At 40.5% G+C, this 57,671-nt stretch carries 55 protein-coding genes, 13 tRNA genes and 1 riboswitch (1 of these 69 running past the window's edge); of the genes, 15 read left to right on the forward strand and 53 right to left on the reverse strand.

Annotated elements, in window-relative coordinates:
• Window positions 1-434: 434 nt before the first annotated feature.
• The 4 genes from ND16A_RS11435 to ND16A_RS11420 all read left to right on the forward strand — a co-directional run bounded on the left by ND16A_RS11435 (window position 435) and on the right by ND16A_RS11420 (window position 2,336).
• Window positions 435-785 carry a hypothetical protein gene (locus ND16A_RS11435; RefSeq protein WP_235282059.1) on the forward strand — a complete coding sequence of 117 codons (351 nt, stop codon included), beginning with the start codon at window positions 435-437 and terminating at the stop codon, window positions 783-785.
• A gap of 134 nt (window positions 786-919) precedes the next feature.
• Window positions 920-1,378 carry a hypothetical protein gene (locus tag ND16A_RS11430; protein WP_033077179.1) on the forward strand — a complete coding sequence of 153 codons (459 nt, stop codon included), beginning with the start codon at window positions 920-922 and terminating at the stop codon, window positions 1,376-1,378.
• A gap of 153 nt (window positions 1,379-1,531) precedes the next feature.
• Complete coding sequence (locus ND16A_RS11425; protein WP_033077180.1) at window positions 1,532-1,810, forward strand: hypothetical protein; 279 nt, start codon at window positions 1,532-1,534, stop codon at window positions 1,808-1,810.
• Window positions 1,811-1,820: 10 nt separating this feature from the next.
• On the forward strand, window positions 1,821-2,336 hold the full coding sequence (locus tag ND16A_RS11420; protein WP_033077181.1) for an outer membrane beta-barrel protein: 516 nt from the start codon (window positions 1,821-1,823) through the stop codon (window positions 2,334-2,336).
• A 225-nt stretch (window positions 2,337-2,561) separates the two neighbouring features.
• Here the strand turns inward: ND16A_RS11420 and ND16A_RS11415 are convergent, their stop codons facing one another.
• From ND16A_RS11415 to gndA, 10 genes are all read right to left on the reverse strand, one after another.
• Window positions 2,562-2,849, reverse strand: a complete 288-nt coding sequence (locus tag ND16A_RS11415; protein WP_033077182.1) for a GIY-YIG nuclease family protein — start codon at window positions 2,847-2,849, stop codon at window positions 2,562-2,564.
• A 350-nt stretch (window positions 2,850-3,199) separates the two neighbouring features.
• On the reverse strand, window positions 3,200-5,995 hold the full coding sequence (locus tag ND16A_RS11410; protein ID WP_033077183.1) for a DUF349 domain-containing protein: 2,796 nt from the start codon (window positions 5,993-5,995) through the stop codon (window positions 3,200-3,202).
• Window positions 5,992-6,294, reverse strand: coding sequence for a YeaC family protein (locus ND16A_RS11405; protein WP_033077184.1), 303 nt, complete (start codon window positions 6,292-6,294; stop codon window positions 5,992-5,994). The genes ND16A_RS11410 and ND16A_RS11405 overlap by 4 nt, the downstream gene beginning before the upstream one ends.
• A gap of 7 nt (window positions 6,295-6,301) precedes the next feature.
• Window positions 6,302-6,625: a Zn-ribbon protein gene (locus ND16A_RS11400; RefSeq protein WP_033077185.1), complete on the reverse strand. Its 324-nt coding sequence runs from the start codon at window positions 6,623-6,625 to the stop codon at window positions 6,302-6,304.
• A 129-nt stretch (window positions 6,626-6,754) separates the two neighbouring features.
• Window positions 6,755-8,233 carry an alanine/glycine:cation symporter family protein gene (locus tag ND16A_RS11395; protein WP_033077186.1) on the reverse strand — a complete coding sequence of 493 codons (1,479 nt, stop codon included), beginning with the start codon at window positions 8,231-8,233 and terminating at the stop codon, window positions 6,755-6,757.
• 85 nt (window positions 8,234-8,318) lie between these two features.
• On the reverse strand, window positions 8,319-9,446 hold the full coding sequence (locus ND16A_RS11390) for a M14 family metallopeptidase (protein ID WP_033077187.1): 1,128 nt from the start codon (window positions 9,444-9,446) through the stop codon (window positions 8,319-8,321).
• Between the two features lie 224 nt (window positions 9,447-9,670).
• On the reverse strand, window positions 9,671-10,162 hold the full coding sequence (locus ND16A_RS11385; RefSeq protein WP_033077188.1) for a TlpA family protein disulfide reductase: 492 nt from the start codon (window positions 10,160-10,162) through the stop codon (window positions 9,671-9,673).
• 340 nt (window positions 10,163-10,502) lie between these two features.
• On the reverse strand, window positions 10,503-11,948 hold the full coding sequence (locus ND16A_RS11380) for a glyceraldehyde-3-phosphate dehydrogenase (RefSeq protein WP_033077189.1): 1,446 nt from the start codon (window positions 11,946-11,948) through the stop codon (window positions 10,503-10,505).
• 250 nt (window positions 11,949-12,198) lie between these two features.
• Window positions 12,199-12,579: a peptide-methionine (R)-S-oxide reductase MsrB gene (gene msrB, locus ND16A_RS11375; protein WP_033077190.1), complete on the reverse strand. Its 381-nt coding sequence runs from the start codon at window positions 12,577-12,579 to the stop codon at window positions 12,199-12,201.
• 32 nt (window positions 12,580-12,611) lie between these two features.
• Window positions 12,612-14,138, reverse strand: a complete 1,527-nt coding sequence (gene gndA, locus ND16A_RS11370) for an NADP-dependent phosphogluconate dehydrogenase (protein ID WP_033077191.1) — start codon at window positions 14,136-14,138, stop codon at window positions 12,612-12,614.
• A gap of 212 nt (window positions 14,139-14,350) precedes the next feature.
• On the opposite strand from gndA, the gene gap reads away from it, so the two are divergent.
• Window positions 14,351-15,385 (forward strand): type I glyceraldehyde-3-phosphate dehydrogenase, encoded by a 1,035-nt coding sequence (gene gap / locus ND16A_RS11365; protein WP_052073003.1) that lies wholly within the window; start codon window positions 14,351-14,353, stop codon window positions 15,383-15,385.
• 113 nt (window positions 15,386-15,498) lie between these two features.
• Here gap and ND16A_RS21850 read toward each other — a convergent pair whose 3' ends face one another.
• The 11 genes from ND16A_RS21850 to zwf all read right to left on the reverse strand — a co-directional run bounded on the left by ND16A_RS21850 (window position 15,499) and on the right by zwf (window position 24,237).
• Complete coding sequence (locus tag ND16A_RS21850; RefSeq protein ID WP_152593844.1) at window positions 15,499-15,663, reverse strand: GFA family protein; 165 nt, start codon at window positions 15,661-15,663, stop codon at window positions 15,499-15,501.
• Window positions 15,664-15,779: 116 nt separating this feature from the next.
• The gene (locus ND16A_RS11360) at window positions 15,780-16,166 is read right to left on the reverse strand and encodes a VOC family protein (RefSeq protein ID WP_033077192.1); all 387 of its coding nucleotides are present in this window, start codon (window positions 16,164-16,166) and stop codon (window positions 15,780-15,782) included.
• A 73-nt stretch (window positions 16,167-16,239) separates the two neighbouring features.
• A complete protein-coding gene (locus tag ND16A_RS11355) occupies window positions 16,240-16,689 on the reverse strand; it encodes a GNAT family N-acetyltransferase (protein ID WP_033077193.1) in 450 nt (149 codons plus the stop codon).
• Between the two features lie 107 nt (window positions 16,690-16,796).
• Complete coding sequence (locus tag ND16A_RS11350; RefSeq protein ID WP_033077194.1) at window positions 16,797-17,150, reverse strand: GFA family protein; 354 nt, start codon at window positions 17,148-17,150, stop codon at window positions 16,797-16,799.
• 220 nt (window positions 17,151-17,370) lie between these two features.
• Window positions 17,371-17,877 carry a GNAT family N-acetyltransferase gene (locus ND16A_RS11345; protein ID WP_033077195.1) on the reverse strand — a complete coding sequence of 169 codons (507 nt, stop codon included), beginning with the start codon at window positions 17,875-17,877 and terminating at the stop codon, window positions 17,371-17,373.
• Between the two features lie 111 nt (window positions 17,878-17,988).
• The gene (locus tag ND16A_RS21855) at window positions 17,989-18,183 is read right to left on the reverse strand and encodes a DUF1289 domain-containing protein (RefSeq protein ID WP_033077196.1); all 195 of its coding nucleotides are present in this window, start codon (window positions 18,181-18,183) and stop codon (window positions 17,989-17,991) included.
• Window positions 18,184-18,617: 434 nt separating this feature from the next.
• Window positions 18,618-19,274 (reverse strand): bifunctional 4-hydroxy-2-oxoglutarate aldolase/2-dehydro-3-deoxy-phosphogluconate aldolase, encoded by a 657-nt coding sequence (locus ND16A_RS11335; RefSeq protein WP_033077197.1) that lies wholly within the window; start codon window positions 19,272-19,274, stop codon window positions 18,618-18,620.
• Window positions 19,265-20,248: a glucokinase gene (locus ND16A_RS11330; RefSeq protein ID WP_033077198.1), complete on the reverse strand. Its 984-nt coding sequence runs from the start codon at window positions 20,246-20,248 to the stop codon at window positions 19,265-19,267. Before ND16A_RS11330 ends, ND16A_RS11335 begins: the two co-directional genes overlap by 10 nt.
• On the reverse strand, window positions 20,249-22,072 hold the full coding sequence (edd, locus tag ND16A_RS11325; protein WP_033077261.1) for a phosphogluconate dehydratase: 1,824 nt from the start codon (window positions 22,070-22,072) through the stop codon (window positions 20,249-20,251).
• 6 nt (window positions 22,073-22,078) lie between these two features.
• Complete coding sequence (gene pgl, locus ND16A_RS11320; protein WP_052073004.1) at window positions 22,079-22,771, reverse strand: 6-phosphogluconolactonase; 693 nt, start codon at window positions 22,769-22,771, stop codon at window positions 22,079-22,081.
• A complete protein-coding gene (gene zwf, locus ND16A_RS11315) occupies window positions 22,771-24,237 on the reverse strand; it encodes a glucose-6-phosphate dehydrogenase (protein WP_033077263.1) in 1,467 nt (488 codons plus the stop codon). The genes pgl and zwf overlap by 1 nt, the downstream gene beginning before the upstream one ends.
• Before the next feature lie 277 nt (window positions 24,238-24,514).
• On the opposite strand from zwf, the gene ND16A_RS11310 reads away from it, so the two are divergent.
• The 3 genes from ND16A_RS11310 to ND16A_RS11300 all read left to right on the forward strand — a co-directional run bounded on the left by ND16A_RS11310 (window position 24,515) and on the right by ND16A_RS11300 (window position 28,028).
• On the forward strand, window positions 24,515-25,363 hold the full coding sequence (locus ND16A_RS11310; RefSeq protein ID WP_033077199.1) for a MurR/RpiR family transcriptional regulator: 849 nt from the start codon (window positions 24,515-24,517) through the stop codon (window positions 25,361-25,363).
• Window positions 25,364-25,390: 27 nt separating this feature from the next.
• Entirely contained in the window at window positions 25,391-26,836 is a 1,446-nt protein-coding gene (gene pyk / locus ND16A_RS11305; RefSeq protein ID WP_033077200.1) for a pyruvate kinase, read from the forward strand.
• Between the two features lie 160 nt (window positions 26,837-26,996).
• Window positions 26,997-28,028: an ATP-dependent 6-phosphofructokinase gene (locus ND16A_RS11300; protein ID WP_033077201.1), complete on the forward strand. Its 1,032-nt coding sequence runs from the start codon at window positions 26,997-26,999 to the stop codon at window positions 28,026-28,028.
• A 77-nt stretch (window positions 28,029-28,105) separates the two neighbouring features.
• Here ND16A_RS11300 and ND16A_RS11295 read toward each other — a convergent pair whose 3' ends face one another.
• From ND16A_RS11295 to ND16A_RS11260, 8 genes are all read right to left on the reverse strand, one after another.
• The gene (locus tag ND16A_RS11295) at window positions 28,106-28,930 is read right to left on the reverse strand and encodes a LytR/AlgR family response regulator transcription factor (protein WP_033077202.1); all 825 of its coding nucleotides are present in this window, start codon (window positions 28,928-28,930) and stop codon (window positions 28,106-28,108) included.
• Window positions 28,931-28,950: 20 nt separating this feature from the next.
• Window positions 28,951-30,018 carry a sensor histidine kinase gene (locus ND16A_RS11290; RefSeq protein WP_033077203.1) on the reverse strand — a complete coding sequence of 356 codons (1,068 nt, stop codon included), beginning with the start codon at window positions 30,016-30,018 and terminating at the stop codon, window positions 28,951-28,953.
• Window positions 30,019-30,129: 111 nt separating this feature from the next.
• Complete coding sequence (locus tag ND16A_RS11285) at window positions 30,130-30,981, reverse strand: choline/ethanolamine kinase family protein (protein ID WP_160173497.1); 852 nt, start codon at window positions 30,979-30,981, stop codon at window positions 30,130-30,132.
• Window positions 30,962-31,594 carry a nicotinamide riboside transporter PnuC gene (pnuC, locus tag ND16A_RS11280; RefSeq protein WP_052073005.1) on the reverse strand — a complete coding sequence of 211 codons (633 nt, stop codon included), beginning with the start codon at window positions 31,592-31,594 and terminating at the stop codon, window positions 30,962-30,964. Before pnuC ends, ND16A_RS11285 begins: the two co-directional genes overlap by 20 nt.
• Window positions 31,595-31,613: 19 nt before the next feature.
• Window positions 31,614-31,880: a hypothetical protein gene (locus tag ND16A_RS11275; RefSeq protein ID WP_033077205.1), complete on the reverse strand. Its 267-nt coding sequence runs from the start codon at window positions 31,878-31,880 to the stop codon at window positions 31,614-31,616.
• A gap of 116 nt (window positions 31,881-31,996) precedes the next feature.
• Entirely contained in the window at window positions 31,997-34,117 is a 2,121-nt protein-coding gene (locus ND16A_RS11270) for a TonB-dependent receptor (RefSeq protein ID WP_033077206.1), read from the reverse strand.
• 80 nt (window positions 34,118-34,197) lie between these two features.
• A riboswitch (TPP riboswitch) is annotated at window positions 34,198-34,328 on the reverse strand.
• Between the two features lie 116 nt (window positions 34,329-34,444).
• On the reverse strand, window positions 34,445-34,795 hold the full coding sequence (locus ND16A_RS11265; RefSeq protein ID WP_033077207.1) for an HIT domain-containing protein: 351 nt from the start codon (window positions 34,793-34,795) through the stop codon (window positions 34,445-34,447).
• 30 nt (window positions 34,796-34,825) lie between these two features.
• Window positions 34,826-35,407, reverse strand: a complete 582-nt coding sequence (locus ND16A_RS11260; RefSeq protein WP_033077208.1) for a DUF4136 domain-containing protein — start codon at window positions 35,405-35,407, stop codon at window positions 34,826-34,828.
• A gap of 451 nt (window positions 35,408-35,858) precedes the next feature.
• On the opposite strand from ND16A_RS11260, the gene ND16A_RS21680 reads away from it, so the two are divergent.
• Both ND16A_RS21680 and ND16A_RS21990 read left to right on the forward strand, forming a co-directional pair.
• A complete protein-coding gene (locus ND16A_RS21680; protein ID WP_235282045.1) occupies window positions 35,859-35,996 on the forward strand; it encodes a hypothetical protein in 138 nt (45 codons plus the stop codon).
• A gap of 38 nt (window positions 35,997-36,034) precedes the next feature.
• On the forward strand, window positions 36,035-36,289 hold the full coding sequence (locus ND16A_RS21990; protein ID WP_443080321.1) for a hypothetical protein: 255 nt from the start codon (window positions 36,035-36,037) through the stop codon (window positions 36,287-36,289).
• 78 nt (window positions 36,290-36,367) lie between these two features.
• Here the strand turns inward: ND16A_RS21990 and ND16A_RS11255 are convergent, their stop codons facing one another.
• The 17 genes from ND16A_RS11255 to ND16A_RS11175 form a co-directional block, all read right to left on the reverse strand.
• Entirely contained in the window at window positions 36,368-36,892 is a 525-nt protein-coding gene (locus ND16A_RS11255; RefSeq protein WP_033077209.1) for an aminoacyl-tRNA deacylase, read from the reverse strand.
• Between the two features lie 194 nt (window positions 36,893-37,086).
• Window positions 37,087-39,030, reverse strand: a complete 1,944-nt coding sequence (locus ND16A_RS11250) for a S9 family peptidase (protein ID WP_033077210.1) — start codon at window positions 39,028-39,030, stop codon at window positions 37,087-37,089.
• 360 nt (window positions 39,031-39,390) lie between these two features.
• Complete coding sequence (locus ND16A_RS11245; RefSeq protein ID WP_033077211.1) at window positions 39,391-39,966, reverse strand: tetratricopeptide repeat protein; 576 nt, start codon at window positions 39,964-39,966, stop codon at window positions 39,391-39,393.
• Window positions 39,967-40,235: 269 nt separating this feature from the next.
• Entirely contained in the window at window positions 40,236-41,579 is a 1,344-nt protein-coding gene (locus ND16A_RS11240; protein ID WP_052073007.1) for a cytochrome-c peroxidase, read from the reverse strand.
• A 463-nt stretch (window positions 41,580-42,042) separates the two neighbouring features.
• A tRNA-Gly gene (locus ND16A_RS11235) sits at window positions 42,043-42,118 on the reverse strand.
• Window positions 42,119-42,297: 179 nt separating this feature from the next.
• Window positions 42,298-42,384: transfer RNA gene (locus tag ND16A_RS11230), tRNA-Leu, on the reverse strand.
• Between the two features lie 107 nt (window positions 42,385-42,491).
• A tRNA-Gly gene (locus ND16A_RS11225) sits at window positions 42,492-42,567 on the reverse strand.
• A 638-nt stretch (window positions 42,568-43,205) separates the two neighbouring features.
• Window positions 43,206-43,292 (reverse strand) — tRNA-Leu (locus ND16A_RS11220).
• 65 nt (window positions 43,293-43,357) lie between these two features.
• Window positions 43,358-43,433 (reverse strand) — tRNA-Gly (locus ND16A_RS11215).
• A gap of 32 nt (window positions 43,434-43,465) precedes the next feature.
• Window positions 43,466-43,541: transfer RNA gene (locus ND16A_RS11210), tRNA-Gly, on the reverse strand.
• A gap of 47 nt (window positions 43,542-43,588) precedes the next feature.
• Window positions 43,589-43,675: transfer RNA gene (locus tag ND16A_RS11205), tRNA-Leu, on the reverse strand.
• Between the two features lie 4 nt (window positions 43,676-43,679).
• A tRNA-Cys gene (locus ND16A_RS11200) sits at window positions 43,680-43,753 on the reverse strand.
• A 42-nt stretch (window positions 43,754-43,795) separates the two neighbouring features.
• Window positions 43,796-43,871, reverse strand: a tRNA-Gly gene (locus ND16A_RS11195).
• Window positions 43,872-44,049: 178 nt separating this feature from the next.
• On the reverse strand, window positions 44,050-44,655 hold the full coding sequence (pgsA, locus tag ND16A_RS11190; RefSeq protein WP_033077212.1) for a CDP-diacylglycerol--glycerol-3-phosphate 3-phosphatidyltransferase: 606 nt from the start codon (window positions 44,653-44,655) through the stop codon (window positions 44,050-44,052).
• Between the two features lie 78 nt (window positions 44,656-44,733).
• Window positions 44,734-46,575: an excinuclease ABC subunit UvrC gene (gene uvrC, locus ND16A_RS11185; protein ID WP_235282046.1), complete on the reverse strand. Its 1,842-nt coding sequence runs from the start codon at window positions 46,573-46,575 to the stop codon at window positions 44,734-44,736.
• Between the two features lie 45 nt (window positions 46,576-46,620).
• A complete protein-coding gene (uvrY, locus tag ND16A_RS11180; RefSeq protein WP_033077214.1) occupies window positions 46,621-47,265 on the reverse strand; it encodes a UvrY/SirA/GacA family response regulator transcription factor in 645 nt (214 codons plus the stop codon).
• Between the two features lie 110 nt (window positions 47,266-47,375).
• The gene (locus ND16A_RS11175; RefSeq protein ID WP_033077215.1) at window positions 47,376-47,639 is read right to left on the reverse strand and encodes a hypothetical protein; all 264 of its coding nucleotides are present in this window, start codon (window positions 47,637-47,639) and stop codon (window positions 47,376-47,378) included.
• Window positions 47,640-47,836: 197 nt separating this feature from the next.
• Between ND16A_RS11175 and fabA the strand changes: the two genes are divergently transcribed.
• Window positions 47,837-48,352, forward strand: a complete 516-nt coding sequence (gene fabA / locus ND16A_RS11170) for a bifunctional 3-hydroxydecanoyl-ACP dehydratase/trans-2-decenoyl-ACP isomerase (protein WP_033077216.1) — start codon at window positions 47,837-47,839, stop codon at window positions 48,350-48,352.
• 372 nt (window positions 48,353-48,724) lie between these two features.
• On the opposite strand, the gene ND16A_RS11165 is transcribed toward fabA, so the two are convergent.
• The 4 genes from ND16A_RS11165 to rlmKL are packed head-to-tail and all read right to left on the reverse strand — an operon-like array spanning window position 48,725 to window position 54,798.
• A complete protein-coding gene (locus ND16A_RS11165; RefSeq protein WP_033077217.1) occupies window positions 48,725-50,500 on the reverse strand; it encodes a DUF3466 family protein in 1,776 nt (591 codons plus the stop codon).
• Window positions 50,500-52,416, reverse strand: coding sequence for an ATP-binding cassette ATPase Uup (uup, locus tag ND16A_RS11160; RefSeq protein WP_033077218.1), 1,917 nt, complete (start codon window positions 52,414-52,416; stop codon window positions 50,500-50,502). Before uup ends, ND16A_RS11165 begins: the two co-directional genes overlap by 1 nt.
• Window positions 52,403-52,648, reverse strand: coding sequence for a glutaredoxin family protein (locus tag ND16A_RS11155; protein WP_033077219.1), 246 nt, complete (start codon window positions 52,646-52,648; stop codon window positions 52,403-52,405). Before ND16A_RS11155 ends, uup begins: the two co-directional genes overlap by 14 nt.
• 23 nt (window positions 52,649-52,671) lie before the next feature.
• Window positions 52,672-54,798: a bifunctional 23S rRNA (guanine(2069)-N(7))-methyltransferase RlmK/23S rRNA (guanine(2445)-N(2))-methyltransferase RlmL gene (rlmKL, locus tag ND16A_RS11150; RefSeq protein ID WP_200880820.1), complete on the reverse strand. Its 2,127-nt coding sequence runs from the start codon at window positions 54,796-54,798 to the stop codon at window positions 52,672-52,674.
• Between the two features lie 285 nt (window positions 54,799-55,083).
• Between rlmKL and ND16A_RS11145 the strand changes: the two genes are divergently transcribed.
• The 4 genes from ND16A_RS11145 to ND16A_RS0119065 all read left to right on the forward strand — a co-directional run bounded on the left by ND16A_RS11145 (window position 55,084) and on the right by ND16A_RS0119065 (window position 55,651).
• A tRNA-Met gene (locus tag ND16A_RS11145) sits at window positions 55,084-55,160 on the forward strand.
• A 61-nt stretch (window positions 55,161-55,221) separates the two neighbouring features.
• Window positions 55,222-55,298 (forward strand) — tRNA-Met (locus ND16A_RS11140).
• A 94-nt stretch (window positions 55,299-55,392) separates the two neighbouring features.
• Window positions 55,393-55,469: transfer RNA gene (locus tag ND16A_RS11135), tRNA-Met, on the forward strand.
• 94 nt (window positions 55,470-55,563) lie between these two features.
• Window positions 55,564-55,651: transfer RNA gene (locus ND16A_RS0119065), tRNA-Met, on the forward strand.
• A gap of 638 nt (window positions 55,652-56,289) precedes the next feature.
• On the opposite strand, the gene ND16A_RS11130 is transcribed toward ND16A_RS0119065, so the two are convergent.
• The 3 genes from ND16A_RS11130 to ND16A_RS11120 all read right to left on the reverse strand — a co-directional run.
• Entirely contained in the window at window positions 56,290-56,589 is a 300-nt protein-coding gene (locus ND16A_RS11130; RefSeq protein WP_052073008.1) for a Txe/YoeB family addiction module toxin, read from the reverse strand.
• The gene (locus ND16A_RS11125) at window positions 56,561-56,836 is read right to left on the reverse strand and encodes a type II toxin-antitoxin system Phd/YefM family antitoxin (RefSeq protein WP_033077221.1); all 276 of its coding nucleotides are present in this window, start codon (window positions 56,834-56,836) and stop codon (window positions 56,561-56,563) included. The genes ND16A_RS11130 and ND16A_RS11125 overlap by 29 nt, the downstream gene beginning before the upstream one ends.
• A gap of 466 nt (window positions 56,837-57,302) precedes the next feature.
• Window positions 57,303-57,671, reverse strand: partial view of an amidohydrolase gene (locus ND16A_RS11120; protein ID WP_033077222.1) — the final stretch only. 420 nt of this gene lie beyond the right edge of the window; 369 of the gene's 789 nt are visible here — the last part of the coding sequence; its start codon lies beyond the right edge, outside the window; the stop codon is at window positions 57,303-57,305.

The following is a 57,671-nucleotide window of genomic DNA, read 5'->3' on the forward strand; positions in this document are numbered from 1 at the left end:
TGGCATCGAAGATGGAAAAATAGATTAATTGGAGGGGTAAATCCAAACTGGCGAGATTTATACCTTGATATTATTTGAGTTTATTTTTGCTAGCCACAGCATGCGTCAGGAGGTTGCGGCCTGCGCCGCAATGACGGTGTGTTTTTTCTAGATTAAGTGGTGTATTGTACGGCTCTTAATCGCTATAACCAGCCGTTGGGCTGGTTAATAATTTGTAAAGTTACTATATCTGATGTTATTGTAAAAACACAAGTTTTTAGCAGTCGTCATCGTCTGCGATGAGCGATAAGGCGACATAAGCCTTTGAATGTAAACTCTGAATTTCTACCAATTACATGCAGATTTCTTCTTTTAATAAGTTGTAATGTTGCTAAAGGATTACCGTGAATTATTCTAGGATAATGTTATTTTCAATAAGTATTTACTTTTTGTTGGTGTTAGCATCAGCAATCGCCACATTATCAGTTGGGGCTGGTGATGCGACTCAAAGCACTTCTTTCCTCGTGATAGTAGAAGTTCTTGGATTCATCATATCTTTGCTCGTGTATACATACCTCGCTTATAAGCAAGTAGCTAAAACTTATCAACATGCTTTTTACGTTGCTATCCTTTTTTGGCTAATTAATTTAGGTTCTAGTTGGTTAATGAATATCTTTCTAGACATACCTATTGTTGCACTAGCGTTCTTATTTCCTTTTTTACTTAGTGTAATTGCAGTTTTATTGGGTACTGTTTTAGGAATTCAGTTACGCCAGAAATTAAATAATGATGTAATCGCAATTTAACAAAGCATTTAGATGGGGCATTATCCTACTTCCGCTATTGGCACTGACTTGACCATAAGCTGTTGAAAAGGTTATGGTCTCCTTAGAGCGATCAACGGTCGTTTGTCAAAAACAATTATTAAAGGATTAATACCATGCTTAAATCTATTATATTAACTCTTACTTTATTTTCTGTTAGCTTTAGTAGCTTTGCCGAAAGTAAATATGATTCGAACACAACAAATCAGATTCAATCTATTTTTTGGCTTGATGTTGACCAAGATGAAGCCATTATCTATGCCAAGTTTGAAGCTTTCTTTTCATTAAAGTCGTTCATTGATGATGTTATTTTAACTGCACCGTCTAATAAAGTTACATCTTTTGATGGTACAGATAAGCTACTATTGATGTTGCACGAAAAACAAGAAATAGTTGAAGTGTATTTTTCCGAGAAAAGTATTATTTTGGATGGAATTTCTTACTCTGCAAACCCAGAAAAATTATCTCACTTCAAAGAGCTGAACAATTTCAGAATTGACAAAGGCGACAGCATTACTCATCAAGTATTAAATATGGCTATTAAAAACTATGGGTTAAAAGCCCTGGCTGAATAAACATCTAGCAAGATTAATGCTTGTAACTTAAATAATTTTAAAGCTCACGGGCCCGCTGCGAGCGATAAAGAGACAGTCCCACACTTATAAAAAATGAACCAATTTAAAAGGTTACTGACTAACAAAGGACTATTTTAGAAAAGGAATATTTACATGAAATGGAATTTATTCATCATATCTTCACTGTTCATTACTGGTTGTGCCGCCCCTCCCGATGGTATCGAAACAAGTAATGTTGAAGCCTCTGGTGCAGCAACAATCATTGCTCTAGCAATGACGCCACATCAAAAAAATAGAAATCACATTGCGGATAAAAAACAGAGAGATAAATGTGCGAATGCTCGTTTAGAATTGGCTGTTGCCACAGAAATAAAGGAAGAAAAATTAATAACTCAATACCAAAGGGACATTGAGAGACTTTGCATTAAATAAGGATATAAAAATGAGAATAACTAAAACATTAATTTTACCGTTAGCTTTAGTATGTTTGGCAATCAATGCTAATGAAAACAATATTTATATTACAGGCTCAATATTAAATTCAGACGTTGAATTAGGTAAACACACTGAAAGTGATACTGGGTATGCAGTGGGGCTAGGGTATAGATATAATACATCTTTCGATTTTGAAGTTAATGTATATGATTTTGGGGAAGTTGATTTCTCACAAGACGTTGATAAAGCTCACTTTGAAACTAAAGGATACTCAATAGCAGGTATCTATAAATATCCTATTGGAGATTTGAAGCTATTAGCCGAGGTGAGTTATTTATGGTTTGAAAAAGATGGGAGTTACACAATATCTAACGCTAATTATGACCTTTCAAGTGACAACAATAATATTGCTTTTGGAGCGGGACTGTCTTATCAAATATTAAACTCATTTGAAATCAAAGCTCAGTATACAATTGGGTCGGATATCGAGTGGGCAGAAATAGGTTTTAATTTTTCTTTCTAATAAATTTGGCTAATGTCACAGCGTGGCATTAGTTGAAATAAACTATAAACATCTAATGGCGGCTATTGGCACTGTTGAACCGTTCAATGAATTAACGTAATGTAATCAAAAGCTCACAGGCTGCTGCGAGCGATTAAGAGACCTATACAATATGAGAAAAAACACACCGTCATTGCGGCGCAGGCCACAACCTCCCTACGCATGCTGTGGCTAGCAAAAATAAGCTCAAATAATATCAGGGTATAAATCTCGCCAGTTTGGATTAACCTCTTCAATTAATCTATTTTTCCATTTTCGATGCCACTGCTTTAATCTCTTTTCTCTTACAATCACGTTTTCCATGTCGTTGAATAATTCAAAATAAACAAGTTTTGTTAAGTTGTATTTAGCACTATAGCCACCAATAAGCTTTTCTTTATGTTGGTATATTCGTTGAACTAAATTGCTTGTTACGCCAATGTACAGAACTGTATTGTGAACATTAGAAATAACATAGATTGCGGGTTGTTTCATGATTGAATTCCTTTTCAATAAATGAAATTTAAGTGTAGCTTAGTTAAAATTAGTTTGAGGAAGCGATTGTTTATAGGCACGCTATATCCGAATGGAGGTTGCGGCCTTCGCCGCAATGACGTGGTTAATTGTTTCTAAGTATGCCCTGATATTGGAAGGTTAAACGTCTCTGAATGGCACTGACCTGCCCCATAGAAAAATACCGGCTTTCGCCGGTATGACATTTACTTTTATCGTTGTATTGGTCACGGCTTGGCACTTATGCGAGTCCAGCTATGAAAAATGCAATTCTAATTTATGGCTCTATAAGAAGAATTTAAACTAATTCACTTTAAGCCAGAAGATTTACATTAGCTGACAAAAATCGCTTTAATACGTTCTAATAATTGACTTTCACTTTCTTGTAAAACACCACAACCGAGCCATTGTTTAAGCTTGCTGGTTAAATCAATATCATCACCTTGCATCATTTTAGAAGACAATAAATTAACTTGCACTTGCATACGTTCATTGGCCAGTTCTTTCGGTGAGTCGACATTGGCGATAATTTCAAGCTCTAACGTTACCTGTGCTCTAAGCTCAGAGTTTGATTCACTGCTAATGGCTTGGGTAATAGATTTTTGCCAGACATTGCTTAAACGCTGATATTGCTCAGAACCTTGTAGCTGTGCTACTGATGTTGTCGCCGATGAGCTAAGCAACGCAAACAAATCCTCGAAAACTTGCTGTTTTTTATTGTCTTCGGCTTGTTGCAATTGCAATCTCAATTGCTTAACACTGTTTGAGGCTTTGTTGACTAAGTCTTTATTCATCGGCTTTAATGCTTTAACCGCATCAATAAAGCTTTCAAATGCAGTCATTAATTGTCGCAATTCTTGTTCTGTTGCTGCATTAGTCAGTTGCTCATTTAAAAGATTAAGCTGCTGATTAAATTCAGTAACTTGCGCACTAATATCGGCTTGTTGCTGCTCTTGTATATCATTTCGTTTAGCAAAAATTTGATCATTCACTTTCCGAAATGTCTGCCATAAGCTGTTTTCTTTATTGGGGCCGGCAAAACCAATATCACGCCATTTATTTTGTAACGTTTTTAATTCATTAATGGCGGCAAAAACATCTTCATTGTCTAATTGCAGCTTGGCCAAAGCAACCAAGTTTTGCTTGGCATCAGCATTTTGTTTCTGAAATTTATGAATGCCAGTTTTTATCGGATCAACCAATTTTCGAAAAACTGGTTGGATCTTCTGATATTCACTGCGGTCAACATCACCGGCGTCTCGCCAAGACGACTGTATTTTGTGCAGGCGGTTATCAATTTGCCGCCAATTAACTTCTTCGTGTTGGCTGTCTTCTAATAACACCGCAAGTTTGCTTAATATTTCTTGCTTAACTTGCAAATGATTGGCCCTGATCTCCCCTTGCTCGGCATAAAATGCTCTACAGGGAGCAAAGGCTTCTTCACAAGCTTGGTTAAAGGCGTCATTCAGCTCTTTATCCAGAGATTCGTCGGCGTGGCCTAAACTATTCCAATGTTTTCTGAAGCTTTTTACCTGTTCAGCTTGCGCTTGTGGGTTATCCAAAGGGCTAGTGATTAATGCTCTGATTTTTTCGAGCAACTCTTGCTTTCTTGGGGTAACAACAAAAGACTCGAGTTCATGTAATTCATCGATACGTTTGCTGATGCTTTCAAAATCATGAGCAATTTTTAACTGTTGTTCAGCCGATAAGTCATTGATCAGAAACGTCAATTTTTTATGTAAACCAAACGCTGATTTATATTTTCCATTGGCGACTAAACGTTTTAATTCAGATATTTTCTTACGAACATGATCGGCCGCATGATGCTGCTCTTTAATAAGAGGTTTCAGTGCTGCTAGCCAAGTAAATTGTAATTGATCACGTGCGGCAATTATCGAATGTGGTAAAATATCATTGGCTAAGGCATTGATTTTTTGCCATTGCTTTTGCCAATCATCAAATATTGGTTTACGTTGATTAAGCTCTTCAATCGTTGTCGGCAAAGACAAGGTGGACAGCTTTGAAATCAACCCTGTTGCACTACTTACACATTCAGCAACTTGCGGTAATTGATTTAACTTATTCTGCAACTGCTCGATTTTCTCTAATAACGCTTGTTGTTCAGTCTTTGTTAACAGAGAATCTTGGCCAGCAACAATTAAAGCCTCTAATTGCTGGCTTACTTGTGGTTGGTCGAGCTCAATGTTTTCAAACACGGCATCACTAATTTGCTGTGAAATTGTTTGGATCACATTGGCAAATTCTGTACTTTGCGCCAGTTTCTTAGCATCTTGCTCGGCAATAAACTGTTGATGGCGATACGCTTCTTCGCGCGCGGCGAAGTGCTTTTTCAAGCTTTGGCTAATATCATTATATTTATCAACAAATATGGTTTGTTCATCGGTCGCTAAACAGTCTAATTCTTGTTCAACTTGCAACCACTCATGTTGTAGTGATTCCTGACGCTGTAACATTAACGCATAATCTTGCAAATCTTTTAGTGCTAATAATTTAGATAACAGTAACTGGATTTGTTTACGAAGTTTTCCAGGTTTTTCCGCTAACTCACGCAAATTTGAGATTTTACCGATTAGCATGGTTTTGAATTCAGAGTCGACTGCTTTTTTCGATAATTTCTCTAATAAATGCAAATCGTCGATACGCGCCAAGATCTCAGTTTGCAGATCAATATTGTCACTTTTGATCATAAACTGGCCGAGTAAATTGGGTTTATTTACTTTTGCTAACAGCCCTTTTAGTAAACTGTGATCGTGTTCTATCAGCAACCATTGCTCAAGAAAGGCTATTTTTTCACAACGGTTTAAATAAGCATGTTTTTGCTCAGCAGAAACATTTTGGTTATTTAAGATCTGTTGTTGTACTCGTTCTAAAGAAAATTGGCGAATTGCCGGCAAAGAGTTATCAATACTGGCATGTAGGAATACAGAATATTGATTGAGTTTCAATAATGCCGCACGACGCACCAACTCGCTGATGTCATCGTTAACAAGGCGGTTGAGGATCTCAACATTGGCAGTTTCATTTAACTCAAAATTTTTAATGGCTTCAATACGGACGTTGGCATCTTTATGCTGCCACTTGGCTTTAAACAGTTTATTTAAGATCATAAATCGGTGAACCTGGCGATATCTTCATGTTGGGGATTATTATTTTCACGAGCAAATTGTTTAAACTGGCGCTTGAGCTCGGCTTTACTTTTATTAACAATTTCACCATCACTACCAATGGTTAATATATCGTCGCTATTTAAATGACGTGCCTGATACGCCATGGATAGTTGCATGGCTGAGTCACGCTGAGCCTGGTCAACTGGCGTGCCTTCTGGCCATTTACCCGTTTCGGCAGCATGTTTTAAACGTTCGTACATTTCCATCGACATGGTGTCGACAACATCATATAAATTCATTACAACTCTACTTTCGTTTTAACCAAATAATTCTGGCTCGGTTTAATATATACCAGGCAAAACCGATTACGGCTGAACCTGTGGCTAAACTGTACTGCCAAGACGTTGGCTCTGGCTCGCCCCAAAACATAAAGCCAAAACCACCACAAAACAATAACATTGCAATCATCGACTGATTCATCAGTTTTTGTGACTGTTCAATTTTGCTTATTTTTTGCATCGACAATCGTTGCTCTTCGCTCATATCTGCCAAAACACACTGACAATGTTGACAAACAACAGCTTTTGACGATATACGTTTTGAACAACTGGGACAATTAATTAATGCCATAATAACCTCTTAACTTTGAGCGTTTAATTTTACAAAAAAAAACGCCCTTGCGGGCGTTTTTTTCAATTTATTTTGATATTTTATTAAATAAATCAAATATTGAAGCTGATTAACCCGAACTCGGGTTAGCTACTTTAGTTTTTCTTCCCATAATTCGGCATTTTTAATACCCAATTTTTTCGGATCAAAGGTATATTTTTCAACACCGGCTTTGCGTTGCTGCTCATAATCTTTTAATGCTTTCAGTGCAGGCTTGGCCAAATACCAAATAATTAATATGCCGATAATGTTCAACCACGCCATTAACCCTACGCCAATGTCGCCCATGCCCCAGGCTATGTCGGCCGTTTTTACTGTTCCATAAAAGGTTGCACTCATAATGATGGCTTTTAATAAAAACGTTAAGCCAGGTAACTTTAACGTACGGTGTATGTAATAGACATTATTTTCGGCGATAAAGTAATAAGCCAAAATCGTCGTAAATGCGAAAAAGAATAACGCGATAGCGATAAATGGTTTACCAATTCCGGTAAACACACTTTCAACCGCCATTTGCGTAAATGCCGGACTGTTGATTATCACATCGGCGGCAACATTTTGTACCAGAAACGCCTGACCTTCCGGGTGTACATTGTAAGCACCAGTGATCAGGATCATAAACGCGGTAGCGGAACAAACAAACAAAGTATCAATATAGACAGAGAATGCTTGCACCAGGCCTTGTTGGGCAGGATGTTCAACTTCAGCGGCAGCGGCGGCATGAGGACCCGTACCTTGGCCTGCTTCGTTAGAATAAACACCACGTTTTACGCCCCAGCCAATCGCTGCACCTACACCTGCCATCGGACTAAATGCATCACTAACAATTAACATGAATACACCGGGAAGTTGATCTATGTGTAACCCGATGATCACCAATGACACTAAAATGTACGCCAATGCCATAAACGGCACCACAATTTGAGTGAAATGTGCAATACGTTTAACGCCACCAAAGATGATAAAGCCAAGCAATAACACAATAGCGGTTGCCGTGTATATTTTGGCGTAACTGATTTCACCCAAAGAGGTCATCATGGTGCCACCGGTACCAAAGGCTTGCTCTACCGCTTCGCCAATGCCATTCGATTGTACCATTGGCAACATAACACCACAGGCGATAATGGTAGCAATAGCGAATGTCCAGGCATACCACTTCTGCCCCATCGCTTTTTCAATATAATAAGCGGGACCACCGCGGTAAGAGCCTTCGTCCTTTTCTTTGTATATTTGCGCTAATGTGGATTCAACATAGGCGGTCGATGCCCCTAAGAAGGCGACAACCCACATCCAAAAAACAGCACCGGGACCTCCAAAGCCAATGGCGGCAGCGACACCGGCGATATTACCCGTGCCCACACGGCCAGAAAGAGATACGGCTAATGCCTGAAACGACGAAATACCATGCTCTGAACTTTTGCCTGATAGCAGTAAACGATACATTTCGCGGAAAAAACGAACCTGTACGAAGCGTGTTTTAAATGAAAAGAATAAACCCGTGCCTAAACAAAGGTAAATTAACGCTGGGCTCCAAATGATGCCATTTAGAAAGTTAACGAACTCTAACAAAATAAACCCCTAAAGTTATTGTTTTATATAATAAAAAAGAGTCATAAGTTATGACTCTATTTTACATTTTATTGTTATTACAAATTTATCTTAAATCATCTACAACATGATAGATAGCAGTTAATGTATCTCGACCCAAGATTGCACTGCGACTGTCATTCCAACCAACGATAGGATCAGGCAACAAATCATTATCCTTAAATGGCATTTCAACCGTATAGGCCAAACACTTAAATTGCTCCCCTACCCAATTTGCACCGACGGTTAAATTGGCTTTCCCTGGTTCGTCTTTATCATAACCACGAGTATCTTGAAATTCTGGAGTAATGGCTAACAACACATCTTTAAATTTATCTTCCAGCGCTTTATGGCGATCATCGTACGACGGAATGCCTTCACAACCAGCAACAAAGTTGACCGGCAGAGCTTCATCACCATGAATATCAAGGTGCATATCAACGCCAACTTGCTTCATTTTTTCGGTCACTAAAAATACTTCCGGACTTTTTTCCATTGACGGATTTAACCATTCCCTATTTAAGTTAACACCGGCCGCGTTTGTTCTTAAATGGCCACGATAACTGCCATCTGGGTTCATGTTTGGTACCAAATAGAATACGGCGCTGTTAAATAATGAACGGGCTGTGCCATCATCTTCATCAAGCAAACGGTCAATAAACCCTTCCATAAACCATTCCGCCATTGTCTCCCCTGGGTGTTGACGGGCAGTAAGCCAGATGTTCATCTTGCCTTCAGCCGGCTCGCCAATTCTAAGCAAGCTCATATCTCGGCCGTCAAGGGTTTGTCCTAACACTTCTAACTGACAATCCGCATCAAGTTGAGCCTGATGAATTAAATCTTGATGACGTTCATAACTGTAGGGTGCAAAGTAGGCAAAATACATAGAATCGAATTCAGGAGTTACCGTGATGGTTAGATTTTGGCCATTAAAGGTAGTGGGTACTCTAAACCAGGTAATGCGGTCATAAGAGGCTACGGCTTGATAATCTTTCCAACCCTCAACATAGGCAGACTGTCCGGCATTGGTAATCGTTAATACATGTTCACAATGATCATTGTTGTGCAGTTTAAAGTGAAACCATTGATAAAATTCAGACTGGTGATCATGTTTTATCTCTAACTGAATATCGCCAGGAGACTCAGCTTTGATCACTCGGATATTACCGCTATCAAAATTTGAAGAAATTTGCATAGTTTACTCTTTTGGTTGGGTTTAGCGTTTATTACTGAACGCTATAACTTAGATTTAATCAACTTGGTATAATTGTACACAACCGAGTGCCAGATCAGAAGTAGAAGGTAATGATTTAATGCCGATTTCATTTTTTGCTTGATGATTAAATGACTAAATTGTAAAGCAAGCGGTACTGACCCACCCTAGCCTTGCTGTACATGGTGTGTAATATGAATTAATTTTCAACGGCTGCGCAAAAACAAACCAAGTTCTGTTGAATAGCCCATTGAGCGGTGTTGAATTTGATTATTGGCGACCACGTAATAACTGGGATAGGCGGAAACCTGATAGGCCTTTTTGACTTCTTCATTGCCATAGACAATGGGCAAAGATAGATGCAAATTTTGCGCGAAATCTTTAACTTGTAATGGATTAACGAAATCTAAAGCGACAGCAACAACATTAATTTCATCGCTATTTTCATGCAATTTTTGTAAATTACTGATACTCATTTTGCAGATTGAACACCAGGGCGCAAAAAAATATAACACGGTTTTCTTACTGTTATTGTTTTGCCCGTCAAATAAATACGTCTTTTGATTGTTCAGAGCGGTTAACTCGAAGTTTGGCGCAGTATCATTATCCCAACTGGATAACATACTTGACTCACGTACCATCGAAACCAAATTAAAGACAATAACAATAATAAAGAGTTGCAGGATAAAACTTTTCAAGGCGTATGCTCATTTTAAGTGATTTAATCATAAGACCATCGATGGAGTGAAATTATTTCCTGGACTGAAGCATAATTAAAACTTTAATTTACAGGATTTATACCATCCATGGTAATTCTAAGTTAAATCATCCTTGATTTAAAAACAAAAAATTGCTCCTCGACAATAGCTCCTGCATTGTTCTACTACAGTGCAACCATACACAAATGCATTTTTGTCATTAAGGCCGTCCCGCCAATTGCTCCCTGCATTGATCTAATATACAACGTCCTTGTTGAACATGGCCAAAAAAAAGCGCTAGAGGAATTCCTCTAGCGCTTTTTTTATATTTATTAATAAATTAAGCTTTCGGTAAATTTAAGAAATTTACACCAGCCATTTTGTGCATTACTTTCACAACCTGACAGCTATAACCAAACTCATTATCGTACCATACGTATAATACAGCTCTGTCGCCATCAACAATTGTTGCTTGTGAATCAACCACACCCGCATAACGTGAACCGACTAAATCGGTAGATACGATTTCAGTTGACGCGGTGTAATCCACTTGTTCACGCAATGGAGACTCTAAAGAAATACCACGTAAGTAATCATTTAATGCTTCACGATCTGTCGTTTCTTTCAGGTTTAAATTCATGATTGCCATTGAAACATTTGGCGTTGGTACGCGAATAGCATTACCGGTTAATAAACCTTTTAACTCAGGTAAAGCTTTAGCAACCGCTTTGGCAGCACCCGTTGACGTAATAACCATGTTTAGTGGAGCACTACGACCACGGCGTTCTGACTTGTGGTAATTATCAATTAAATTTTGATCATTGGTGTACGAATGAACCGTTTCAACGTGACCATTTTTAATCCCGAACTTATCGTTCAATGCTTTAAGTACCGGAGTGATAGCATTGGTTGTACAGCTTGCTGCAGAGATAATAGTATCTTCATCTAAGATCATATCCTGGTTAACACCATAAACGATGTTTTTGATATCACCTTTGGCAGGAGCAGTTAGTAATACTTTGCTCACGCCTTTAGATTGTAAATGTTGACCTAAACCGTCTTCATCAGACCAAATACCTGTGTTATCAACAACTAATGCATTGTTGATACCGTATTGAGTGTAATCAATTTCAGCAGGAGATTTAGCATAAATCACTTTAATGTAGGCACCGTTAGCACGGATTGCACCTTGCTCTTCATCGACCGTGATGCTGCCATTAAATGCACCGTGAATTGAATCACGACGTAATAAAGAAGCACGCTTCTCAAGGTCGCCATCTTTACCTGGGCGGATCACAATGGCACGTAAACGCAAGTTAGCCATTGGGCCAGTACGCTCAATTAATAAACGCGCCAAAATACGACCGATACGACCAAAACCGTACAATACTATGTCTTTTGGCTCTGCCTTATCCAGCTCTTGTAAAGGCGCTAATTCTTTTTCAAGGTATTGCTCAACGCTTAACTCGTTTGCTTCACCCTGGAATAAGTAACGGTAAGCCAGTTTACCTACATCGATGCTTGCTGGTTGTAATTCCATTTTGCTTAATGCTTCAACAAACGGGAAACTCTCACGTAAACGTAATTTGGTATCTTCATGAATACCAACATATTTATGTGCTTTAATAATATCAATGGCTGAAGCATTCACTAAAGTGCGACCGTATACCGACACTTCTACACCGTAATTGCGGTATAACTGGCCAATAATGGGTTGCATTCTTTCAGCGAAATCTTGGCGTTCTTGCCAGCTCTTTTGATAAATTTCCTCGTGTTGAGAAGTCATTAGGTAACCTTTAATGTTAAAACTAAATAAAATAGAAATGAATGTTCATCCAGAACATTCATTTCTGTCATAAAATCGGGGGTATTGTAATAGAAGTTGTAACTTTTCTCTAGCACTTACAAAATGATTTCAGCAATATTTATTGAAAAATTTTTCAAAGTTTGCGGAATATCAAAATTTAGCGCGAGAAATAGACAAAAATGTGCAAGATTAATGGGTAGGTGGTGTTAACCGCAATCGGCAAAAGAGTCTAGTCTGAACTTGCAAAGTTCAGACTTAACGAATTAACACAATATCGTTTAAATGTTGGCTCTGGTCCATCATCAAAGACGTGTCCCAAATGCGATTGACACGAATTACAGCGAATTTCAGTCCGCGTCATACCATGCGTATTATCTGGCAGGTATGCAACTCTCCCTTCAATGGCCAAATTAAAACTAGGCCAACCACAACCGGATTGAAATTTACTGGTGCTGTTAAACAATGGTTGCTGGCAGCACGCACAAGTGTAAGTGCCCTGCTGCCAATGTTCACAATATTTACCCGAAAAAGGCGCTTCCGTGGCGCCTAAACGGCATACTTGAAAAGCCTCCGCCGATAACACCTCTTTATATTTATCATCTGTGTTCATCTTATCGCTCCCGGGTAGAAAAATTACATTCCTTATACTTGCACAATATTTCTGTCTTTAGAACTCCATTGTACATGAAACTTTTGGCCGTCTGGTTTATCAATGCGAGCAAAAGTGTGAGCACCAAAATAATCGCGCTGCCCCTGTAACAAATTTGCCGGTAACACCGCACTCCGCATAGAATCATAATAGCTTAACGATGCTGAGATTGCGCCAATCGGTATGCCCATCATCGTCGATTTGGCTACGGCAAAGCGCCAGTTTTGTTGGTACTTACTTAATTGCTCACTAAAAAATGAGTCAATCAGTAAGTTTTCCAAATTCGGCTCTCGGGTAAAGGCATCGGTAATGGATTGTAAAAATACCGCCCTGATAATACAGCCTGAACGCCATATTTTGGCAATAGAAGAAAAATCCAGGTCCCAGTTATGTTCGGTACTGGCAAGTTTCATTAATTGGAAACCTTGTGCATAAGCACAAATTTTTGCGCAATACAGGGCATCATGAAGCTGGTTTATAATTTGTTGCTTTTCTTTTTCATCAATGGTTTGCGTCATAGGTCCAGTCAGAGTTTGCGCAGCACTACCGCGAAGCTCTTTAAAGGCTGAAATAGAGCGAGCATACACCGCCTGCGAAATAGTTGGTGCCGGACAGCCAACTTCGAGCGAGCTTACCGCAGTCCATAAGCCGGTACCTTTTTGCCCGGCTTTATCTAAAATAAGATCAACCAGATGCTGATCGCTGTCTTGTTCTTTATGACGTAGCACTTCTACTGAAATTTCCATCAGGTAACTGTCTAAGACGCCTTCATTCCATGTCTCGAAGATATTGGCAATTTCATCACAGCTGAGCTTAAGCCCTGCTCTTAACACATGATACGCTTCACAAATCATTTGCATATCCGCATATTCGATACCGTTATGGACCATTTTTACATAATGGCCAGCCCCTGCCGGGCCAATATAGTCTGCACAGGGGTCTCCTTGTGTCACTATTTGCCCAGGTTTGCTACGTTCTATTGGCTTGCCGGTAACACTGTCTACTTTGGCTGCAATTGCACTCCAGATTGGCTTCACACGAGTCCAAGCATAAGCCGAACCACTAGGCATTAACGCCGGTCCAAAACGAGCCCCTACCTCACCACCGGAAACCGCAGAAGAAAAGAAGATAAAATTGTCACGATATTTTTCTTCTCGACTGACCGTATCTGTCCATAAACTGTTGCCGGTATCAATGACAATATCATCAGGTTGGATACCTGCTCCAATTAGGTTTTGGCACACTTGATCAACCACCTCACCTGCCGGAACAGATAGCACAATAAGGTGTGGTGTTTTCAATTGAGCCAGTAACTCAGTATATGAAGAACAACCAATAACCCTTGGTTGCTGATTTTGATTTTCTGCTGCATCTTGTGCTATCAGCGCAGAAACTTTCTCATAGTCTAAATCAAACGCGGCCACTTTATAGCCATTATCGGCTAAATTTAACACTAGGTTTTTCCCCATCACACCTAGGCCAATAAAGCCGATGTCACATTTTGTTGAATTTTCTGGCATTTTCTAGGTTTCCATTGAAACAGCGATATTTTGATGTTACCGCCGTGAATATCTTTTTATGTGTGTATTCTGCCACACATAGCAAATTTATGTAATATTTACGTCATAACCAACACGAAATCTAATAAAACTACACAAAAACGCAAAAAAGACTTGAAAAAATCCTCAAATGTTGTAATTTTACTACATTATATTTCTTTGAGGGTATTAAAATGAAAAAGATTGCAATTAATGGTTTTGGCCGTATTGGTCGATTAGTTTTCCGAGCCGCTGCAGAGCGTGACAATCTTGAAGTCGTAGCAATAAACGATTTGATCGATATTGACTATATGGCATACATGTTAAAATACGATTCAACTCATGGCCGTTTTAAAGGCACGGTTGAAGTTCAAGACAATACGTTAATTGTAAATGGTAAGAAAATTCGAGTTACTGCTGAGCGCAACCCTGAAGAATTAAAGTGGGATGAAATGGGCGCAGAAGTTGTCGTTGAATCTACTGGCTTATTTTTAACCGACGAAACTGCCCGTAAACATATTATCGCCGGAGCTAAAAAAGTTATTATGTCAGCCCCATCGAAAGATGCCACGCCGATGTTTGTTGCTGGTGTTAACTTTGAGCAATATAACGGCGAAGACGTTGTTTCTAATGCTTCATGTACGACTAACTGTTTAGCCCCTCTTGCAAAAGTGATTGATGATAACTTTGGTATTGAAAACGGTTTAATGACCACAGTTCATGCCACAACCTCAACGCAAAAGACCGTTGACTCTCCAAGCGCTAAAGACTGGCGCGGTGGCCGTGGTGCGAGTCAAAACATCATTCCATCTTCAACCGGTGCAGCAAAAGCGGTTGGCCGTGTTATCCCACAATTGAATGGCAAATTAACCGGCATGGCATTCCGTGTACCTACGGCCAACGTTTCTGTTGTTGATTTAACCGTTAACCTGAAAACAGCAGCGACCTACGATGAAATATGTGCCAAGGTGAAAGAAGCCGCTGAAGGCGAAATGAAAGGGATTTTGGACTATACCGAAGACCAGTTAGTTTCTAACGACTTTATTGGCGAAACTTGTACCAGCGTATTTGATGCAAAAGCCGGTATTGCGATGACTGATAAATTTGTCAAACTTGTTTCTTGGTATGACAATGAAATGGGTTATTCAAACAAAGTGCTAGACTTGGCAGAACATATTTTCGCTTTTGAAGCAGCAGCTCAGATAAAAAAGTTTAAAGCAGTAAGTTAATTCCTCCAGGAATTAAAAAAAACACCCCCGGATTTATCAGGGGGTGTTTTTTTAATTAAATTTGCTTGTCCGGCAAATTATAATGCGCTGTAAACCGAGCAAACGGTTAACAGTCACGCTTTTTCCCAGCGAAAATCACTGATATTTATTATTGTTACGGCGATTCCGTTACTACCGGTAGATCGCCGGCAGATTGAGCAATGACAAATAAACACATCCGAAATATTAGAGGTTATTTCGAAAGCCACTGCTTCACAATTACATTCACCTGTTACCATAACCTGTTCCAAATATTGGAGCCTTAAATACCCGCTAAATTACTGCCTGACACCTTACTAAGAAGCATAAAATTTTTAAGGACATCAGTCCGTATTGAAAAAACCTGTTAATCGTACTATTTCCAAACATTAACATTTTCTGAATCATTAAAGTCTTGTCTTTGTGGGTTAACGACGCAAAACCGGTGACCAGTAGGGGCTTCCATCACTACCCAGCGTTCAAACACTTCTACTATTTTTGCGCCAATACTTCTTAAACGTTCAACCTCTGCTTCAATATCATCAGTTTCAATATCGAGGTGAACTCTACTTTCATGGTCTGTTTTTTGAATTAATATATGTGGCTGATCATTTGGCGACTTAAGGTGTGAATATTTCGATGACCATTCTTCATGAGAACGGACACATTCTAAGCCCAAAGCCTGCTCCCAAAAAGTATTTGCGTCTTCAATATTATCAACTTTACTATCTATAACTAATGCGGCTAATCTACTCTTATGCACAGAATCTCCTTGTAAACAAACTACGGCAAAGCCACCGGTTTTGTGTCCGTTCTTTATTGTCTTGTTAAGGCTACTAGGCAACGTCCCAGCGAAAAAGGCCCTTAATATCACAATTGGCGCCCAAACGTTGGTAAAACTTGATCGCTCCAAAATTGTCTTGTTCCACCTCCCAGCGAATACGACTAGCGCCTTTAGCTAAACAGACGTCTTTGGCTTTCAACATCAAGGCTTCGCCTATTTGCTTGCCTCTGAATTTTTCCCATACGAATACATCATCAATATTCATATAGGTTGAACCAAGCCAGATAGAATAATTCCAGGTATAAGAACAATATCCGGCGACTTCGCCTTCAGCCTCTGCGAGTAGTACACCAAATGTTGGTTTATCAGCAAATCCAGAATCGATCAATTCATCTTTATTCGTTACTACGTATTGCTCTTGATTATGGTGTTTTGCAATAGCAATAATCAAATCATATACAATATCGATATCCGATATTGTCGCTTCTCTTACATTTACCATTGAAATCTCCGAGTAGGTTTAACGCCCATTTAAGGGGCTGATAATAGATTGCTGGAATGTATAGCTAAGCGAAATCGAGCAAACGGTTAGCAGTCTCGTGTTAATTATTACAGTTCGTTTCTGCCATCGAAGCTTACGATATTAAGTTCACCCGGCTCAAGATTGCTGACACAACCTAAATTAACACGATACTTACCGGGCTCGTAGGATGTGTCATGAAAAGGGTATATACCACAGGTTTTGCAAAAGTAGTGATTTACATCATGATCACCCCAATGATAGGTAGAGAGGTTTTCATAGCCTTTTAGTACCTGGAACTCACTTGGAGCAAAAGTTTGTTTAGACATAATTGCATTCTTTCTTATGCAGATGGAACAATTGCATTGTAGTGCTGTATTTATTTCCTCACTTTCAAATTCAAATTGAATCGCTTCACAGTGACAGCTACCTTTGTATTTCATTTTTAATCCTGTTAATAACAAAGCAAACAACACTGTAATTACATACAGTTAAAATGTAAAGCAAAATTTCAGCAATGGCTAACGGCTCATACTATGTGGCAAATAATATTGGCATGTGTTTTTGCAAAAGCCGTGACAGTGTAATTTGTTCGATTGAGCAACTTATAGGTTTTTCTTTGTATCACTCAACTCTTTAATAGCAAACTCTTTGTTAATTATTTTATCTAAAAGCACTATGGTACTTAACATTACCAATAGGAATTTTACCGCTCAACACTAAGGCTTGAAAATACTCTGCTGGCACACCTTTAAGGATTAACTGGCTATACGCTTTAAAGCCAAACTTATTATAATATTCAGGCTCACCGAGAAGCACGCAGCCATGTGCATTTAACTGGCGAATAGCATCCAAACCCGAAAGTATTAATTTGCTTCCAACACCTTGATTTTGATATTCAGGCTTTACTGACACCGGAGCCAAACCATACCATTGAATGAATTCATTGTTTATTTTTACTTTTGAAAAAGCAATATGACCAACAACCACACCATTAACTTCTGCAACTAAAGAAACGCTCAAATCATTATCAGCACGTAACCGAGCGACTATTTCATCTTCGGTTGAGTTGCTGTGAGGGTGATTTTTAAAGGCTTCAATAGTAATTTTTTTAATATCATTAATGTCATCTATACATTCTGGTCGAACATTTATCACTTGATTCATCATTAGCCTCTGAAGACATGGTTAACGTCACATTAAACGGCTTAAACTGAGCAACGGTAAGTAGTCCCGCATGAGTTATTTTCATCGGTTTAAGTCACTGGTTTAATGGTATTTTTAACTATCTTGTAAATGAAGAGCTATCTTTTTTTTACATCTAATCACTATATTTATTTTTTCGTCTTCCGACTTGTCCATCCAACCAGCAATCTCTGATGCAGACCTATAGCACCCCATACAAATATCATTTTCATCTAGGTCGCATCGACCTACGCAAGGGGTAATTACATTTTTACTATTTCCGATAAACATTTTAGTCCTGTTGAATTGCTTGTTATCTTCTCACTTCTTTCACAAATACTAGATAACCTTATACTGCAAACGCCTACTAAGAGGCAAATAATATTGGCATGTACTTTTGTTCTTTTTGCAAAAACCATGACGATGTTATCTGTGCTATTGAGTAACATAGGTAAGGATTACTGCAAAAGTAAACACATCTTTTATTAATATTTTTAGTAAGTTAGCAGCAATTTTAGGGATTATCAAACGATAGTGCACTCTGGGGAAATGAGCATTGAAATATATAGACGTTGTGCAAGCGATTAACTTTATCCATTGTTAAATAATCGTATAAACAGCAGGTTAGCTTTTTAACTCTCATATTCAAACTAATAATTAGATAATGTAAATGAAAAGGTGACCTAATTCAGCGAACTAGACCACCTTTATAAATGAGATAGTGGCTAGGCAAATTGCTTGCTGGCAGCGACTGCTTTTTTGGTGATCTCAGTAATTTGAGCCCAATCTTTGTCAGCAACGACACTGTCAGGTACTAACCATGAACCGCCGATACAACTTACGTTACCCAGGCTTAAGTAATTGCCCATATTTGATTCGTTGATACCACCCGTTGGGCAAAAACGAATATTAGGAAACGGACCCGAAATAGATTTGATCGATTTTGCCCCGCCAACGGCTTCTGCCGGGAAGAATTTAAAATGATCAAAACCAGCATCGATACCTGTCATTAATTCAGAAATTGAAGCAATCCCCGGAATTAACGGAATAGAAGATTGCTTAGCTGCGGCTAATAACTCTTTGGTTAACCCCGGGCTAATGGCAAATTTTGCCCCCGCATCAATCGATTGTTGTAACGTTTCAGGATTGATCACGGTACCTGAACCAATCATAGCTTCTGGTACGTTGGTGGCAATCTCTTTAATCACGGCTAAGGCATTAGCCGTTCTTAACGTTACTTCTAACACGCTGATACCGCCTGCGATTAACGCTTTGGCAATAGGTACAGCATCCTCAACGTTTTCAATGACAAGTACCGGGACTATGTTGCCCAATGCAAAGATTTCTTCTGGCTGAGTTTGCCAAGTATTAGTTAACGACATAATGCCTCATTACTATTTTGTTGAATAAGATAAGCACTGGCTCCTAAAAGCCCTGGTTGTGCTTCGGTAATTACATAAGTTGGAATTGCGGAATTTATTGCGGTAAAGCGATTTTTAGCGACAAAACGGGCTCTAAATTCACTATGTTTTAAACATTCGATAAAACGTGGCACTATGCCTCCGGCAATATAAACACCACCAGCAGCCAGCGTGGTTAATGCAAGATTTCCGGCAAAACTGCCCAAGATTTTACAAAATTGATTCAGTGTTTCTACACACACGTCACACGAGCTATCTATCGCTTTTGCGGTAATGTCTTTGGCGTGATAAGCCTGAGATCCTATTCCTTTGATTGAACATAGCGCTTGATAAATTTGTTCGATACCCAGGCCAGATAGCACTTGCTCATAAGAAACCCGAGAGTATTTGTGCTGTAAGAAGCGTAAAATTTCTACTTCGGTATTATCTACCGCGGCAAAGTCTACGTGACCCCCTTCACCGCCAATACTGATCCATTGGTCGTTAGCCCAAATGACATTGGCAACACCTAAACCCGTGCCCGGACCACAAATCGCAATGGGTTTTTGCGGAACAGCTTCACCACCACCAATTTTCACTTTTTGCGCATTGGATAATTTCGGTACTGCCCAGGCAATCGCGGTGTAGTCGTTGATTAAATACAAACGATTTAAGTTCAAATCTGCTTTCAGTTCAGACTGGGAAAATTGCCATGGTAAATTTGTCATGTTGATCAAATCTTGTTCAACGGGACAAGCAATGGCCAGACAGGCATTTACTCGAGTACTGTCGATAGCATTTTTACTAAAATAAATTTCTAAAACGGCTTTTAAACTTTCAAATTCATTACATTGAAAAAGTTCAATATCGTTAACGCTGTCATCTGCGCCAACAACACCTATTCTTAAGTTAGTGCCGCCAATATCGGCGACAACATTGATCACATCGATAGACATTTAACTATTGTCCTTAACAAACAGTGAACAAGCACCCGTTTCTGCGTCACTTAAATTGTTGCGCATAAAACCAAACAGTTCTCGGCCGATACCTGAATGCTCATGCTGAGCTGTAAATGCGGCAGGTTGTCGTTGTGCTAATTCTTGTTCGTCTACCAACAAGGTTAATTCACCCGTTTGACCATCAATATTGATCATATCACCGGTTTGCACTTTCGCAATTAAACCGCCATCCAGCGCTTCAGGCACTAAGTGAATTGCCGCAGGCACTTTACCGGAAGCCCCTGACATCCGGCCGTCAGTCACTAAGGCCACTTTAAAGCCTTTATCTTGCAACACACCAAGTGGTGGCGTTAATTTATGACACTCAGGCATACCACGTGCTTTAGGTCCCTGGAAACGAACCACAGCAACGAAATCTTTATCTAACTCACCGGCATGGAAGGCTTTGTCTAAATCGTGTTGATCTTCAAACACCACGGCTGGCGCTTTAATGATCTCGGCTCCCGGGGCTAATGCCGACGTTTTCAATACCGAACGACCCAAGTTACCTTTCAGTACTTTCAGGCCGCCATCTTCTTTAAATGGTTCACCAGGAGCTGCGATAACCTCAATGTCGCCAGATTGCGTCGGTCCGTCTAACCACACTAACTTACCATCGACCATGGTTGGCACTTGCGTATATTTTTCAAGGCCTTGGCCACATATGGTATTCACGTCTTCATGGACTAAACCGGCATCGATTAAATCTCTAAACAATAACGCCATGCCACCCGCTTCCTGGAACTGATTGATATCAGCAAACCCATTCGGGTAAATACGCGTCATTAATGGCACCGCATCAGATAAATCGGCAAAGTCATCGTAATTGATGATTATGCCAGCGGCCTTGGCAAAGGCGATAATGTGCATGGTCAAGTTGGTTGAGCCACCCGTTGCCAACAGTGCAACAATGGCATTGACAATCGATTTTTCATCGATCATTTCGCCAACCGGCACATAATTGCCTGACTGTTGGGTTAACCGGGTTACTTGACGAGCAGCGGCTTTGGTTAATTCTTCGCGTAACTGGGTGTTTGGTGCCACAAAAGACGCACCCGGCAAGTGTAAACCCATCACTTCGACAACCAACTGGTTAGAGTTTGCCGTACCGAAAAATGTACAAGTGCCCGGGCTATGGTAAGAGGCCGACTCTGCTTCAAGCAGCTTGTCCTGGCCAACTTCGCCTTCAGCATATTGCTGACGAACTCGAGCTTTTTCTTTATTCGGTAGCCCTGATGGCATTGGCCCGGCCGGTACGAATACCGTAGGTAAATGACCAAAGGTCATGGTGGCAATTAATAATCCCGGGACAATTTTATCGCAAATGCCTAACATTAAGGTACCGTCGAACATGTTATGAGATAACGCCACTGCCGATGACATGGCAATTACATCGCGGCTCATCAGGCTCAGATCCATACCTGGTTGACCTTGCGTAACACCATCACACATTGCCGGTACACCGCCAGCAAACTGGGCAACGCCACCGGTTTCACGTACCGCATCTTTAATGATTTGTGGGTACGTTTCGTATGGCTGATGGGCAGAAAGCATATCGTTATAAGCAGAAACAATCGCCACATCACTATGGTTTAGCTGCTTAAGAATAGATTTATCTTCTTTGCCACAAGCAGCAAAGCCATGAGCAAGGTTGCCACAAGATAAAACCGATCGATGTACTTTTGATGATTTTGCTTGGTTAATTTTATCCAGGTACTGACTACGCGAGTCTTTACTGCGAGCAATTATGCGTTCAGTTACTGCTTGAATTTGAGGTTTTATCATTAGTTATTCCGCCCAGAAAATTTCACAGGTTTTATCCTGATGGTGTAAGAAAGCACGAATAGGCATTTCTATGGCATTGTCATTGGCAAGTGCAGTTTGCAGCACTTGTTGCTTAGCATCGCCAACAACGTGTAAATAAAGGTGAGCTGCTTTGATCAACGCCGAAAAGTTGAAAGTCACTCGTTCATAAGGTGCTGTTGTGGGAACCGTTTTCATTAAACAAGGCGCATTAGTAGCATCTAACCCCTGCTCTACTTGCTCAGAGCAAGGAAAAATTGAAGCGGTGTGACCGTCTTCACCCATACCTAAAATAACCACATCTAACGGCATAAATTGTTGCGCTTGTTTGTTAAGAGTATTTAAGTAGTCTGTTGTTAATTGCTCAGCTTGTTTCAGTGAGAAAAACCTTGCCTTAACGGCATTGTTTTTTAACAGGTTTTCTCTAAGCAAGCGATCGTTTGAATCCTGACTATCGGTATCCACCCAGCGATCGTCTACCAAAGTAATGGTGACTTTTGACCAGTCCAGAGTCATATTCGACAAATGGGTAAACAAGCCTTTTGGTGTGCTACCACCAGAAAATGCAATACTGGCATAACCTTTCAGCGATATAGCATCGCATAGCTGCTGAGCAATTTGTTTGGCAAAAGCCAAATCGAGCTCGTCTCGTGAGCTAAAAGTATTTTGCTTGATCATTATTCGTCCCACTCTCTGTCGTCGCGAGCAATTAACGAAATCGATGATACCGGGCCCCAGCTACCGCTGGCATAGCTTTTTGGCGCTTCGTTTGAATTTTCCCAGGCTGCCATGATGCTATCAACCCATTGCCATGACGCTTCTACTTCATCGCGACGAATGAACAAACCGGCATTACCATTGATCGCGCTTAAAATAAGACGTTCGTAGGCATCGATCACTCGAGACGCATCTTTTAGATCGGAAAAACTTAAATCGAGTTTGGTTTCTCTAATTTGCAGCTCTTTGGTGATACCAGGAACCTTATTCATCACCGTCAATTCAACCCCTTCATCAGGTTGTAACCGTATGGTCAGTTTATTGGCCGGTAATTGGGTAAAACTGCTATCAAAAATATTGTGCGGCTGGTGTTTAAAGTGGATCACTACTTCTGAGTGCTTACAGGCCATACGCTTACCGGTACGTAAGTAAAATGGTACACCAGCCCAGCGCCAGTTATCAATTTCAGCCTTGATGGCAACAAACGTTTCGGTGCTACTATTAACATTTGCCCCTTCTTCTTCCAAATAACCCGGAACCTTGTCGCCATTCATATGGCCTTTGGTATATTGGCCACGAACCGTTTTGTCCTGAATGTTACTGTGATCAATCTTGCGCAGTGCTTTAATGACCTTTAATTTTTCATCACGAATGTTTTCTGATGATAAATCTGTCGGTGGCTCCATCGCTAATAAGGATAAAATTTGCAATAAGTGGTTTTGTACCATATCGCGCATTTGCCCTGTACCATCATAAAAACCCCAGCGGCCTTCGATACCAACACTCTCGGCGACGGTAATTTGTACATGATCGATACAAGTATGATCCCAGTTAGTACTAAACAAGGAGTTGGCAAAGCGCAATGAAAGCAGATTCAATACGGTTTCTTTACCGAGATAATGATCGATGCGGTAAATTTGTGATTCTTCAAAATGACGACTGACTAAATCATTGATGACTTTTGAAGACTCAAGATCGTTACCGATTGGCTTTTCCATGACGACACGGGCATATTCACTATTTAATTTATGGGCATTTAAGCCGTCGGCAATTAAACCGTATATGGATGGTGGCGTCGCTAAATAATATAAGGTGTAAACATCGCCTTTTAATACTTTGGCTAGGCTCTTAAACGCTTTTTGCTCAGCAAAGTCGAGTTTTACATAGCTAAAGTGGAGAATAAATTGCTCTACTTTCTCATCATTAATTTGTTCGCCAATAAAGGTATTCAGGCTCTCTTTAACAAAAGCTTGAAACGCTGCATCGTCAAATTCGATGCGGGCGACGCCAATAATTTTAACATCATCAACTAGTAGGTTTTCGTTATATAGATGATATAGGGCCGCAAATAATTTACGCTTTGACAAATCACCTGCCGCACCAAATAAAACAATTTGTTCGGCGGATTGTATAGTAGGTTGACTCATGGGTATTAATCTCTCAACACAATGAAAATAAATTACATTTAAGCTTAATTTATACTGATAATGGCCGAAGGTAAAGTACAATTTGTAATTTAATTACATCTTGCACCCCTTTAAATTTACGGGACGACCAAATAATTGTGTTCATTATAGACAATAAACTTACATAAATGCTAAAAATGCGTTAAAATAAAACACAAATATGAAATAAATTTACATAAATACTGTTTTATTGGCTAAAAATAATTTACAGTACTAGCAAATAAGATGAGGTCTGTTAATGAATATCATAGAAAAAATCAACAACGAATTCGATACATTCAGCAAATCTGAACGTAAAGTAGCGGAAGTGATCTTAGCTTCGCCAGCAACCGTCATTCATGCAAGTATTGCCTCTCTGGCAAAACAAGCAAACATCAGCGAACCTACGGTTAATCGCTTTTGCCGACGATTAGACACCAAAGGTTATCCAGACTTTAAGTTGCATTTAGCGCAGTCACTGGCAAACGGTACACCTTATGTGAATCGCCATGTTGACGAAAACGATACTGCCGAAGAGTACACCACTAAAATATTTGAATCGACCTTAGCCAATCTTGAAATGGCTCGTAAAAGTTTAGATACCAATATGATAAACCGTGCCGTTGATGTTTTAACCCAAGCAAATAAAATATCCTTCTTCGGTCTTGGCGCATCGGCAGTGGTTGCCCATGACGCACAAAACAAATTTTTCCGCTTCAATGTTCCTGTGATCTACTTCGATGATGTTTTAATGCAACGAATGAGTAGCATTAACAGTACTCAGGGCGATGTTGTGGTTTTATTCTCTCACACCGGTAGAACGAAACCGTTAGTAGAAGTAGCCCATATTGCTCGCGAAAACGACGCCATTGTTATCGGTGTTACCGATGCCAACACTCCGCTTGCGAAGGAATGTAATATCGTATTATCGCCAACCGTTGCCGAAGATACCGATCTTTATATGCCAATGGCATCCCGAATAGCACAACTGACTTTGGTAGATATACTGGCCACCGGCTTTACATTACGCCGTGGTTCTAAATTTAGAGACAACCTGAAGAAAGTTAAAGACAGTTTACGTAGCTCACGTTTTGAGCGTAAAGAATAATTCATTCACCCAATAAGGTACCCTTTCATGCCTAGAAGAACGAAGATAGTTGCAACCCTTGGTCCAGCAACTGATGACATTAATGTTTTAAGAGAAGTTATTGCTGCCGGTGTTAACGTAGTACGACTTAATTTTTCGCACGGTGTTGCGCAAGACCATATCGACAGAGCCGCCAATGTTCGTAAAATTGCCAAAGAGCTGAATACTTACGTTGCCATTTTGGGTGATCTACAAGGTCCTAAAATTCGAATTTCAACCTTTAAAGATGGCCCTATCGCTCTGGAAATTGGCGATGCATTCATTTTAGATGCCGAATTAGCCAAAGGTGAAGGTAGCCAAACCAGCGTTGGTATCGATTATAAAGCCTTACCAAATGATGTTAATACTGGCGATGTCTTACTATTAGACGATGGCCGAGTGCAATTACGCGTTGAATCCATTGTTGGTCAGCAAGTTCATACTATTACCACTGTTGGTGGCCCGTTATCGAACAATAAAGGTATTAACCGTCAAGGCGGTGGTTTATCTGCTGCAGCGCTAACCGACAAAGATAAGGAAGACATTAAGCTTGCAGCAAAACTTGATGCCGATTTTCTTGCGGTTTCTTTCCCTCGTGATGCCGCCGATATGCGTGAAGCTCGCTTACTTGCTCAAGAAGCTAAGTGTAATGCCCGTCTGGTTTCTAAAATTGAACGTGCTGAAGCGGTTAATGATAATAACGTGTTGGATGAGATCATTTTAGCCTCTGATGTTGTTATGGTTGCCCGTGGCGATTTAGGGGTAGAAATTGGCGATGCTGAGCTTGTTGGTAAACAAAAACATATTATTGCCCGCTCTCGTCAATTAAACCGTGTGGTTATTACTGCGACGCAAATGATGGAAACTATGATCACTCAACCTATGCCGACTCGTGCAGAAGTGATGGATGTGGCCAATGCGGTATTAGATGGTACCGATGCGGTAATGCTAAGTGCAGAAACCGCTGCCGGTAAATATCCGGTAGAAACCGTAAAAGCGATGGCACAAGTGTGTATCGGCGCAGAAAAACAACGCTCAGCGCATATCTCAGGTCATAGACTGGAAAAAACATTTGAAGGTATTTCTGAGACAGTAGCCCTGTCAGCAATGTATGCCGCTAACCACTTAAAAGGTGTTAAAGCCATTGTGTCATTGACCGAATCTGGCATGACCTCTAAAATCATGTCACGCATCACCTCAGGTTTACCAATTTACTCTTTATCGCGTCATGTTAAAACCTTGAATAAATCGGCAATATATCGTGGTGTTTATCCGGTACAATTTGATTCAACAACATCAACCGAAAAAGATTTGTCTAAAGATGTGTTAGAAACCGTTCTAGCCTCAGAAATCAGCGAATTTAATGACGGTGATTTAGTTATCTTCACCCATGGTGATACCATGGAAACCGTTGGCGCCAGCAATACCATCAAAATCTTAACGATTAAAAAATAAATTGCAGTAAAAAGCCACTGCAATTATCTAAAGCCAGCGTAAAGCTGGCTTTTTAATTTATAACCTCCTGAATTTTAATGATTTCAACATCATTTAGAGAACTTTCATATCAACCTTAATTTGTTTATACTTTAAGCAAAGTAGTTAACAAACGATTGCCATGTTAAATCAAACCAAGCCGAAAACCATTGCGCTGCTAACCAGTGGCGGTGATGCACCAGGAATGAACGCAGCGATACGAAGTTGCACCCTTGCCGCTTTGCATTTTGGTTATCAGGTCATTGGTTTTAAACATGGCTATAGCGGCTTAATCAATAAAGAATATATTCGCCTCGATGAGACCAGTGTGCGCGATATCATCCACTATGGCGGCACCATATTAAAAAGTGCTCGCTGCGTTGAATTTGAGTCGGTACCTGGTCAGCAGCAAGCTGCACAACACTTAAAAGAACTGAACGTGGCTGCACTGATTGTGATTGGTGGTGATGGCTCATTTAGTGGCATGGTAGAACTTTCACGGTATTATCCGGGTGATCTCATTGGTATTCCTGGCACCATAGATAATGATATCGATGGCTGCGATCACACCATAGGCTTTGCCACGGCGGTAAATACATCGATAGAAGCCATTGATAAAATACGCGATACTGCCGATGCCTTTGAGCGTATTATGGTGATTGAGGTAATGGGCAGACACAGCGGTTTTTTGGCATTAAATGTTGGCATTGCCTGTGGTGCCGAACAAGTACTCACCTTTGAAAGTTTTCAGAATCCCGGGCTTGAGCTACAAAAAATAGCGGAACATATTAACCTGTGTAAAAAACAACGCGGCAGAAGCAGCTACTTGATAGTCACTGCCGAAAACCTTTGGCCTGGTGGCGTAAACCAGTTGTGTCTAGACTTGCAAGACTATGCCAACATAACCTGCACCCCTTGTATTCTTGGTTATATTCAACGTGGCGGAACGCCTGTGGCTAAAGATCGGATTTTAGCAACCAAATTAGGCGTTGCTGCAATACAAGCGGTTAAAGATAATAAAACCATGATAATGATCGGCGAAGTCGCATCACAAATTGTGGAAGTGCCAATTAGGGATGCGGTGAAACATAAAAAACAGGTAAATGGTGATTTACTGCAGGCACAAAATTCAATATTGGATATTGCTGAACTGGCTAAAATTCATAATTTATAATGTATAAACTAAAGCTAAAAGCTCTAGTTTATACATTACATATTTTATTCTAGATTACGGTACGAAAACCTATTCTACTAACCAAGCACCGCTTGTTTCACTTTGTCTTTATAACTACGGCTTACTTTCATTTCTTTATTGTTGGTCAATATTAAATAATATTCGCCATTGATGTGATTGCCAAATTTATCGATGTAACCTTTGTTAACTATGGTCGAGCGATGTATACGAAGAAACATTTTCGGATCAAGCAATTGCTCAAGATCTTTCATCGTTTTGCGTAATATATGAGTGCCGTCATGCGTATGAACACACATATAATCTCCGGCGGCATCAATGCATAAGATGTCTTTGGTTGGTACCAGCGTGGTCTCACCAACATCTTTTATCGCCAGCACATCCGAGTACTGACTCATACTTACCGGCGAGTTATTGGCCAATTCGGCCAGGATTTGTTCACAATCATTGCCGGTTACTTCACTGACCAGTTTCACCAGCTTTTCTTTATGCGCGGTATCTTTTGCTTGCGCCAGAGTATGTTTTACTTTGCTCAGGGCAGATTCTAGTCGGTCATGATCGACCGGTTTTAACAGGTAATCTAAAGCATGAATATCAAAAGCTTTGATTGCGTATTGATCAAACGCGGTGACAAAGACAATCAATGGCATTTTCTGTTGCATTTCTTCCAGTGCCTGCACCACTTGAAAACCATTGATTTCAGGCATTTGAATATCAAGAAACACCAGATCTGGTTGCTGTAATTTAATTTGTTCTATCGCTTCTCTGCCGGTGGCGCATAAACTCACTACGTCTACTTCGTCAAAAGCAGTTAAGCGCACTGCCAGGCCTTTTCTTGCTAAAGGTTCGTCATCAACAATTATTGTTTTTAATTTATTTGTCATTGTCTTTAGTGTCGTCTTCGTTATTGTTCAAGCTGAAACGGAATTCTTATGTTTATTTTAACGCCTGTGGGAATATTGTCACTAACTACTAACGAATAATTATTTTCATAGAGGGCAATTAACCGTTCTTTGGTGTTTACCAGGCCTACGCCATTCTCTCTTGCCAAATTACCATTGATGATTTCGGCACCAGGGCCGTCATCGGCGATCTCCAATTGCAAGTCGTTGGCAAAGCGCGACACTTTGATAAAAATAGTACCACCAGTTTCTTTCACCGCAATGGCATATTTAATCGCATTTTCAACCAGAGGTTGGAAAATCATACTGGGTACCAGGGCATTTTGGCAGTTGTTTTGCACTTCAAAACGCAATTGTAAGCGCTCTTCAAAACGCACTTTCTCAATATCTAAATATAAATTAAGCGCCTTTACTTCATCCGATAAGCTGACCTTTTTCATCGGATCCATATCCAGAGAGTAGCGTAAAAAGTCACTCAGTTTGGTTACCATGCCGTTGGCATTCTTGTTTTCATCGATGAGGATCAAGGTGGAAATGGCATTTAAGGTATTAAACAAGAAATGTGGGTTTAACTGGTAACGCAGCATTTTTAATTGCGCCTGGTTGGCAATATTATTGGCCGTTAGCACTTTCTCTTTTTCTTGTTGCAGCATCTGGTAATATTTAATACCAAAATACAAACCACTCCAGCTTAAGATAATATAGAATGACCACAGACTGTTTTGACTATAGTACCAGATAGAGTCTGGTTTCCAGCCATGTTTGTATATCTCCCAATAGGTAATATTTTTCACCACTTGCCATATTAAACCAGTGACGAAGGAAGATACAAACACCACCAAAGCAATTTTTATCGGGGTTAGATTCCAGGCTTTTTGGTAGATATAGCGTAACGGGATGGAAATGATTGCACCTGCATAGGCACCTAAAAAAATCACCCAAATGAATAAGTCTCTTAAGTCATGTAGCAAAGACCCAAGGAAGTGAACCAAAGCGAAACCAATCCAGCCACCAATATGCAGGAGCCAGAAAAAACGATTTCGATTTTCAATGAATTCTTTCCAGTTCAAAATTTAACTCTTAGTAATCAACGTAATAATAATTGTTAAGTTAATTATCACCGAATTAAACTGTTAACACACTGTTATTAATCGTAACTTTACAGCTTCTGGTCTCAAATACTAAGCTGAGATGATGTTGCTTAAATAGTCTTTACTGCGTAACTGCATCACTTTTTGCTGTTCGCTTACGTTATTTACATCTAACGACACAAACCATAAAGCATTGATAAATAAAGAATATTCATGGTAACGCGTTACCTTTTCAGGGCAAATAACATGACTAAACCTGCCATCACCTCGCAGATACTGCTGATAATGCTTAATAAAACCCGGCTGAAGAGACATATCTATCTGATTTATCGCTAAACACATTGCTAAATCAAATTCAGGCTCAGCAAGGTAACAATATTCCCAATCAAGCAAATAGTTTTTATTCACGGCGACTAAGATATTATTAAAATTAACATCACCGTGTGATAACACCAATCGCTTGTCATCAATGGTGATGGTTTGAATTAAACTGGCACTATAAGCCGCAAGCTTACCTATAGATGATGGCGGTAATTTAGCACTAAGTAGTAATTCGTTGAGGGTATCACTCAGCTCTAATCGAGTTACCCTGGCCTTCATTTGATGGCACTGATAAATAAGCTCTGCTGAAATTTGTAACTTCTCTGCTACTCCAAGGTCTACCGACATCAAGGTTGGTGCATCAATAAATTCAGTAATTAAATAACCAAGTTTTGGGCAAATTTCCAGGACCTGAGGTGCAAGCCCGACCTTGCTGGCAAGCTGTGATATGTCTAATTGCTGCTGTTCTTGGCCAACATTAAAAATTTTTAAAAATACTTGGCCGTTAGTGGTACTCACTTGAAAACATTGATGCGAGTAACCAGCGGTAATGACATTTACAGTCGAGCTGCCTTGCAGTACCGGGCTATTTTTAAGAATACTATCGAGTTGAGGCAACACTAAGCTCTTGTTCGTTTTGTTGGCTATGGTGCAACTTGTTCCAGTTAACGTAACCAATAATGCACATTAAGATATTAAATGCGAACAACACTGCCGTTGGTTCCAGACCTTTCTGCAAGAAGATAAAAACCGAGACGCTATTGATCACAAACCAATACAGCCAATTCTCCAATAACTTTATGGTGACCAAATACGTGGTGGCAATGGCAAACACTGTGGTAAAGGTATCTAAATAGGCGTAATCAGCATCGGTATAATTATCCATAAACCAGCCTAGCGATAAACTGATCAGTGACAAGCAGCAAATTAATTGCACATGTTTGATTACCGGCCACTTACACACAGGTAAAGAATTATTGGCCGTTAATAGATTGGAGTTTTGCCAGCGATACCAGCCATAAACTGCCATCACCATGTAATAAACGTTCAGTAACGACTCCATCAACAATGACACATCATAGAAAATGATGGTGAATATCAATGTTGAAATAAACGCCGCCGGCCAGCACCAGCTGTTGTTGCGAGCCACCAACACCACATAGGCGATGGAGAGACTTACCGCCAGCAGTTCCCAAAAAGGTAAATGTAGAAAATATTCAATGATACTTTGCAAAGTTTTAGCCTTAAAAATATTAGGTTTCTGTTTCAGGCACAGAACGATCGCCGCCGATAAATTTGACCACAAAAACGGCACTGCCTAACGTTTGATGAACGTGTTTGATCTCATTCATTACCGTACTCACCGCTAAATCGTATTCGCCAAAAACTTGCGAACTCATACCATTGGTGACTACTTTTAGTCCTTCAACTGCTCGCAAGGTGCGAATAAAGTTCCAAATTTCCGCCTTAAACTGTTCTTCGGCCAAAGGGTATAAACTAATTTCTATCGATATTTGCATAATAGTTCCTGATTCAGTTTTTTTCGGTAATGTATTAGTTTAGTCAGTATTTGAGCATAAAATACCAACTAAACAACGCCACGCAATGGCACATATAACAATGCGCAGCAGATTTATTAGAACTGATAATGAAAGGTTACACCAAATTCAGCCGGAGCACCTAATTGATAATAGCCTTTAGCAGTGTAACCATCTCGTGGATCATTACCAAAGAAAAAACCACGAGTTTGATAATCTTCATCGCTGATATTGCGGCCCCAGGCCTTTATTTGCCAGTTATCTTGCAGATAAGTTACCGAGGCATTAAGCAACTCTACAGCATCGGATTTATCTCGATGAGAATCAGAGAAGTAGAACTCGTCTTTGCCATCCACATTGACATTAAATAACCAGTTATCGAGTAGCTGATAATTTACGCCCAGGTTAAATTGATAGTTAGGCGCATGTGCCTGCTCTTGTCCAGAGAAATCTTCACCATTGCCATTGATAAAGTCTTTGTATTCACTATCGAGTATGCCTAACGCGCCGTATAACTCTAAACTGTCAGTTATTGCCCAAGAGCCATCTATTTCAACCCCTTGGTTAGTACCTGAGGCGGCATTATCAAGATAAATCAAAAATCCAGGAGTGCCATCAGGACGGGTAAAATTTTCATAGGTTTTTACCTGCATATCTTCCCGGTCCATGTAAAATACCGCAACACGGACATGGGCGCGATTATCTAAGAAATTCGATTTAACCCCGACTTCGTAATTCCACAGATATTCCGCATCAAACTCACGCTTATCTTCGGTTAGTGTGCCATCGGTATTCACCCCGCCGGCTTTAAAACCACGATTTATTGAACCGTAATACATGGTATCTTCGGTTGCTTGATAGGCCAATACCAGCTTGCCACCGAATAACGTTTCATCAGGATCAAAGCTTAATGATTGCGAATCGCTATAGTCTAATTGCCACTGCTCTACTCTTAAGCCGGTGGTTAAAGTAATTTTGTCATCAAGCTTACTGTCTAATTGCACAAAACCGGCGAGTGTATCGGTTTCGTATGTTGAATTAAAATCGCCGGCAGCATAGGTGTATTGTCTTAACAAATCGTTTTCTTCATTACGCAGGTATACGCCAGCAACCCAAGCGGTGGTGTTGTTGAAGATATTATCACCCGGCTTTGACAATAAGCGAAATTCTCCGGTAAATGATGATCGGTCACGAAAATAGTGATCCGTTGAAGAATAATCACCGAAAGGACATTCGTTTACCTGACAAAGCGTTGGGTTACTCCAATCTTCATCGTAACCGTAACCCATATCTGAATCGGCATAGCTAAATATTGACAACACTTCGATGGAGTCTAAACCGTCATAACTTACCCGTACGCTAGAAGCAATGGTTTCTTGAGTATCAACACCTGGTTGATCAGACATGGTTTCACGGTTGTTATCTAACGAAAAAGTGTCATAGCCATTGTCAAAATCAAAATAAAATACGGCCAAGTCTATGCTTAAATCATCGGATGGATGATAAGAAAACTTGCTGCGTATCGTTAGTTCATCACGGTTATTGGTATCATCGCTATTCAGATGAGTATTTTCAACAAAGCCATCGCTGGTAAATTGCTCCACAGCAAAGCGATACGCCAGATTATGTGAGGCAGGACCTGAGATCACGGCAGCAATTGCGGTGGAATTATAATTACCTGCCATCAGCTTGAACTCACCTTCGAATTCATCACTTGCCGCGTTAGTGGTGATATTCACCACACCTGCCATAGCATTGGCACCAAAACGTGTGCCTTGCGGGCCGCGAAATACTTCGACTTGTTGTACATCAAACATCGAAGCAACGCTGCCGATGCCGGTAAAATCGACATCATCAATGACCATACCCACTGACGGGTTGATTGGTTCTTGAAACTGACTGCGTTCACCGATGCCACGTATTTGATAATAGCGTGCACGGTTACTGCCACTTGAAAAATTAACATTAGGCGTTGCCAGAACAATTTCTTCTAAGTTTTGGGCATTTCGTACGGCGATATCATCTTCGCTAATTACCGATAAAGAAGACGCTGTGCGTTGTAAACTTTGATTACGAAAATCACCAACAACTTCAATAACCTCGATGTTAGTTTCACTAACTTGGTTAGCAGTTTGGCTAGATTGTTGTTCGGCGATGGCAGACTGTGAAATCAGCCCGATGGTGATAGCACTACACAGTGCCGTTTTTTGAAAGTTCATTTCAGATCTCTAAAAATTTATTTTAATGATCCGGCACAAAAAGGATAAGTTGTTTGCGATGGTGTTGCAATATCAACAGCATAAGCAGATTTTACCATTCCTACGCCGGTATTATCCGGTTCAGGTTCAAAGGGTTTGCTGCGAAGCTTGCATCTCAGTTCACTAAATAAATTATTGTTAATTCACTTAGTGAACACCCCCTGGTTCGGTGCGAATACTAACAAGTTTTAGCACTTTGTAAATACTTGCAGTAATAAATTTTTACGCTGTTGCTATCTTTATTGTTATATGAATAGCAGATAAAAACGTTTGAACTAATTCTCTTGGTTAAACAGACAACATTGGCCCTAGCCGTTTGCCACCGAGCAAGTGCATATGAATGTGATACACTTCTTGGCCACCATGGCTATTGCAATTCATGATTAATCGATAGCCATCAGCACTAATGCCCTCCTCGATCGCCAACCTTTTCGCAACGGTGATCATTCTGCCTAGCGTTAATTCATCATCCTCCTCAACATCGTTGGTGGTGGCAATAAGTTTATTAGGGATGATTAAAATATGGGTTGGTGCTTTTGGCGAAATATCACGAAAGGCAGTTACTAAATCATCCTGATAAAGTAGTGGCGTAGGGATTTCCTGGCGGATAATTTTGGAAAATATGGTTTCTTCAGCCATGTCTAAATTCTCTTTTGTTATGGTTATCTATTATTTCGTTACGGGTGCTTTGAAGCTAGCCAGCATTGCATTGATTAGTTGTTGTGTTTTTTCTTGTTTCTCATCTACCGGCACTTTTGACGGCAGGGCTTTGGTGACCACTGAGCGCCAAACCGATTTGCCCAGTTTAGGATCAACAAAATCGATGATCATTGTTCCTTCTACATACTCTCTTATATCAACTTCCGTTATTGGCGCAGGCATACCGTAGGCACCACGACAACGCCAACACTGGTAATAGCCGCTGTTATACGTTGTTAATCGAGTTCTATCTTTCGTCACTAGCTGAAACCTAACTTGCATATCGGCATTGTCAACTTCTGCAGTGGTCATGCCCTTTTGTTGCAAATTGCTGGTGATGGCTTTGATCACTCGTTCATTGTCCAAATCACTGATGGTTCTATTTAACGTTTTACTGGCACTTTGATCCGCCGGATAACTGTCAAATACCACAAAGGTTTGTAATTGACTGAAATTATATTCCGGATTGAAATCCACATCAGGATAGTATGTGGTGGCACAAGAACTGAGTAAAAGAATAAATAATGCCGATTTAAGGTCAGAGTAATTCATTTTAGCGCCTCGCAAATAACAGTAATTATAGAATATACCCGTGCTAGCTCAAAGTGCAAGATTTCAGTGGGAGTTAAAAGCAATTTAGGCAAGGCATTAAATTTAGAGAATGGTTGTTCCATTGTTAAATTTAATAACGCGGCATAAATTGCTTTTAATCCCACCGGAACGGAGTGTCTGAGCAACCTCACTTCTTCGTTGCACCTATTTGGAAGGGATCACCATTACTGCATAGCTGCGCCTTGAATTGAAATTGCTCAGTCACTCTGAAACATGCACTTTGAGCTAACGCGGGTATGCAATACGGTAAAATTTAACTAAATGAATCATTTAAATTAGTTATCTGTAATTCTTGCTGGATAGTCAGCAAAATTAAACCAGTCATTACCGCGAATGAGAGCTCGGTGCTATATTTTAACAGTAGACATCTGCTACCGGAGTAGTAACGCTAATGAAGCTGCTATTTTTAGGCACCGTATCGGCCACCCCGACTCGTAGCCGCAATGTGAGCGCCACGGCAATACAACCTAGTGGGCAAAAACACTGGTACCCGATGGATTGTGGTGAGGCAGCCAGCATCAAATCTTAAAAACACCGTTAAGCCTGCATACTCTGGCAGCCATTTTTATCACTCATCATCACGGCGATCATTGCTTTGGTCTACCAGGCCTACTTGCCAGCGCTTCTTTGAATGGCCGTCGTCACAGACTCACCCTAATCTGCCCCAAAGCCGTTTGGCAATTTATTCAAGGGGTAATTAGTAGCGTCAAAATGGAACTCGGCTTTGCGCTGGCCTTTATCCCAATCGAAAGCCAGCGTGACCGGCTGGAATTTGACCATGTTGATGTAGAAATAGTCCCTTTTTCTGGTGCGAGATTTTGACCAAATCGCAATCGACAAGGATGGCAGCTGCACGAAGGAAAGCTGACTCTGAATATTCCACTCAATCATGCAGTTGAGCTAAGGGATCCATTTCCAGCTGGGTTTCCTATCTCTGAAATGCCTAAAGCCTAACAGTCCACCATGTATTTCACCATGGGGCATATTGGCTACCAGTTGCCGGTATTCATTGCCATTTATTTTGACCATGTGCTGGTGGTCTCCGGCTTCTATATAGACATAAGGGCTAGACAGTAGCTCATCATCAACCATCATTTTTAGGTTGTAGGCTTTGCCAACACTAGGAATGGCCCCTTTTTTGCAGTCGGGGAAAAGCTCTTTCAGCCTGGTTTCATTTACCAATTTATACTGGCTGTCAGTGAGTGTATTGAGTCGATTAAGAGAAACACTGCGTCTGGCAGGGACGCTGGCCATCAGAAAATTACCATCGGTGTCTTCTAGGATCACCGCCTTAGCGACTTGTTCTGGGGGCAGCCTAGCTGACTTGGAACTATCGAGGGCCGTTTCTGTCGGGCGGTGTTTAATAAGCTCATAGTCAATGTGTTGTTTAGCAAAAAATTGGTTCAAAGTGATTGCAACAGCCATAATACTCTCCCACGATCCATATTTGTCTATTACTAAGTTTAGTCGATCTCTGTATGTCTGCCTTATTACCGTAGTTGTTGAGGTTCTAGAAAGTGCTATTACGCGAGGTTAAAAACCCCGCCAACCCTAATGACAAAAAAAAACGATAAGACCAGGGTCTTATCGTTTTTGTTAAACAAAATACCGACTATAGATTATTGTAAATGTTTCGCTAAAAACTTTTCCATCTTAGAGTACAGTTCAATGCGGTTTTCTTCTTTTCTAAAGCCATGACCTTCGTCTTTTTTCATGATCCATTCGTCATCGCTTAATTCAATGCCTCTATCTTCAAGGGCATCGCGTAAATCGGTGGCGTGTTGTTTTACTACACGTGGATCTTTCGCCCCCTGAACTATCATTAACGGCGCTTTAATTTTATCAACGTGCGCTAATGGTGACATACGTTTCATTAGTTCTTTGTCATCCGGATCACCAATGCGGCCTTTCATCAATTCTTTTTGTGGCTCCCAATGCTTAGGCATTGAATCAAACAGTAAGCCTACATCGGTTACACCCACGTAATTGATACCACATTTGTATAAATCTGGTGTAAACGTTAATCCTGCCATGGTGGCATAACCACCGTAACTGGCACCGTAAATACACACTTTATCTTTATCGGCGATGCCTTGCTCAACAAGATAGTTTACTGCATCGGTAAGATCGTTTTGCATCTCGGCACCCCATTTACCACCATAACCGGCTTGTTGGAATTTACGACCATAACCGCCCGAACCGCGGTAATTGACTTGTACCGTAGCATATCCTCGGCTGGCAAAGAATTGATGTTCCGGGTTAAAGCCCCATAAATCTCTTACGCCAAAAGGACCACCATGCGGGTTAATAATTAGCGGTAATTTCTTACCATCTGAGTCTTTTGGAATTGTTAAGTAGCCACGAATGGTTAAACCGTCACGACTGGTAAACTTTATTGGTTCCATTGGTGACAGATCTGTAGGCTTAAGCCATTCCATTCTTGGAACTAGCGAGCTAAGGCTTGGTGTATTACGGTTATACAGGTAGTAATGACCTGGGTCATTATCATTACTGACGAGTACGATGTTAAGCATTTCATCTTCAGATTGACTGGTGATGTTTACTCTTTTACCCGGAAATGATGCCTCTAAAGACTTCATCATGGTTGCCGTTGCTTTGTCAAAATATACGGTTTCAGGGTAATCATCAAAATAACTGATACCGAGTAATTTTTTCTGCTTACGTGACATCATCAAACCACTAACATCAACAACATCATGGCCGAATATCATTTCACCGAGTTTGTTGGTTTGTGGATCAAACTTATAGACCGCACCGCGATCTCTGCCAATATTTGATGAAACAAACATGGTTTTGTTGTCAAAATCAAAACCTAAAGGACTCATGCCTTCATCTTCAACGTTAAATTCCTGTAAAACGCGGAACTTTTCTTCGCCTTTATCTTTGTAATGAAACTTACCTTTTAAGCCTTTGATAGATAACGCGCCACGAACATCACCATCGTGATCCAAAACCCAGCCTTGCACATCACCAGGATTTTTGGCGATGATTTTCATTTTGCTGTTTTTTTCACGCTTTTCGCTCCACTTACTGTCTAGTGGCAATTTATACAAATCTGGTGACTTAACTCTACGGCCATTATATTGAATTATGATATGGTCCGGGTCATCCATTAATGGATGAACTGTTGCGGCAGATCTAATGCCTTCGGTTGAAACATTTGAACCAACCAATTTAACCACTTTTGACTTTTTATCTGTAGTATCGATGGTGAAGATACTAAACGCTTCATTACCATCACTATCGAGAGTAAAAACGATGTCGTTATTGTTAGCCCAATAAAATGAACTAATATTCTGCTCTCTGAAACCAGTTATGGGTCGAATATTTTTCAAACCATTCGTTTCCATAATAACTATGTTTCTGCGCTTATTTACCGGTGATAACACCGCGATATATTTACCATTGGGTGATAATTGCAACGCTGAGAACTCTGGGTTTTTAAAGAAGTCCTTAACATCGATATCACTGGCTTTTGCCCAAGTAGCTTGAGAAGCTAAAGAGAAAAACAGTACCAAGCCTATTTTTATTATTGTCCGCATAAATTTTTCCATTTTTTGTGAGTAACATGCAGCTTAAACTGTGCTGCTTTATGTTATACATTTATCTTAACTATTTTCATTTTAGCCTGATGGCTAACGATTAACGTGTTAAAAATTTCACTTTTCGATTAAATGCACAATTCAAATTTTGCATAATCAAGCTCAATTGTTAACTGGCTGTTAATGCAGCTTACAAAGATAGCACTAGAATCGCATAAAAAACAATGAGATCAACACTTCCATATTCAGGGAAAAGTATTAAATAGTAAAATTTTAATTACAGCAAATTACCACTAAGATAAAGCAAGGGTTGTTATTAAAATAATTTAAGATAGAAGCGTACCGATCTAAGTGCTTCTGCTAAGGCAGGTTTTCAAGCATTGTTGTTGCGGATTGCCCTAAGTTGTTGTCAGCTCCCATCTCTACGGCTGTGGTTAGTGCAGCGCGAGCTTGCTCAGTGTTGCCGAGTTGACTATTGACGAAACCCAGCGTTAGCCAAATTCTTTGATCCTTAGGATTCACCGCCACGCCTTCATTGAGCTTGAGCAGCGCTTCTGTTGACCTACCAAGATAGTGCAGCGTGAGTCCCAAATTGTTATAGGTAGTAACGTTATCTGGGGAAAATGCCACGAGTTGCTCATACAATTGCGCCGCCCTGCTGTACTGCTTGTTGGCGAAAAATTCATTGGCCTGACGTGATATTTCAGCTGGGCTCTCGATCTTCGGGTGATTTGTTGGTAACGGTTGTAACTGTGCGGAGTAGACTTCTCTGTTGAGGTCTGGCAATGAGAACGTAGGTTGGCGGTCTATCAGGGGAGCTGCGCTGACTTTATCGGAGTCATCAATGTAGTATTGGCGCGTGATGGCAAACACAACCAGTCCGAAGACGACTTGGAATACCACCATTGAAATCCAGAATGTAGAGCTGCGAATCATAGTTATCACCAATTTTGACTGTTAAGTATAGCTTAATTTAATTCGGGCTTTTTCTTAAACCTATTCTTAACTTTAGCGGGCGGTGTTAGCTATTACAACTGTTCATACTTAACTCGGTGCTATCAAACAGCAATGAGAATATGGTGATACTAAAAGCAAGTCACAAAAACAACGATGATTTTGCCGAGCAGCCCTGCTCGGGCTTGCGCAACTTGCGTTAGCATGACCATAAACTTAACCACAATAACAGACCGATGCAACCGAGTTATTTAGTTTGAATGATCTGGAATAGGGAAATTCGCAAATGGTGAAGGCGTTCCAATCGGTACATTGGGATCACTCAAACCATTACTATTGCCCCATTCAGGGTAGTTATCGGTGAAGGTTTGCATATACTCGACAAGATCGGCTTCATCTTGTGGGGTCAGCCCTAAGTTACCCATCCTTTTGGTATTCCGCGTGCTATGAAATTCACCTTGCGGCCAACAAGTTACAGCAAATCCCGGGTTGGTTGCATCCGCAGGTGCTGTACAGGTCGGTAATACATCACGAGTGTTATAAAAATGAACCACTTCTTGCAGCGACTTAAATACACCGTTATGCATATAAGGCGCAGTCATCGCAATATTCCTTAAACTCATTACTTTATGTCGACCTTGTATCTCATCTAGCTTTATCTCAGACGCATCACCGTGAACAGCGGCTAAATTTGGATTACCTTGCAAACCAGGATCTGCTGCGGGCCGCCTTGGAATTTGCGTATTAGCTGGGGTACCTATATTGTCGTAACTAAAGTCGGTTAATAATGCAGGGCCGTCTTCGCCATCAATTTCATCCGTACTATGACAATCACCGCATTCAGCAATATCATCAAATAAATCAGCACCGCGTTGTTCTGATGCATTGTATTGTGTTATTCCGGCGGCTTCAAAATCAAATTTGGAGTCAAAACGATTAAACCTGGAGGTTCGTTCAAATGCACTAATGGCTGTGGCCATGAATTCATACGCTTCTCCAACTCTGGGATCGCCTTCGGTAATGCTACGAAGATTAATTCTGTAAATTCTTCTAAAGGATCTTATATAATTTCTGTTTTCTTTCAGACGTTCAATCACGGCCCACTCTGAGGGCATCGCCATTTCGAGTGGATTCACAAAAGGTCCTTTAGCCTGTTCTACAAGGTTGCTGGCACGACCATTCCAAAACTGACCGCCAATAAAAAGATCACCATCCCAGTGGAAAGCTGGACTAAATGCTGCGTAACCTACGCTGGGAGCATTCAACCCACCAAAACGGCGGCTTCTGGAGCCATCTGATACAGCAGTTCCATTTAGCACATTTGACGGATCGACAAAACCCGGAGCAGGTTGCTCTGCCATTTGAAAATTACCATCTGCGCCCTCAATGGGGATTTCGATAGTGGATAAGGAATGGCAACTTTCGCAAGATTGATTGCGGTTAAATGACAGGTTAATATCTTCAAATAATTGTTTACCCAGTTTCTGCTCTAGGGTCTCTTCTGCAGCAAAGGCATTGTTGGTAATAGCGAATACCCCTAATGCAATGACTAGAGGTTTAATAGGCATAATGAGATGCTTATTTGAAATTTTCATTGTTTCGTTACTCCGTTATATTATTTAGAGGCGAATCACTCCGCTGTTCATGATATCTACCTGTTTAGTTTAAGGGCGCTATCTATAGCGCTGCAGCCTCACTATGGGCGAAATTGCACACAAACCATAACTGACCTTTTATCTACCAAAAAACCCAAACATTGATCTAGATCAAATTAATCAAGCAATAACTACACCAAAAAAAAATATATTAATAAATCAATAAACTAAATTTGTTTAACGATAATTATTTTAGCCAGCAGCAAAAAATGTAAAATTATCTGACAACAAAATGTTGCCATAACTGATGTTTAAGGGAAGTTCGTTGCTGGGTGACCTGAACAGAAATTGTTGAAGCAACGTGAATTGGGAAAAATAGAGAGGTTCGCCTACAGCCAGGCAAAGAAAAATGAGTAAAATTATTAGATGGAATAAACTATCAAGGGATTTATCGATAAGAGATTGGAGCGGCTAACGAGACTCGAACTCGTGACATTCACGTTGGCAACGTGATGCTCTACCAGCTGAGCTACAGCCGCTTCATATAGAGCTATTTTGTTCATAGTAAGAAATGGTACCCGGGGCCGGACTTGAACCTGAGAATGCGAGGTTAAAACCCCGCCAACCAAAGAATAAGAGCGACCTGGGATTTTATATCCTTTCCGAATGCCAATCTATCAACTTCACAAAGTAAATAAATTTTATTCTAAACAAAAAATGGTACCCGGGGCCGGACTTGAACCGGCACATCCGTTAAGACGCGGGATTTTAAATCCCGTGTGTCTACCAATTCCACCACCCGGGCACAGAACCTTAGGAGCATGACCTAAAGGTATAGGGTAAGTCTTTTTAGAGTAGAGATTGGTTCCCTACTTTTCGAATAAACTAACAAGAGATTTATCGATAAGAGATTGGAGCGGCTAACGAGACTCGAACTCGTGACATTCACGTTGGCAACGTGATGCTCTACCAGCTGAGCTACAGCCGCTTCATATAGAGCTATTTTGTTCATAGTAAGAAATGGTACCCGGGGCCGGACTTGAACCTGCACATTGCTTTTAATAAGAGCGACGTGGGATTTTAAATCCTTACCGACTGCCAATCAATACATCAAATAATTATTCCTTGCTCAGTGTAAGAAATGGTACCCGGGGCCGGACTTGAACCGGCACATTGCTTTTAATAAGAGCGACGTGGGATTTTAAATCCTTACCGACTGCCAATCAATACATCAAATAATTATTCCTTGCTCAGTGTAAGAAATGGTACCCGGGGCCGGACTTGAACCTGCACATTGCTTTTAATAAGAGCGACGTGGGATTTTAAATCCTTACCGACTGCCAATCAATACATCAAATAATTATTCCTTGCTCAGTGTAAGAAATGGTACCCGGGGCCGGACTTGAACCGGCACATTGCTTTTAATAAGAGCGACGTGGGATTTTAAATCCTTACCGACTGCCAATCAATACATCAAATAATTATTCCTTGCTCAGTGTAAGAAATGGTACCCGGGGCCGGACTTGAACCTGCACATTGCTTTTAATAAGAGCGACGTGGGATTTTAAATCCTTACCGACTGCCAATCAATACATCAAATAATTATTCCTTGCTCAGTGTAAGAAATGGTACCCGGGGCCGGACTTGAACCGGCACATCCGTTAAGACGCGGGATTTTAAATCCCGTGTGTCTACCAATTCCACCACCCGGGCACTGATATTAAGTCAGACTTAAAAGTGCCTGTCATCTCTTAAATGAACAAGTAGTAAAACTAGATTGGAGCGGCTAACGAGACTCGAACTCGTGACATTCACGTTGGCAACGTGATGCTCTACCAGCTGAGCTACAGCCGCTTCATATATCTATGGTGGTTTAAAATTTAAATTGGAGCGGCTAACGAGACTCGAACTCGTGACATTCACGTTGGCAACGTGATGCTCTACCAGCTGAGCTACAGCCGCTAAATTTAAATTTTTACACTTCGTACAAACCATCAAATTGATGAAAATGGTACCCGGGGCCGGACTTGAACCGGCACATCCGTTAAGACGCGGGATTTTAAATCCCGTGTGTCTACCAATTCCACCACCCGGGCAAAGTGGAGGCGGGTCCCGGAGTCGAACCGAGGTCCACGGATTTGCAATCCGCTGCATAGCCACTCTGCCAACCCGCCAATTTTCATCAACTGTTGGTGATGTACTTCCCTAGTAAAAATTGGAGCGGCTAACGAGACTCGAACTCGTGACATTCACGTTGGCAACGTGATGCTCTACCAGCTGAGCTACAGCCGCTTCAAGGTGTTGACTCCTTGTCAACGGATGTGCATTCTACATCGTTCTATTGATGAGTCAACACTTAAATATCAATTTTTTTCTGTTTGCTCAAAATACGACTAATCTGTTTAAAAAATGTCTAAATATTGTCGTTTTCTTAACAATTCACGCTAAATAACTATATATCTGTTATAAATTATTTGCCAGAAAATGCTGGCCAAGCTGCCTTAAGGTATTGAAACATTGATACAAAGGCAAAAATAGTGGCAAAAAAGTAAAACATCCAGGCCGCATAAATGATCACTTCAGGGGGAAGGTCGACCACTAAAAGTGGAATGTCGTAATTTGGACGCCAAATTAACCCCATCAGCGCCAACATTTGCGCTGCAGTTTTCCACTTGCCTAATTCAGATACGGCAACATTACCCCGTTTTCCAATATCTGCCATAAATTCTCGTAATGCCGAAATCACAATTTCTCGCGCTATCATTATCACCGCAGGAATGGTTACCCAGATGTTGCGATATTCGGAAACAATTAACACTAACGCAATGGTGACCATTAATTTATCCGCGACGGGGTCGATAAACGCACCAAATTTACTCGACTGTTCTAATTTACGCGCTAAATAGCCATCTAATGCATCGCTTACCGATGCCACCCAAAATACCGCGAATGCAGCAAAGTTTGACCAATTTTTTGAAAAGAGATCAGGCATCATGTCGTGTAAATAATACACGATGATAAAAACAGGGATTAAAATAATCCGAAATAAGGTTATTTGATTAGGAATAGTCCACATTATTAATACTACTATCTTTTTATTTGTGTTTATTGTACATGATGTTGATACCAAGTCGAATTAGAATTGGAATTAGTATTATCCATTGTCATGTAAGGCGTTAAATATATTTGTCGCAAGTTCGGTGCTAATACCTGGTACTTTCATTAGTTCTTCGATATTTGCTTTTTTTACTTCCTGTAAGCCTCCCAGATACTTCAATAGAGCTTGTCTTTTCTTTGCGCCAATACCCGGGATATCTTCAAGGGTGGATTTTTTGGCAGCTTTTGCCCGTTTTGCTCGATGCCCGGCAATGGCAAAACGGTGCGACTCATCACGTATATGCTGTACTAAATGCAATGCCGGTGACGTTGCAGGTAAAGAAATTAGCTGATGCGAGCCCGCCATGATTAATGTTTCCAAGCCAGGCTTTCTTGACTCCCCTTTGGCCACACCAATTAGCATAGGTGTGTTTTTTAGATCCAGCTCGGCAAAAAAACTTTCGGCTCTTGCCAATTGACCTTTGCCGCCATCAATAAAAACAATATCAGGTAATTTATCACTATCGGTTACTTTGCCGTAGCGTTTGTTTAGTGCAAAAGACATGGCGGCATAGTCATCGCCTGGGGTAATGCCCAGTACATTATAGCGTCGGTAATCACTTTTCAATGGCCCTTCAGTGTTAAATACCACACAAGAAGCGACCGTTTGCTGGCCCATGGTGTGACTAATATCAAAACATTCCAAACGTTCTATCTGCTTTGCTAATTCGAACACATTGTTCAGCTCTCTAAACCTGGCTTGCATCGATTCTTTGTGGCTATTTTTCACATTTAAGGAATTTTCAGCGTTGGTATTGGCCAATTTCAGGTATCGGGAACGTTCACTTCGCACTTTTGCTGATACTTTTACCTCACGCGACACTTGTTTTGACAGTAAAGCGGCAAATTCAGCTTGCGACTCAATCACCATAGGCAAAATAATTTCCCGGGCAATTTTTCCCTGTTCAACGTCTTCGCCCAAATAATGTTGCGCAATAAACGCGCTAATAATTTCTTCATCCGTGGTGTCGGCAGGAATATTCGGGAAAAAACTTTTGCTACCAAGAATTTTTTGCTCGCGAATAAATAACAAGTGAATACACGCCTGATTTTTTATTCGATAAAAACCGATAACGTCAAGTTCGGCAGTGACACCACTAACAAATTGTTGTTGTTGAACTTTACGCAACGTCGATATTTGATCGCGAAACTTCGCGGCATGTTCAAAATCCAGCGCCCTACTTGCCGTTTCCATTTTCTCCACCAGAGTGGCAATAACTTGCTCATTTTTTCCTTGTAAAAACAGCCGCGCTAAAGCTACTTGTTGCTGATAATCTTCATCGGCTATTTTTCCCACACATGGCGCCGAGCATCGTTTTAGTTGAAATTGCAAGCAGGGTCTTGACCGAGCGCGATAATAGCTGTCTTCGCATTGTCTGATAGGAAACAGTTTCTGCATCAGCCTTAAACTTTCCCAAACCGCACCGGCACTGGGAAATGGTCCAAAAAACTCCCCTTTTACCCGCTTGCCGCCACGATGCGAACCAAGCTTCGGGTGTTTATGATCACTGATTAATAAATAAGGGTAAGATTTATCATCACGCAGCAAGACATTATATTTAGGCTGGTATTTTTTAATGAAATTGTTTTCAAGAATTAATGCCTCCCCTTCGGTATGAGTAACAGTTACGTCAATGGCAGTGATGTGGGCAACCAAGGCTCTGGTTTTTACACTGCCAACGTCTTTGCGAAAATAACTGTTTAGCCGCTTTTTCAAATCTTTGGCTTTACCCACATAAATAACCGTTTGATCGACGTTATACATTCTATAAACGCCGCTTTGTTCGGTTACGGTAGATAAAAAAGCTTTATGATCAAATTCGCTTGCTTGTTTCGACACCTCTTCAGCCATCACTTGTACGCATGGTATTGAAGTTAAACATACTTATAGCATTTCAGTATTTAGCATGCCGTAGCGTATTGCCAAATGGGTTAATTCTACATCGTTACATACCGAAAGCTTGTCAAACATGCGATAACGATAACTGTTGATGGTTTTACTGCTTAAACTTAACTGTGTCGATATATCGACAACTTTTTCACCACGGGTGATCATCATCATAATTTGTAATTCACGTTCCGACAAACAAGCAAAAGGGCTTTCATCGGGTTTGTTAAATTGATTTAACGCCATTTGCTGAGCAATGCCCGGGGTAATATAGCGTTGGCCGCTTTTTACCGCTTTTATCGCCTGGATCATCTCTTGCGGCGGTGTGCTTTTGGTTAAAAATCCTGAAGCGCCAATTTGCATCACTTTGGTTGGAAATGGGTCTTCCACATGTACCGTTAAAATAATGACTTTAATATCAGGAGAAAGCCGAATAATTTTCTTGGTGGCTTCCAACCCCCCAATACCAGGCATATTGACATCCATTAACACGATATCGGGTGAATGATTACGACAATATTGTACGGCATCTTCCCCTGTTGAGGCTTCAAAGACAACATCTATGCCATTTGCATCATCGAGTAAACGTCGAATCCCCGTTCTTACTAAATCATGATCGTCAACTAATAATACTTTGATCATCTTGATCACCCTGTTCTCGTTTGTGTTTGGAAAATACTGTGTGTTAGAAAACTAGTATTTTCATTATGCCAATTTGATTAAAAATGTGCAGATATTTATTCAACTTGGTCTTAAAGTTTATGTTGCTTTAACCAATTGTTTAACAGACCTATTTGGCCATTTTTATAGGCCGCATAGGTAATTCGAATGGCATTTGAGAGGATAGTACTATCATTCCATTCGGTTTGCTCGTCGATCAGTCGGTAACATTCAATCGCTTCTGCTGACAAATAACCGCGGACTTCTTTTTTTCCATCGACTTTTTGTTTATCTCTAAATCTTTGTTGCTTTTGTGCATTGGTTAATGCCGTTTTTTTGCTAGGCTTATCAGACATGGGCAATACCTTGATTAAAAACCATCAATTTTGTTCACTATGGTTACGGATAACCGTGAAAATTGCAATTTATTTAAAATTTTTATTGTTTAGTGTACAAGTGTTCGCTAAAGTAGCGACCTATAATTCTGATAACCGTTATAGTGAACTTTATCGCTAAAGCAATTATCTAAACTTAACGTTGAGAAACAAGCCTCATGGAACAAAAAAACTCTTTTGATAAAGCGGGTTTAATTCAAGCTGGTACTGGCGAATTATTTGGCCCAGGAAATAGCAAATTGCCTTCAGATAATATGTTAATGATGGACCGAATCATTAAAATTACAGACGAAGGCGGTAAGTATGGTAAAGGCGAGATCATTGCCGAACTAGATATTAATGAAGACTTATGGTTTTTCGATTGTCACTTTAAAGGTGACCCGGTAATGCCAGGTTGTTTAGGTTTAGATGCTATGTGGCAATTGGTTGGCTTCTTCTTAGCATGGTCTGGTGGCCCTGGTCTTGGCCGTGCATTAGGTGTGGGTGAAGTGAAATTTACTGGCCAAATTTTACCTACCGCGTCAAAAGTAACTTATAAAATTGATTTAAAACGCGTAATTAAGCGTAAATTATTTATGGGTTTAGCCGATGGAGTTGTATCGGTTGACGGTAAAGAAATTTACCATGCAACGGATTTAAAAGTCGGTTTATTTACTGATACTTCTAAATTTTAGCAACTGGTTGGCGGGGTTTTAACCTCGCGTTATTGCCGCAGGCAACTAAAAAAAAGGGAAGCTATTGAGCTTCCCTTTTTTTTAACCTGTTGGCGGGGTTTTAACCTCGCGTTATTGCCCCAGGCAACTTGGAGTAGCTATCGCTATCGTGCGAGACTAAAGTCCCGCCAACCAAGAACCTAACCGGTTGTAATTAGGATTGTACTTATCCCCGGCAGGCAAGGATAACCTTTAGAGGGTACTAAAATAATAAAAAAGGGGAAGCTATTTAGCTTCCCTTTTTTTTGTAACCTCGCTTTATTACGCAGGCAACTTGGAGTAGATAATGCTACCGTGCGAGACTAAAGTCCCGCCAACCAAGAGCCTAAACGATTAGAACTTACGACGTCGTCTAAACATTAACGCCAAAGCCGCGAATGCTGTCATAAAGCCAAAACTAGCACCACTGCGCTCGACTTTTTCACCCAACTCTTCAGAACAATCCAGCTGCGTAAGTTCTTCGCCGGTAGGCGTTAGATAAACCGCTCGTAGCACGTCTTCCTGAACCACTTCACCGGTTTCCGGGTTTAATATTTTTTCACCTTTAGAGTTTAACTTATCAGATTTCACCCATGCGGTACCTAAAATTTCATTACTGGCGTTGATACTATGCCCTTCTACAATCACATATTTCGCTTGATCTTCACAAGTTAAAAAGTTGTTAATATTATAGAAATTGTCATTGTTAACGTCGTACATAAAACCATGACGACGTCTTCTTACCTCAGGACTATCAACAAAATCTTCAATTTCACCTTCGCCAACAATCATATTATTTTCATTGATTGCATACGGATAACTCGATGATCCGGGAAAGAAATCTGTCGGGAAAATAGCTTCAATGTCGGTGGCGTTGGCATCGGCATAGAAAAATTTGGTTCGCGCTTTACCATTAACGTAGGTCCACATATACCCCGTTAATAAACCATTGTTATTGATATCTAAAGCACGGGATTCAAAGTAATCATCCCGGTCCATAAATTCAATAACTTGATCATCTTTAAACACAGCGGCCATCGATGCGGCTCTTTCAGTCTTTTTAGGTGTGGTTTCATCCTCATCCCACCAAAAATGCGAATAACCAACAATAACACCATCATCGTTAATACTGGTTGCGGCACCGGTAAAAGGACGTTTATCATCTTCATGCACATTCACTACGCCAATACCTAAATCAACGGCATTTACTATGGTGCCCGATTCGTCCATTTCCCATTTAAAGGCGTTCGAGTAGTAAAGCTGAGATCTTTGAATTTGTACGCAAATTTCAAACGGTATGTCATCGGCGCGATCATCACAATAATCATTTTCGGCTTCGATGTTTTCAAGCGTGGTTTCGTTTAAGTCAACACTCGAAGTGCCAACAGCCGTTCGATTAATGTTAATGTCATTGATCGATGATAAGCCGCCGTATTTTGCTTCAAGCGGTGTTAATTCAACAATATTTGAACCATCAAAACTCACCCAGCCACGCGCGCTAAATTCACTGTAGAAATGAATTTCTTCTTCATCACCATCTAAAAAAGGCTCTAAAGGTAAATAGGGTGCAGATGAACTCCCAAATATCCAACCATCATCGGTTATCCCTTTGGGCACATCGATGGTAGAGCGGGTTAGTGCGTCGGTGTCAGGGAATACCGTATCAAATACCTGCAATTCGCTAGACACTGTAGTGTTTCCATCAAAGACAAACACCAGAGCATCGCCATATCTTTGATATTCAGACGCACTTTTATCTTTTGTCGTTGATGACGACAACCAGAGAATCGTCCAGGAAAGTCCGTTGCCGTCAGGATTTCCGGCGCGTAATAGCGCTTCGGCTTCATCATCGATTTCAAATAAATCGTAATAACGATCGTGAGTGTTTTTTGACAATTTCACGATTCTGTCAAAATCATCATCATCTAAATAATCATATTGAACCGGGAAATTATAGGTGGTGTTGCCAGACAACACGGCTTGGCCTATGTTGTTTTCAACACCGTAGGTATTTTTTACCGTATCAACAAGGCCTAAATCTTGAATGGTGTAGCTTACTGCATGCGCAGACTGGCTGATTAAAGCACTACTAATGCTTAAGGCTAAAACAGATTTTATCAAGGTTTTCATTAACTACTTTTCTCTTGAAGTTCTTCTAATTCTTGCCATCGGTCAAAGGCGATTTCTAAATCGCCCTCCGCTTTATGTAAAGCGTCTAATACCGATTGCGTATATTCACTATTATTATTAAAAAAATCAGCCGCGTTCACTTGTTGCTGATATTCATCCACTTGCGTTTCAAGGGTCTCGAGTAAAGCCGGTAAAGACTCTAACTCGCGTTTGTCTTTATAAGAAAGCTTATTAACAGGCTTTTCTTTCACGAGCACTTTCGGCTGCGCTTTTTCTTTGCCTTTTCCTTTGAGCGCAAATTGTTTGTTTTGTTCCGCTTTCAACGATAAATAATCTTCAACGTCGCTATAACCGCCAAAAATTTGCGCAATATGGCCACTGCCATCGAAATAAAGGCATGAATTCACACAGTTATTTACAAAATCACGATCATGGCTGACCAATAGTACCGTACCCGGGTAATTAGCGACAACCATTTCGAGTAATTCTAAGGTTTCGATGTCCAAATCGTTGGTTGGTTCATCAAGTATTAATAAATTACTCGGTTTTAAGAACAATTTCGCCAGTAATAAACGATTACGTTCACCACCAGACAATGCCCTTACCGGGGTTCGGGCCCGTTTTGGACTAAACAAGAAATCTTGCAAATAACCCAGTACATGGCGAGTTTTACCGTTTACTGTAACTTCTTGTTTACCATCAGATACTGCATCTTGTACCGTCATGTTAACATCAAGCTGAGCCCGATGTTGATCAAAATATGCTACTTCGAGGTTAACACCTTGTCGCATCTTGCCAGAAGTTTGCGTTAATTGCTCGGTAATTAATTTTAATAAAGTAGATTTACCGGTACCGTTACCACCAATGAGTGCTAAGCGGTCACCGCGGGTGATCAACAAATCTAAATTGTTGATGATAGTTTTATCATTAAACGCCATGTTTAAGTTAAAACATTCAAACACTAACTTACCGCTGCGCTCCCCAGTTGACAACACCATATCGTCTTGTTTTTTCACATCGCGACGGGCTTTTCGCTCAACCCGAAGCTTTTCAAGTGCCCTAACCCGGCCTTCATTGCGGGTTCTGCGCGCTTTAATCCCCTGCCTGATCCACACTTCTTCTTCGGCTAAACGTTTATCAAACAATTCGTTTTGCGTGGCTTCTACCTGTAAATCATGCTCTTTTTGTTGCAAATAGGTATCATAATCACCGGGATAACTGGTGAGTATGCCACGGTCTAAGTCGATAATGCGCGTGGCTAATGAGCGAATAAATGCCCTATCGTGCGAGATAAACACCACGGTACCGCTATAGCCTTTTAAGAAGTTTTCCAGCCACAATACACTTTCAATGTCTAAATGGTTGGTCGGCTCATCAAGCAGCAAAACATCAGGGCTGGTAACAAGTGCTTGTGCAAGGGCAATTTTACGTAACCAACCACCCGATAACTCATTTACATTTTGATCGGCATTCAACGATAACTTGCTTAATACCTGCTCAACCCGCTGCTCGTCTTCCCAGGCATTGTTTTGCTCAAGCTCGGTTTGGATCTTCGCCATTGTTTCCAGGTTTTTGTCACTGGGATCCTGGGCGACAACATTGATGATGTCATGGTATTGTTGAATTAAAATACCGTTTTCTTTTAAGCCTTCAGAAACGTAGGAAAAAATGCTTTGATCGCAAGACTTTGGCGGATCTTGTGCCAGCATGGCCACATGCACATCGTTGGAGATCGTCAGTTTGCCATCATCGAGTTTTTGCTGGCCGATCAATATCTTCAATAATGATGATTTTCCGGCGCCATTGCGCCCTACCAGACAGACTCGCTCGCCGGTTTTAATTCTTAATTCAGTGTTGTCAAGAATCTTTCCTTCACCGAACGCCAGCTCGGCATTTGTAATTCTAATTAGTTCCACAGATAAACTCTTGTAATTGTTGTAAATCAAAAGGCCAATATAACGCTAGGTTAGATGGCAAATGTTCAAGCACGGGAATGCTGGTGCTGTACAGTTCGACCAATTTGGCATCATCAATAATATCCACGTATTGATAATCATCATTATTGATTAACTGTACACACAAGGCCTCAGCCAGTTCGCACAAGTGACACCCTTCGGTGCCATATAAGTTATAGATTCTTTCTTTCATCGTAAATGCTCTATAAACGGCTTTTAAAGGCGTTTAATGCACCAGCTGTTATGAATGTGCTTATTGCGTTTAAAATCAAAATCGCGGGTAACTTCGGTTAAATTTTCTGCTTTTAAACCCACCAGGTTTAAGCCATCAAAGTCCATTTTAAAGTTACGTTTGTTGTTGGTGAAAATTAATTCACCATTATCGGCAACCGATTTCATTCCGGTTTTGATTAAATCCATATGATCACGCTGCACATCAAAGGTTGTATCCATTCTCTTCGAGTTTGAAAAGGTAGGCGGGTCGATAAATACCACATCATATTTAAAGCTGTTGTTTTTTAACCACTGTAAACAATCGGCTTGGATAAACTCATATTTGTGACCGCGCAATTTGTTTAACTCAAAATTATCTTGCGCCCAATCTAAATAGGTTTTGGACATATCAACAGTCGTCACTTTTTCTGCGCCGCTAATCGCCGCTTGCAGTGATACTGAACCGGTATAGGCAAACAGATTAAGTAAGGTTTTACCTTTGGCTTTTTTGGCGACAATTTTACGGGTTTTGCGATGATCTAAAAATAAACCGGTATCAAGATAATCCCATAAATTCACTTTTAACAAGGCATCATATTCTTTTACGATCAACGATTTTTTACTTTTGTTTAACTGCTGATACTGGCTTTTGCCTTTTTGTTTAGTTCTTACTTTTAACGCAACCTTGTCAGCGTCAATGTTTAATATTTTTGGCGCCCAGAAAATCGCTTCTTGTAGACGTTTCGCCGATTTTGCTTCATCGATGTCTTTCGGTGGCGCATATTCGTGCAACACTAGATGATCGTCATAGATATCAACAGAGACATTAAATTCAGGAATGTCGGCATCATAAACACGGTAACAATTCACATCGTTTTGCTTAAGCCAAGACTTTAAGCCTTTCACATTTTTCTTTAAGCGGTTGGCAAAGTCAGAATTTTGACCGGAGAAATCGGCTTGCACCGGGGTACGCTCTAATTGCCCGGCATCAATGTTATATAACGCCAATTGACAATCCAGCGGGCCATTTTTAAATTTATAGCGTTTAAAACTGGAAAGCTTTAATAACGATAGCATTTCAACATTGGCGGTAATAAGGCCTATTTTCCAACCTAAAAACTCTTGTTTAAATACTTTACCCAATTCCGTAAAGGTAGATACCAGTTCTGGTAATGAACCAATACGCTCACCATAAGGCGGGTTAAACAGAATATGTCCGGGTTCACCAAACTGGTTTTTAAGATCTTCTGCCTTACCTTGTTTGAATTCAATCATATGGCCAAGGCCAGCACTACGAGCATTGGCTTTCGCGGTTTGCAGTACCCTACCGTCCATATCAAAACCAAACACTTTCACTTTACTGTTCGCTAATGCTTGTTCAGTGTCCGTTTTTGCCGTATCAAGTAGTTGCTTGAACAAACCAGCGTCGTGAAATTTCCAACGACTAAAGCCCCATTGGACTCTATCAACACCGGGTTGCATGCCCGATGCCATTGACACCGCTTCAAGCAACAATGTGCCTGAGCCGCACATAGGGTCTACCAATGGCTTAGTGGTATCATTTAACCAGCCAGAGCGTACAATTAGTGCTGCCGCCAGGTTTTCTTTAATTGGCGCCGCACCGGAGTGTTCCCGGTAACCGCGTTTGGACAAGGAACGGCCAGAAAAATCGACATAGAAGGTCACTTCATTCCTCAGCAACCGGGCTTGAATACGAATGTCAGGGTTGATCTTTTCAACCGATGGCCTATCTAAGCCTTCGTCCCTAAAACAATCGACTATCGCATCTTTAACGGTTAAGCCGCCAAATTGCGAGTCACGAATGTGTTCATTTTTACCAACAAAGTCGACGGCAAAATAATCGTCACTGCTAAAATGCTCGGTCCAATCAATATCTTTTGCGGCTTTATATAGTGCATCTTTATCTTTTACCGCGGAAGGCGCATCAATTCGAATAAGAATACGACTGGCCAAACGTGACTTTAAACAGGCTTGATAACCCGTTTCCATCGTTGCACTAAAATGCACGCCTTCCGGGCGTTGTACAACGTCACTACCGCCTATAGCAGTGATTTCATCGGCTAACAGAGGCTCGATGCCAAAAGAAGTTAAAGCTAAAAATTGTTTCATGTGGTGTTCCAAAGCATTTGATGGCGCAGATTATAAACGACCTGCCCGCATTTGTCTTATTACAAAGACAATTAAGGCAACTTTATTAACTATATGATGAGCATTCAAAATTTTATCCCGGTAAAATTAGAAATAAGGCTTTATCATCTTAAAAACCATACAGTTTTCGCTTATAAAAAAAGCAACTGTTTATTGATTAATCACAAATACAAATTATATTAGATATTTTGATAAATCTGCTTGCATTATGATACGGCAGTCCTTATAGTACGCCTCGAATTCAGGCGCGGGATGGAGCAGCCTGGTAGCTCGTCGGGCTCATAACCCGAAGGTCGTCAGTTCAAATCTGGCTCCCGCAACCAATTCTTATATTGAGTGTCTAACATTTAAGTAAGAAATTGCTGAATTCAAACATATTACAGGCGCGGGATGGAGCAGCCTGGTAGCTCGTCGGGCTCATAACCCGAAGGTCGTCAGTTCAAATCTGGCTCCCGCAACCAACTTTCTACATTAGTAGGAAATACTGTAATATATTCATACATTTAGAATTAAAATAAATGTGGCTTGTTTAAGAGTTTTCTTAAACCATTCGGACGCGGGATGGAGCAGCCTGGTAGCTCGTCGGGCTCATAACCCGAAGGTCGTCAGTTCAAATCTGGCTCCCGCAACCAACTTTCTACATTAGTAGGAAATACTGTAATATATTCATACATTTAGAATTAAAATAAATGTGGCTTGTTTAAGAGTTTTCTTAAACCATTCGGACGCGGGATGGAGCAGCCTGGTAGCTCGTCGGGCTCATAACCCGAAGGTCGTCAGTTCACTCATACCAAAATCAGGGCTCCCGCAACCAACTCCGATATTATAGTAAACGAAAAAAAGACCGTAAGGTCTTTTTTCGTTTCTGTAGTTTGATAAATCAATTTCAATATCCTGATATGTAGACCGTTTGGTAGCTCGTCGGGCTCATAACCCGAAGGTCGTCAGTTCACTCATACCAAAATCAGGGCTCCCGCAACCAATTCCGATATTATAGTAAACGAAAAAAAGACCGTAAGGTCTTTTTTCGTTTCTGTAGTTTGATAAATCAATTTCAATATCCTGATATGTAGACCGTTTGGTAGCTCGTCGGGCTCATAACCCGAAGGTCGTCAGTTCACTCATACCAAAATCAGGGCTCCCGCAACCAATTCCGATATTATAGTAAACGAAAAAAAGACCGTAAGGTCTTTTTTCGTTTCTGTAGTTTGATAAATCAATTTCAATATCCTGATATGTAGACCGTTTGGTAGCTCGTCGGGCTCATAACCCGAAGGTCGTCAGTTCACTCATACCAAAATCAGGGCTCCCGCAACCAATTTAACGTGTTGTTTTATTGAAAGTTTCAAATTCCCTCTTAAATAAGACTTGTTGGTCCATAATAAATCCCTTTTAACATAAAAAAACACCTTAACAACGCAAGCAGCAATTAAGGTGTTTGTACTTGTATATTTAGTAGTGGAAGCGAGCCATCACTATACAAAGTTCACCGTCTTTTATCGTATAGACAAAACGATGAGTTGAATCAATTCTTCTAGAATAAAAACCTTTCAAATCTCCGGAGAGTTTTTCTGGTTTTCCTATCCCTGAATAAGGACATTTTAAAGCATCCTCAATCAAATCATTTAAGCGTTCGAATTTTTTATTATCGTTCTTTCGCCAGTATTGATAGTCTTCCCAACCTAACTCAGAAAAGACTACTTGTTTTTCGTTCTTAAGCTCATTATTGAGCTTCTTTTTTATCTTCGACATTAAAATTTATCTCCTGAGATACTGTGGAGCCTGCTTTTAATTGTCCAATTGATGCTATCAAGCGGTCTGCATTATTTTTTGAACCTAGCAAGTATAATGTTTCTTGCATGCTTTCAAAATCTTCTCGCGCAATCATAACTACATCAGCACTTTTGCTCGTTATTAATAACGGCTCATGACGATCGGCTACAGCTTCAATCGACGCCTTAAAATTGGCTCTTGTTTCGCTATATGTTTGTACATTCATTGTGTTTATTTCGGTAACGCTTATTAGGCGCAAATCCAGGCTTTCCCAGCCCTATCATTGTTTCCATCAGTCTTCATTGCTTATTGCCTGCTTAAAGCACTCAATCAAGGTAAAGTTATTGATGAAATTTACCAGTTCCTCTATTTTTTATAGTTGCAAAAGTACAACTATTGGCCTTTCATTATTTACTTCGTTCAGAGTACGCTTCTAATATACTATTTGCGCTACTGCCGTAACGAAGAGTAATGTTTCCATCACTAAGAACAATAGTACAACTTTTTGTACCACACGTCAATAATGGTACAAAAATTAGTACAACTTTTAATGAGATGAAATTTATCGTGTAGAGAGGTTAATGAGCATAAAAAAGATAGGTGAGTTTCTAACGATAAAGGAACCGGCTACATATCGAATTGTAGTTAGAATCAATCACACCACGTCAATGTTCACACCCTAGATGCAGTAATTATTGCAACTCAAATTCATCAGCATCCAGAAATGCAGGAAAGTCACGTTTGAATTTCTCAAGCTTGCTAAAATCGAGTTGCGTACTAATAATTTGTTGTTGATTATCAGCGGCACAAATAATGGTTTCGCCACTAAAATCAATTATCGTTGTGCCACCAGAGTGTGAAGTATTTCTGCCATCTGCTCCGATGCGATTGACGCCAACAACCCAAGTTTGATTCTCCATTGCCCGCGCTGTTAATAAGGTATCCCAAACATGGCGTCGCGCCGCAGGCCAATTAGCGACATTGACCATGAGATCGTAGTCCTGGCGGTTTCTCGACCAAACAGGAAAGCGTAAATCGTAACAAACCAAGGGCAGTATTTT

The sequence above is a fragment of the Thalassotalea sp. ND16A genome (assembly GCF_000764205.1).
Lineage (GTDB): Bacteria > Pseudomonadota > Gammaproteobacteria > Enterobacterales > Alteromonadaceae > Thalassotalea_A.

Coding starts and splice junctions, on each gene's coding strand:
- ND16A_RS11430 (WP_033077179.1), top strand. CDS start 920: ATGCTTAAATCTATTATATTAACTCTTACTTTATTTTCTGTTAGCTTT.
- ND16A_RS11425 (WP_033077180.1), top strand. CDS start 1,532: ATGAAATGGAATTTATTCATCATATCTTCACTGTTCATTACTGGTTGT.
- ND16A_RS11420 (WP_033077181.1), top strand. CDS start 1,821: ATGAGAATAACTAAAACATTAATTTTACCGTTAGCTTTAGTATGTTTG.
- ND16A_RS11415 (WP_033077182.1), bottom strand. CDS start 2,849: ATGAAACAACCCGCAATCTATGTTATTTCTAATGTTCACAATACAGTT.
- ND16A_RS11410 (WP_033077183.1), bottom strand. CDS start 5,995: ATGATCTTAAATAAACTGTTTAAAGCCAAGTGGCAGCATAAAGATGCC.
- ND16A_RS11405 (WP_033077184.1), bottom strand. CDS start 6,294: ATGAATTTATATGATGTTGTCGACACCATGTCGATGGAAATGTACGAA.
- ND16A_RS11400 (WP_033077185.1), bottom strand. CDS start 6,625: ATGGCATTAATTAATTGTCCCAGTTGTTCAAAACGTATATCGTCAAAA.
- ND16A_RS11390 (WP_033077187.1), bottom strand. CDS start 9,446: ATGCAAATTTCTTCAAATTTTGATAGCGGTAATATCCGAGTGATCAAA.
- ND16A_RS11380 (WP_033077189.1), bottom strand. CDS start 11,948: ATGACTTCTCAACACGAGGAAATTTATCAAAAGAGCTGGCAAGAACGC.
- msrB (WP_033077190.1), bottom strand. CDS start 12,579: ATGAACACAGATGATAAATATAAAGAGGTGTTATCGGCGGAGGCTTTT.
- gndA (WP_033077191.1), bottom strand. CDS start 14,138: ATGCCAGAAAATTCAACAAAATGTGACATCGGCTTTATTGGCCTAGGT.
- gap (WP_052073003.1), top strand. CDS start 14,351: ATGAAAAAGATTGCAATTAATGGTTTTGGCCGTATTGGTCGATTAGTT.
- ND16A_RS21850 (WP_152593844.1), bottom strand. CDS start 15,663: ATGGTAACAGGTGAATGTAATTGTGAAGCAGTGGCTTTCGAAATAACC.
- ND16A_RS11355 (WP_033077193.1), bottom strand. CDS start 16,689: ATGGTAAATGTAAGAGAAGCGACAATATCGGATATCGATATTGTATAT.
- ND16A_RS11350 (WP_033077194.1), bottom strand. CDS start 17,150: ATGAAATACAAAGGTAGCTGTCACTGTGAAGCGATTCAATTTGAATTT.
- ND16A_RS11345 (WP_033077195.1), bottom strand. CDS start 17,877: ATGATGAATCAAGTGATAAATGTTCGACCAGAATGTATAGATGACATT.
- ND16A_RS21855 (WP_033077196.1), bottom strand. CDS start 18,183: ATGTTTATCGGAAATAGTAAAAATGTAATTACCCCTTGCGTAGGTCGA.
- ND16A_RS11335 (WP_033077197.1), bottom strand. CDS start 19,274: ATGTCGTTAACTAATACTTGGCAAACTCAGCCAGAAGAAATCTTTGCA.
- ND16A_RS11330 (WP_033077198.1), bottom strand. CDS start 20,248: ATGTCTATCGATGTGATCAATGTTGTCGCCGATATTGGCGGCACTAAC.
- pgl (WP_052073004.1), bottom strand. CDS start 22,771: ATGATCAAGCAAAATACTTTTAGCTCACGAGACGAGCTCGATTTGGCT.
- zwf (WP_033077263.1), bottom strand. CDS start 24,237: ATGAGTCAACCTACTATACAATCCGCCGAACAAATTGTTTTATTTGGT.
- ND16A_RS11310 (WP_033077199.1), top strand. CDS start 24,515: ATGAATATCATAGAAAAAATCAACAACGAATTCGATACATTCAGCAAA.
- pyk (WP_033077200.1), top strand. CDS start 25,391: ATGCCTAGAAGAACGAAGATAGTTGCAACCCTTGGTCCAGCAACTGAT.
- ND16A_RS11300 (WP_033077201.1), top strand. CDS start 26,997: ATGTTAAATCAAACCAAGCCGAAAACCATTGCGCTGCTAACCAGTGGC.
- ND16A_RS11295 (WP_033077202.1), bottom strand. CDS start 28,930: ATGACAAATAAATTAAAAACAATAATTGTTGATGACGAACCTTTAGCA.
- ND16A_RS11275 (WP_033077205.1), bottom strand. CDS start 31,880: ATGCAAATATCGATAGAAATTAGTTTATACCCTTTGGCCGAAGAACAG.
- ND16A_RS11270 (WP_033077206.1), bottom strand. CDS start 34,117: ATGAACTTTCAAAAAACGGCACTGTGTAGTGCTATCACCATCGGGCTG.
- ND16A_RS11265 (WP_033077207.1), bottom strand. CDS start 34,795: ATGGCTGAAGAAACCATATTTTCCAAAATTATCCGCCAGGAAATCCCT.
- ND16A_RS11260 (WP_033077208.1), bottom strand. CDS start 35,407: ATGAATTACTCTGACCTTAAATCGGCATTATTTATTCTTTTACTCAGT.
- ND16A_RS21680 (WP_235282045.1), top strand. CDS start 35,859: ATGAAGCTGCTATTTTTAGGCACCGTATCGGCCACCCCGACTCGTAGC.
- ND16A_RS11255 (WP_033077209.1), bottom strand. CDS start 36,892: ATGGCTGTTGCAATCACTTTGAACCAATTTTTTGCTAAACAACACATT.
- ND16A_RS11250 (WP_033077210.1), bottom strand. CDS start 39,030: ATGCGGACAATAATAAAAATAGGCTTGGTACTGTTTTTCTCTTTAGCT.
- ND16A_RS11245 (WP_033077211.1), bottom strand. CDS start 39,966: ATGATTCGCAGCTCTACATTCTGGATTTCAATGGTGGTATTCCAAGTC.
- ND16A_RS11240 (WP_052073007.1), bottom strand. CDS start 41,579: ATGAAAATTTCAAATAAGCATCTCATTATGCCTATTAAACCTCTAGTC.
- pgsA (WP_033077212.1), bottom strand. CDS start 44,655: ATGTGGACTATTCCTAATCAAATAACCTTATTTCGGATTATTTTAATC.
- uvrY (WP_033077214.1), bottom strand. CDS start 47,265: ATGATCAAAGTATTATTAGTTGACGATCATGATTTAGTAAGAACGGGG.
- ND16A_RS11175 (WP_033077215.1), bottom strand. CDS start 47,639: ATGTCTGATAAGCCTAGCAAAAAAACGGCATTAACCAATGCACAAAAG.
- fabA (WP_033077216.1), top strand. CDS start 47,837: ATGGAACAAAAAAACTCTTTTGATAAAGCGGGTTTAATTCAAGCTGGT.
- ND16A_RS11165 (WP_033077217.1), bottom strand. CDS start 50,500: ATGAAAACCTTGATAAAATCTGTTTTAGCCTTAAGCATTAGTAGTGCT.
- ND16A_RS11155 (WP_033077219.1), bottom strand. CDS start 52,648: ATGAAAGAAAGAATCTATAACTTATATGGCACCGAAGGGTGTCACTTG.
- rlmKL (WP_200880820.1), bottom strand. CDS start 54,798: ATGAAACAATTTTTAGCTTTAACTTCTTTTGGCATCGAGCCTCTGTTA.
- ND16A_RS11130 (WP_052073008.1), bottom strand. CDS start 56,589: ATGTCGAAGATAAAAAAGAAGCTCAATAATGAGCTTAAGAACGAAAAA.
- ND16A_RS11125 (WP_033077221.1), bottom strand. CDS start 56,836: ATGAATGTACAAACATATAGCGAAACAAGAGCCAATTTTAAGGCGTCG.